We start from the raw sequence: 57,671 nt of genomic DNA, 5'->3' as shown, positions 1-57,671 counted from the left end.
AGCGCTCCAAATACTACCCCTTTTTGCCATAAGCGCATTGTATTACCTCCAATTTTAGAGCTCTTTTTTGCTTCTAATATCATCTAATAAATTCTTACATGCTTGTGAGACTAACTCATAAGTTTTATCAAAATCACCTGTAAAATAAGGATCAGGGACATTCTTCACTTGAGAATTCTGATTGTAATCTAATAGTTTAATGATTTCAGCCTGATGTTCTTCTGTTTCAAGGATGTTTATTGCCTCTATATTATCATCATCCATAGCAATTATATAATCAAAATGATCAAAATCCTCTCGACTAATTTGCCTTGCTGTCAGGCCATTTGCATTAATACCATTTTCCTTAAGCTTTTCAACAGTCCCTTTATGTGGTGATGAACCAACATGGTAATCACCTGTACCCGCTGAATCTACAACAAATTTTTCTTCTAATCCTTTATTATGAACTAAATCCTGAAATACCGCCTCAGCCATCGGAGAACGACAAATATTACCTAAACAAACAAATAAAACTTTCACCATCATAATCACCTACACCTTACATATTCGCACTTCGTTAACTATACCCCTTGTCTTTTTAGTCTAAAACAAACTATTACTTTAAGCCAATTGTTTATCTCTCTTGATTTCAGTTCCATCGCTTTCGTCAAGAGCTCGTTGGATTCGCTTTTTCGTTTCTTCAGATAGCTCTTCTAAGCTCATGTCACTATACTCTTCTGGTAAAATGGGTTCACAAATCGTCAAATGAAAAGTTTCAGGCTTAATCTTATTATCATTTCCCTCCATTGCTTTATATGTACCATTAATCATGATTGGCAATACAGGTACTCCCGCTTTTCTAGCTAATGAAAAACTTCCTTCTTTAAATTCATCCATTTGACCGCTTTTAGTTCGGGTACCCTCAGGGAAAATCGCAATATTATAACCAGAACGTAGTAGTTCAATGCCACGTTTAAACGTTTCGACTGATTGCCTTCGATCATGACGGTCTAGAAATAGACACCCCATATACTCCATCCACGGGCGAGCTACCGGAATTCGGTTTAATTCAATTTTCGCAATGAAACCAAATGGCTTTTTAAAATAGCCTAACAATGTAAATATATCAAAGTTGCCTTGATGATTACTAACAAGTAAGAAAGACCCTTCAGGTATATTCTCTTCTCCTTTAACAATTACCTTTGAACCAGACTTTTTAACAACTTGTCTGCCGAATTGTTTAGGGACTTTATGTATTAATTCTTGTTGCTCAAATGTGCTCTTTCGTTTTAATTGTCGGAGCTTTATAGCCGCATAAAACAAGAAACTGATTGCATATGTAAATGTCCATATCGTTCGCATGCTGACTTTCCTTTCGGTGGTTGTATTCTATGTATATTTTACATGAAATTGACTAAAAATAGTAGTTTAAAGCTAACTGTGATAAAATAATTTAAAAGTCTTAACATATAGAGATAAAGGGGTTAAAGTATAGTTCATCATCTTTTGAGCTAGACTTTAACAAGGAAGGGTGAAAGTATGAATAAACAATTTTTAGAACAGCATGATGTTGTTATTTTTGACCTTGACGGAACTTTATATGAAGGAACTGAGCACTTTAAATTACATACAGAGAACTTAAAAGCTTACCTTCCCTCAGAACAACAAAAGCAATTCGAAATGATCTATCATCAAATTTTAGAAGGTAACCACCCTGTACAAATTGGGAAGATTTATGATGGACAGCGTGATTTAATTTGGACTTGGGATCCGTTTACAGAAGAATTAACAGAAGCTCGTAATTGGGACGATGAAGTTATACAAGTTGAAAATACACCTAATCAGATTAAAGCAAGTGATTTTGACTTTGTTAACTGGGTTCCAATTGGTGATGGTTGGTGGCCACCATATGCGATTGCACGCCATTTCGGCATCACAGTCGAGACTATTCAACAATCCTATAATAAAACAAAAGAACAAATGGCTGAACTTGATGGCTATCTAAACCAAACACCAGGTTTAAAAGATTATTTAGACACAATCTATCAAGACCATACGTTAATTGTATGTACCAACAGTGATGAAGAAGATGCTAAGCGCTTGTTACAGTTTTTAGAGTTGGACAAATATTTTGTTGAATTGATCTCTTGGGCCCGTAAGCCGGTCTATACGAAAGAGCATTTTGAAGGTGTGTTAAAACGTTATAACATATCTCCTAACCAGGTATTATCAGTTGGCGATAATTTCATGAATGAAATCGCCCCAGCACTACAACTTGGTATGTCAGCAATGTGGTTAACCGATTCAAAAGTCAAACCAGTTGATGATAAGCGTTTAGTACTTGTTGAAACATTAAGTGATCAGTAACAATTAGGAAATCCGCGATTAGTAAGCTCTAAAGAACAGAGTCGTAGCTTAGTAAGAGGTTCAGGTTGTATCATTACTGACTTTAAACATAAAAGAGGTTACTGGGAAAAGTCTTTTGCCCCAGCAACCTCTTTTTTCTTTCGCTTTGTTAAAGTCCGTTGTTAGGTGCATCTCTCTGCCCAAAAGCGTGGCCTTTAGGGGTCTTCAGAGACTCGTGCTATTCCTGTTGACGACCCGGACGATCTAATATCGACGCCTGCCACAGGACGTACTTACACAGGACGTGGTGGAAACACGACGTTTTAAGATTTTAGCGGAAGGACTAAATGTTAGTCGATCAGAAGTCGCCACCTTCGATCATCACAATAAAACAACTTAGAGCAACCTTTTTAATACTCTACACTAAGCTTTAACAGAGCCTTTTCTTTTATGAGGACTCAGACTTCTTCCCATTCAAGTTCAAATTGCTCAATCCACTCCTCAAATATTTCAACCGGATTAGAATCATCACGTATGTCATAAGTTTGACCGTTAATTCGTACATGCTCTTCTTTAAAGTAAACATTTACGCTCTTTTGACTATAATAATCATCACTCTCTTGGTCTCTGATCGTTGTACCAATGTAATACTTAGGTTCAATTAATCTAACATCTTCATTCTCTTTAAGTTCAATAGTTGATAACTCACTTAATAAAGGATCAATTAACTCTTCATCTTCAATAGCTGAAATAGAAGCAGTGAAGTTTGGATATCCTTCATCAACATAAGACCTGGCTTCAACACTCATAAAAGTATATGACCCATTTATGTCTTCGGTAACCGCTTCTTCAATTGTTGTCAATTTTTGTACCTCAGAATAGATCAATGCACCCACAATTGTTAACACAATAACAGTAAAAATAATGACCCCTTTCTTCACCTTTAGCCTCCCCTATTGATCCATTGTTTTAAAAATACAGGTAAATAATTATATTCAAAAATGTCCTCAGGATAATCCAACAATTCATTATCTTCGTATGCAACTTCCTTGGCAACTTGATTTAAATTACTCATATAATCTTCATATAAAAACTCAAAGCTTACCGTTTCTTCTGGGACCAATTGATCTTCACATATTTTCGGGTTCAAATAATTAACATAGGTTCGACATGGCAATGGTCGCCACTCATATGCCATACATGTATTTGTTTCTGTATTTAATAACGGACATGGTAATTGCTCTTTCATATAGTCAAATTTTGTGTCTTCATGTTCAAAATCTAACGACGTACAATAATCAATCTTCTCTTCATGTTTTTTAAAATAATCCTTCAAGTGTGATTGAAGTGCAAGCTTCTCATCTGGTTCCATCTGTTCGATCGCACGAATTATCATTTTCGCCTCAAGCCTTGTTACAATAATAGGGAAATAACAACAAAATGCACACCCCATTTGACAAGAGGGCTTAATCCCCATATGTTCATCCATCTTCCCCATTTGATTAGAAACTTCACTAAGTAAATTTTGATACCCATTTAATAGGCGATCAACTGGCTTTTCATATTCAAGTGCTGAATCCGCAATCTGAACAAATCTGTCCTCATTCAGTTCATACGTTCCAAGCTTCTCTAATCTTCCTTTAATCTCGTTTAATGATTTATATGACATCTAAAAACCTTTCTATATTAAATGTTTGCTTTTTTCAAATCAAATGTTATGATAACTTTTGGAGTTATTCATCTCCATTATACCGAATTAAAAGATAAATTTCCTTATAAATTCTATATATTACTCTTTTTTATGTAAAGGTTTGATGGTAAAATATCTTTTGCATACTTTTTAGGGTAAAACTAAAGGAGGGCTATACATGTACGTTGGTACTAAAGGTTGGTACGTATCTGAGCTTAAGAAAATTGGTATTAACAATTACGAAGGTCGTAAAATAGAGAAATATGATGCATCAACTCTTGCAAACTTATTAGAAAGCAAGAAGAAATAACCATCATTATTACAGAGGTTCAGTCCTCTGTAATTTTTTTGTCAAAAATTTTTAACCTCAATTAACCAAAAATCGTGATAAACTTACGAATTGTATAGATAATATAAACACACACATATAGATATGGAGGCATCACAATGTTTGCAAATGCAGAAATTGGAATAGACTTAGGTACTGCAAACTTATTAATATATAGTAAGAGCAAAGGTGTTGTATTTAACGAACCATCTGTTGTTGCAGTTGACTCAAAGACCGGAAATGTACTAGCTGTTGGGCATGAAGCTAAAGATATGATTGGTAAAACGCCTGCTAATATTACATCGATCCGTCCGTTAAAAGATGGTGTAATTGCTGACTACGAAGTAACAGCACAAATGTTAAGCGAAATGCTTAAAAAAGTAAGTAAACGTGTTGGTGTTTCCATGCGTAAACCTAATGTTATTATTTGTGCACCAACAGGGTCGACATCTGTTGAACGTCGTGCCATCGAAAATGCTGTCAAAGAGTACGGAGCTAAGCATGTACACATCATCGAGGAGCCATTAGCAGCGGCAATTGGAGCTGGATTACCAGTAGATGAGCCAGTTTCTAACGTTGTTGTTGATATTGGTGGTGGAACAAGTGAAGTTGCAATCATTTCATTTGGTGGAGTCGTATCAGCACAGTCAGTTCGTGTTGGTGGTGATCATATCGACTCAGCCATAATTCAGTACGTGCGCAAAAATTATAACGTATTAATCGGAGAACGAACAGCTGAAACGATTAAAATGGAAATTGGTTACGCATTAGTGGAACATGAACCTGTCATCATTGAAGTAAGAGGTCGTGACTTAGTAGCAGGTTTACCTAAGACAATTACGCTTGATTCCAAAGAAATTCAAGAAGCTATTCGTGAACCATTAGAAAATATTCTCGAAGCTATTAAGTCAACACTTGAAAACTGTCCACCAGAATTAAGTGGTGATATTGTCGATCAAGGTATTACTGTAACAGGTGGTGGCGCACTTCTAAAAGGCATGTCTGATTGGTTATCAAGCGAGGTAGATGTACCCGTTCATATTGCTGAAAACCCATTAGAATGCGTTGCAATCGGTACAGGTAAATCATTACAAATGATTCACAAACTACAAAAAGCTAGTAAATAAAACAAATAATCAGTTGTAATAACAGTAAATCCGAACGATTCATCACTCATGAGCTCGTTCGGATTATTTGCGTTAGATTTCGCACTACATCAAAATGGTCTAACGCTGATAATGTTTTCCCGAGGAAATTTAAGCATTTTGATTCCGGTCGGGTCATAGTGTCAATTATTTTTAACGACTGTTTATCCTTTAACTCTGATTCTTTTCTTCACTCTACTCGTTTACGTTTTCTAAAGTATTTAATATTTTTAAGATTCATATTAACTAATAACACACCCATTATAACTAATAAACCACCAAAAATATGTGCGACTAATAAGCTTTCGTCTAAAAATAAAATGGCACCTATCGTTGTAAATACGGGCAATAAGTTCAAAAACACACTTGAAAGTGATGGCCCTATATCTGCAACAGCTAAATTCCAAAGCATTAATGCAATAAAGGATGGAAAGACACCTAAAAAAAGTAGTCCTAACCAATGGCTTAATTCAATATAATTAAATGGAAAACCAACTACATACCATTCGATCAACATCATAGGAAACAAGATGACCACACCTAAACTTAACATCGCAGCCATACCGCTATAAATTGGGAAGTTGTGATTGTATTGTTTAACTAATAACGAATAAATCGCCCATACCAATACGGCCAACAACATAATTAAATCACCCGTATTGAACTGTAGCGACATTAACATTTCTAAAGATCCGTTTGATAATACCCAAACAGCCCCTATAAAAGAGACCATCATACCTGTAATCTGTTTTTTAGTTAAGCGTTCCTTCAAGAAAAAGTAACCTAAAATTAATGCAAACATAGGCGTTGACGCTTCTACAATACCTGCGTTAATTGCCGTTGTATAATTTAACGCTAAATAAACTAATACATTAAATGAAACAACACCTGTTAAAGCAAATCCTAACAGTGGTTTCCAGTGCTCTATTAAAACATGGTTATGCCACTTTAATTGTTTTCTAGCAAAAGGAAGAACAATCATGACAGCGATTAAACAGCGAAAGAATGTAATCGTAATTGGTGGCAATTCACTAATCGCCTTTCCAACTAACAAATTGGCGGAAAAAATGACAACCGTAATAATTAAGAACAAGTAAGAACGAATCATCTCAATCACCACCTTTACGCTATCTTAGCATTAATTAAAGTAAAAACAAGAAGTGACCACTTCAATACTCGAGATTAGCCTTCAAACGCCATATATTTTGGCTCCTCTCTAAAACAGCACCTAATAGCTCAAATGTGTATAAAATTCACAAACACTACTTAAAAATCAAATTAATAACTAAATAAAAGTATTTATGATAAAATTGAAAAAGAAATAAATTAATAAGGGGGGAAATGATGCTTGTTGAAACATTCGGAAATGACGGATTAATTTTCTTAGTGGCATTTCTATTACTAAGCGGAATCGTCGCTGCTAAATTCTCTAGCCGATTAGGACTACCCGCTCTTGTCCTCTTTATAGCAGTTGGTATGGCAGTTGGTAGTGATGGACTTGGTATTATATATTTCGATGATGTTGAGTTAGCTCAATTCATCGGTATTCTTGCACTTATTATTATTTTGTTTGAAGGTGGTTTACAAACGAAATGGAGCACTGTTCGTTCTGTAGCTATCCCCTCGATTTCCCTCGCCACTGCAGGTGTACTTTTCACCGCAATAATTACAGGGTCAGCTGTTTACTTAATCCTTGATGTGACGTGGTTAGAAGCATTACTATTTGGTGCAATTGTGGGCTCCACAGATGCAGCTGCTGTATTTGCTACTTTAAAAGAACGGAATATTAAAGCGAAGATGGGGGCAACCCTTGAAGCCGAATCAGGGACGAACGATCCCATGGCTGTATTTTTAACTGTTATGTTTATTGAGTTGATCATTAGTGATGAATCGAACCTGTGGATGTTGATACCATCCTTTTTCTGGCAGATGGGAATTGGTTTAGTTCTCGGACTAGCGATTGGAAAATTGGCTTATAAGGCCATTAATAAAATCAATCTTGAATCAAGTGGACTATATCCCATACTCGCAGTATCGTTTGCCTTCGTTACATATAGCACAGCATCATTTATTGATGCAAGTGGGTTTCTTGCTGTTTATGTTGCGGCTTTAGTCATTGGTAATTCAGAGTTGACTTATCGACACTCGATCTTCCAATTTAACGAAGGAATTGCTTGGACTGCTCAAATCATGATGTTTATTATATTAGGGCTATTGGCATTCCCTGAGCAGGTATTTCAGTTATCGAATATTTTTGCAGGTATACTTATTTCATTAGTTCTTATTTTTGTAGCAAGACCTATAGCTGTCTTTTTATCAACGATCAAAATGAAGTACACCTTAAAAGAGCGACTCTTCATTTCTTGGGCAGGCTTAAGAGGTGCGGTTCCGATTGTATTGGCAACCTTCCCAATTGTTGCTGGGATTGATGGTGCTGATCAATTTTTTAACATCATTTTCTTCGTTGTCTTAACCTCTGCATTAGTTCAAGGTTCAACTATATCTAATGTGGCAAAACATTTAGGTTTAATGGGACCTGCAAAAGACACACCTCACCATTCGATTGAATTGATTTCTATTGCGAAAGCAAATGCAGAAGTCGTTCAATTCCAAACAAATCGTGATAATGCGATAGTTGGTAAGAGGTTGCATGAGATCGACTTCCCGACCAAATCCTCCATTGCAGCTATTGTAAGAGGAGACGAATTGGTTACACCTTATGGGGATACTGAAATTAAAGCAGGGGACTTTTTATACATTCTTGTCTCCAAAAAATATCACACACAACTTATGAAGGTATTAAACAATAAAAATAAGCAAGCGAAATAATCGCTTGCTTATTTTTCAAATATTTATAGGGAGATATTTACGAGCTCTTAACTATAAGATAACATATAAAAGTGCTTTTATAATTTACGTTCGGGTTAATAGTTTATTACAATTATTACAGTTTACATAATAGTTAAAATGATTATAGCTCCAATAAATACAAGTACGAACAAGACTATGTATATAATAGCTAAATTCGGAATGTTTCTACGTAACGACTCTTGTTCATATTGTTGTGACCTCTCCAATTCTTCATCTGCACCTATCCCCTGACTCTCATATTCTTTAATCTGTCGGTCGTTATTTTTAGCTATTTTTAAAGTTACAATCAACGTAAAAATAAATAATACACCGATAATGCCAAGTAATGTAGGTAACAAGACAAACACTCCCATCTTCACATAAATGAAAGACGGCCTATAAAGAAACCGCCTTTATTACAATCTTCCTATGATTATACGATTGTTGTCAATTGATATGTATCTTTCCCCGATGATTTCGCTTCATATAATGCGCTATCAGCAAATTTAATCAACTCTTCATCAGATACCATGCTTGAATCAGGAAGTGCTACACCAATACTTGTTGTAACTTCTAACTCTTCACCACTAACATCCCACTCATCTTCTATCACTCTTTGAATTCTATGAATGACTTCTAATGCGTCTTGCTTTGAGTTAATGTTAGTCAACAAAGCAATAAACTCATCTCCACCTAGCCTAGCTACAAAATCAGACTCTCGTAAACTATCTTGAATTCTACGACCAAATTCTTTAATCACTTGATCTCCAATATCATGACCAAATTCATCATTAATCGATTTAAAATTATCAATATCTAACATCATGACAGCAAAGCCTTTTTCGCCCTTTTGATAATCCGCTATGTGCTTAATTAAGTTTGATTGGAAAAGTCTCCGATTAGGTAATTCAGTTAAAGGGTCATGATAAGCAAATAATTTCAACTGTTCCTCATAAGCCTTACGCTCTGATATATTACGGGTTACAACAACCATTTGATGAAATTGACCATCATCAGCATAAATTGGCTTTGCTTGTAACTCAAACCACAGCCACTCTTTTTCCTGATGGTATTGACGAAATTCCAATGAAATCGGACTTCCTAGTTCTTTAGCACGTTCAAAAGCATCTAATACTGTATTAAAGTCTTCTTCATGCAAATTGTGTAATAAAGACTGACCAATATAATGTTCTGGGAAATAACCTAACACGTGACGATAAGAAGGTGAAGCATATGAGATGACTCCCTGTCCATCCACTAACGTGATTAGATCATGAGAGCTTTCAGCAATCATGCGGAAGCGTTCTTCATTTTTGGACAAAGTTCGTTCTGCATTTCTTTGTTCTGTCATATCTTTAATGATGACATACACCCCAGTCACTTTACCTTCCATTACAATTGGAGTCATAGTCACATCTAGGTCCATTTCATCTCCGTTACCGTTATGAGTGTTAACCTCAAAGTTTTGAGGTTCTTTTCGCAAAGTTTGAACGAAATGTTTCTTTAACTTTCTTTTCAACTGCGAATTCACAAATTTAAACGCTACTTGATTAATTAAGTCTTCACGCTTATAGCCAAATAACAACTCAAAAGCATTATTCAATTCGACTAATCTCCCGTTATAATCAACTGAGAAGATCGCATCTGCATTCTCTAAAAACAAAGATTTATAGCGCTGTTTACTTGTTTCTAGCCTTTTCTTAGAATCTTCCCTCGTTTTCTCAGCCTTTTTAACATCAGTTATATCACGAACTACAGCTACAATATGCGAACAATTCCCCTGTTCATTAAAAAGCGGTGTTAATTTCGTTTCAGTAATATACCCATTTTTACTATTTGAATGAAATAAATCTTCATACGTAATCGCACTATTTGCTTTTACAGCTTCAGTATACTTCTTATGTAAGTAAACCGATTGCTCATAAGAAAGTACATCGCGCAATTCCTTTCCGATTACTTCCCCTGTTAAATTTGCCTTATCCATCGCCAAATCATTTAAGAATTCATAATAGAAGTTATACTCTTCCTCAACCCTCATTACAAACACCATACTATCTAAACCGCTCATTAATACTTGATTATATAACTGATTACTAATCACGTTATAGAGCCCCCCAAGAAAACGTTCCCTCATTTTGTACCCAATATCCAAATTTAATCACTATTGTTTTAATTTTACGATATCTTTTATGAAAAATCTACCAAAAATAAGGACTTTTTCCCCACAAATAAAAGTAAGTGGCATATTCTATTTCAAAATAATTTAATCACATGTATACCCTTTACCTTTTAGTAAAAACTGTATGGAGGACGGTAATGGAGGTTGTTAACTATGGATGGTTTACCTAATGAATCAAAACCAGTATGGAAAGAATCGTTAGATATGACTCAGCACAAAGCATTATCAAAAGATCATAAAACAGATGTTGTCATCGTTGGGGGTGGTATTACAGGTGTTACAGCTGCCTATTTACTAACAAAAACTGGTACTAATGTAACTTTAATAGATGCTGGACATCTCGTAAAAGGGACGACCTTACATACAACAGCAAAAGTAACAGCACAGCATAATCTTATTTACGATGAATTGATTAAACATTTTAATTACCAAATCGCCCGTGGGTATTTCGAAGCGAACAAAGATGCGATGAATTTATTCGAACAAATTATTCAAGATGAGCAAATTAGTTGTGACTGGGAAACACATGATGCATACCTATTTTCAACTTCAGGTGAATACGCAAATAAGATTGAAACCGAATATCAAGCCTACCAAAATCTAAATATTAACGGAAAAGTAACTGAATCAATACCCTTTAATATCGAAATTGAAAATGCACTTTACATGAAAGATCAATACCAATTTAACCCGACAAAATATTTAAGTAAGCTTGTTAAAGTCATTCAAGAAAAGGGTGTGACTATATTTGAGAATACAGTAGCTGTTAACGTCGAATCTAATGATAATTCAGCTACTGTCATGACACGAGAAGGGCATAAAATTGAAGCTAACTATGTATTATCTTGTTCACACTTCCCTTTTTATGAAGGAAAAGGCTTATACTCAGGAAAGCTCCATGCTGAAAGAGCTTATGTAATTGCTTTTCAAAATGATGACCCTTACCCCGGTGGAATGTATTTAAGCGTTGATCAACCAACTATGTCAATAAGAAAGGCAATGATTAACAATAAAGAATACATTTTATTTAGTGGTGAAAGCCATAAAGTTGGACAAGGGAAGAATCTGCATAAGCATTATTTAAACTTGAAACGGTCAAAGGAACAAATCTTTGGTAACCAACCAATTGAATATCGCTGGTCAACTCAAGATTTAGTCACTTTAGATAAACTGCCATATGTTGGTCCTGTAACGAAAGATGAACCTCGTGTTCTAATCGCTACAGGCTATCGTAAATGGGGCATGACCAATAGTACTGCTGCAGCAAAATTAATGGTTGATAAAGTACTAGGTAAGTCAAACCCATATGAAGAAGTCTACAAACCATCTCGGTTTAATGCAGACCCTAGCTTGAAGAAATTTTTCGTTGAGAATTTTGATTTAACTAAACATTTACTAAAAGGAAAGCTTGAATTCCCGAAAAATAAAGTTTCAGACCTTAATAAAGGTGAGGCCACAACCTTTTTAATGAATGGTCAACGAAAAGGAGCGTTTAAAGACGAAGATGATACTGTATACATTGTAGATACAACGTGTACTCATGCTGGGTGTGAAGTCAATTGGAATGATGCTGAAAACACGTGGGATTGCCCGTGCCATGGTTCACGTTACTCATTTAAAGGTGAAGTAATTGAAGGCCCAGCTGAAAGAGACTTAAAAAATTATGATTTTTCAATGCTTGATTTACTAAAAAAAGATGAGTCTGGCTATTAATGGTTGACCGCTAAATCTGCTTAGTATTTGATGATTAGGCATTCATTTAAAATACTAAGATAGATGAGCATTTATCAGCGCTCAGGCTCAATTTATCAGCGCTCAGTACCCTTTTATCAGCGTTCAGACCTTTTTGATGCAGTGATATCAAAGTACAAAAATCCGAACGCATTCATTTGCGATGAATCGTTCGGATTTTTTATTATGACAACTATTTTGTCCCAAGCTCTTTCTTAATAACATTGAAAAGAATTGATTCGCTCTAAATCAACACCATAATAAACCCAGAAGAACCCAGTCCAACGATAGCCTGATACTGACCTTCTCCCTACATAGGTTGGATAAAACCAAAAACGCTGTCTATTATCTAACCACAAGTAAGTGTAACGATATAGACAACCTCGAATGGCGCCTGGGTCTACCGCTTGTAATCCAATTTGCGGTTGTTGTGGTGGTATAAATGATGGCGGTGGTGATGCTGGTGGGCCGCCAATCCCTGGAGTAGAGCCTGGCTGTTGTCCAGGGAATCCTGGTTGAAACCCAGGACCTGGTTGGCCATCTGGTCCTTTTATCCCACCAGGTGGTACTGGAGGTGGACCGAACATTCCTCCTCCCATAAATGGGAAGCCAAACCACTGTCTATCATTTTCATCATAATAATTATAATATGACACACTTGCGCACTCCTTCCAAATCAAAATCAGTCATACAACAATGTATGCCTAGTAAGGAAATCAAGTGCCTATAACTTTAAATTGATCTAAAAATAAATTATTTGAAACATGTTATCATAATGAAAGAGTTATTTTTTGTAAAGTGGGATTAAGTTAATTGGTAATATGATGATGACTTAGAAAGTAATAAGGAGAATTCAAATGAACAAAGCAGTATTTCTTGATCGTGATGGAGTAATAAATGAAGTGAAATCGACTCGCGTGCGATTCGTCAATAAACCTAAGGACTTCTTCTTTCTACCGGGTGTAAAAGAAGCAGTTGCTAAACTTAATACTTGTGGCTACGATGTTTTTGTGGTGACTAACCAAGGTGGTGTTGGTTTAGGGTATATGAGTGAAAAAATGTTAGATGAAATCCATCAACATATGCAAAAAGAATTTGATGAAGCGGGTGCAGTGATCAAGGAAGTACAAGCATGTACTCATGACCCGAGTGAAAATTGCCCTTGCCGTAAGCCTAAGCCAGGAATGTTAGAAGCATTAATTAAAAAATATAATATCACTGTCGATAAAAGTTATATGATTGGTGATCGTGAAGTCGATATCGAAGCTGGAAACGCAGCAAAGCTTACAAGCATCATCGTTTCTAATCAATACGACAAAGCCAAACAATCATTTGAAGATTTACCAGAAGTAGTAGAGTGGATTTGTGAAAAATATACTAATTCATAATTGAAACTATACCGTCTAGGTAGTATAGTATATACATAGATAGTTCTATTTTCGGAAATAAAAGAGGGATATATGATGAGCAAAAACTCTAGAAAAATTGAAATCTTAAACTCCGCTTCTAAAATTGTAAGTGATAAAGGAATTTTTAATTTAACTCTTGAATCTGTCGCAAAAGAGGCTGGTATCAGTAAAGGCGGTCTACTTTACCACTTTCCCTCAAAAGAAGCACTGGTAGAAGGTATGGTTGAACATCTAGCACATAACTATCGTGAAAAAATCACTAATAATGTAGAGCATGACCCATTAGATAAAGGGAAGTGGACTAGAGCTTTCCTTAATGTCACCTTTAACCAAGGTTATCCTAATAAGGACATGCATTCAGGATTATTAGCCGCTAAAGCGGTTAAACCTGAGTTGCTAAAACCTCTTAACATAGCATATGAAGAATGGCAATCAAACATAGAAAACGATGGGCTAGACCCTATAGATGCTACAATTATAAGATTAGCAACAGATGGCATATGGCTTTCAGAGCTATTTGAGATTTATCAAATCGAACCTGAACAAAAGAAACAAGTCTATAAACGATTACACGAATGGTTACAAGATATGTATTTTACTTCAGACCCAAAAGAATAATCCCCCAATTTCACAAGTCCACTACAAATTGTAGTGGATTTTTTGCATTCCTCTCATCCCCTACTATTACAACACTTAAGTACTTTTTCACTGCCAAATAATTTAAAAAACTCCTAAATTGCTGTTGATTAAAAACCGTCTGGATGGTACAGTACTTTACAGAGTTTCAAACCGTCCGGATGGTACAGCAAAAATACAAAATTTAACTTAACATGAGGAGGATTTTATAATGACTAACAAAGTTATGCTAACAGCTGCCGTCACTGGCGCTGGTGATACAGTTGAAAAGAACCCTAATGTTCCAGTAACACCAAAAGAAATTGCTGAGTCTGCTATCGAATCAGCAAAGGCAGGAGCTACTATCGCCCACGTCCATGCACGTGATCCAAAGACTGGCGGTATTAGCCATAACATTGAGCACTATCGTGAAATTGTTGATCGTATTCGTGAATCTGAAACAGATGTGATTATCAATATTACTTCTGGTGGTGGTGGAGATTTTATCCCAAGTCTTGATACACCCGCAGCAGGTGGTGAGGGAACAGATATACAAACACCCAAAGAACGCCATAAACCAGTTGGAGAATTACTTCCTGAAATGTGCACATTAGATTGCGGGAGCACAAATTTCGGAAACATGATTTACATGAGTCCAACAGATTGGTTAAGAGAACAAGCTACACTTGTTAAACAAAGTGGCGTTAAGCCTGAATTAGAATGTTTTGATACAGGTCATTTACGATTTGCTAACCAACTTGTGGCTGAGGGTTTAATTGCTGATGATCCAATGTATCAGTTCTGCCTAGGTATTCCTTGGGGGGCTGAGGCGGATGTGGAAACCATTTCATATATGAAAAGCCGTATTCCAGAAAATGCTTATTTCTCAGCGTTTGGTATCGGTCGTATGCAACTACCTATGGTTACACAAACGGCTTTATTAGGAGGCAATGTTCGAGTTGGCCTTGAAGATAACATTTTTCTTAAAAAAGGTGTTCTAGCAACAAATGAACAACTTGTTGACCAAGCTGTTAAGCAATTACACAGCAATAACATTGAATTAATGACACCTCAAGAAGCACGTGAGCAGTTCAACTTACTTCAACCTAACGGAGGTAATTAATCTATGACAGCATGGACTCAATCACCAAGAAAAGTAGCAGTAATCGGAACTGGTGTAATTGGGAATGGTTGGATTATTCGTTTTCTAGCCAACGGATTTGATGTTGTTGCCTATGACCCAGTAGAAGGTGCAAAAACGCGTACAACACAAATCATCAATAATGCTTGGGATTCAGTTGAACAAGTTGGACTTCATCCAGAAGCAGACCAAAACCGATTAACTTTCGTATCCAGTATTAAAGAAGCTGTAAAGGAGGCTGATTTAATCCAAGAGAATGTGCCTGAGCGAATCGAGTTAAAGCAACAAGTATTAGCTGATATTGATCAACACGCAAAGCAAGATGCAATTATCGCCTCAAGCACTTCAGGACTTAAGCCGACTATTTTACAAGAGAAAATGGACAATCCAGAACAGCTTGTAGTTGCTCACCCATTCAACCCAGTTTATTTACTTCCACTAGTAGAAATTGTTGGAGGTGAAGCAACAACTCAAAATACTATTAACAAAGCTTATCAAATCTATGAATTAGCTAATATGAAACCGATGATAATCGAGAAGGAAATTGAAGGTTTTATCGCTGATCGTCTAATGGAAGCTCTTTGGCGCGAAGCTCTTCACCTTGTTAATGATGGAATCGCAACAACAGAGGAAGTCGACAAAGCAATCACTTATGGTGCTGGTCTTCGTTGGGCACAAATGGGGCCTTTCATGACGTTTCACTTAGCTGGTGGTGAACAAGGCATGCGTCACATGTTAGAACAATTTGGCCCTGCTTTAAAACTACCTTGGACTAAATTAGAAGCACCAGAATTAACAGATGAATTAAAGGAATGTGTCATTAATGGTTGTGAATCACACGCAGGTGAACGTTCTGTTGCAGAACTAGAAAGAAAACGCAACGAATTTCTAGTGAAACTAATGGATTTAGTTGAAGATTACTGGCCATAAAGAGGTGATAATATGTTAAAGCAATTTCATTATCAAGATTATGTACGTGCTGAATGGGTTGATTATAACGGTCATATGAATGATGCGGATTACGCTCGTGTATTTAGCCATTCGGTTGATGCATTCATAGAACACATTGGCCTAACCCAAGAAGTTATGACAAATGAAGCATATACTATTTTCACACTGGAGACACATCTTTGCTATTTAAAAGAAGCACATGAAGGTGAAGAACTATCTATTTCAATACAAATAATTGATCATGACGCTAAGCGTTTACACGTTATATTTTCAATGTTTAATGAACAACAAGAAGTAATCGCAACAAGTGAACAAATGTTAATGGGAATCGATACAAATGCAGGTAAGCCTGCCCCATTCCTACCTCCAATTCAGGAAAACATTAACACAATCTACTCGAAACATGAACATTTAGACAAACCGAAACAAGTTGGAAGAACAATTGGGATCAGACGAAGATAACTACTGATTTCAGATTCTTCCCTGCCATAAAAAGGAGACTGTTTATGAGCAAAATAAAAGTTAATCAACTAACCAAAATATTTGGACCAAATACAAAGCAAGCTTTAGACCGTTTAGACAAAGGGTCAACTAAAGATGACATTCTAGCAGAAACCGGGAATACTGTAGGGGTTAATCAAGCTAACTTCGATGTTAAAGCTGGTGAGTTCTTCGTCATTATGGGATTATCAGGAAGTGGTAAATCAACTCTAATTCGTCTAGTGAATCGATTGATTGAACCAACTTCTGGTCAAGTATTCATAGATGATGATGAAATTACTAGCATGAATAAAGATGAGCTTATTGAAGCACGCAGGAAAAAGTTAGGGATGGTATTTCAGAATTTTGGCCTATTCCCTCACCGTAACGTGATCGGTAATGTAGCTTATGGATTAGAAATTCAAGGTATAAGTAAAGAAGAACGTGAGAAAACAGCTCAAAAATCAATCGAGGATGTTGGATTAAAAGGTTATGAAGAAAGCTTTCCAAGCCAATTAAGTGGTGGTATGCAACAACGTGTAGGGCTTGCTAGAGCATTAGCTAATGACACTGACATCCTATTAATGGACGAAGCTTTCAGCGCTCTTGACCCTCTCATCCGCAAAGATATGCAAGATGAATTATTAAGACTGCAAAAAAGGCTAGGGAAAACTGTCCTGTTCATCACTCACGACCTAGATGAAGCATTAAAGCTTGGTGATCGCATTGCAATAATGAAAGACGGTCAAATTGTTCAGGTCGGTACATCAGAAGAAATATTAGAGAATCCTGCAAACGAATATGTTAGTAACTTCGTAAAAGATGTTGATCGCTCTAAAGTATTAGACGCTGAACAAGTGATGCGTCGACCTGAAGTCTTAACTACTTATAAAGGTGGTCCTAGAACAGCAATTAAGAAGATGGAGGATGTTGGAGCTTCAAGTATTTTTGTTGTAGATCGTGATGACCATTATAAAGGGTTATTAACAATTGATGATGCGATTCGTTCTTATAATGAAGATATTCCAATGGAGGAAGTTTTAAAACAAGACGTTCATACAACTACTCCAACAACACCACTAAACGATTTAATCGGAATTGCAGCAGATACAAAATATCCGATTGTCGTATTAGATCCAAGTGAAAAACTAGTTGGTATTATCTCACGCGTTTCTATTCTATCTGGACTCGTCCTAGGAAAAGAGAAAGACGAGGTGAGTAATTAATGAATTATTTTGATTTACCTTTAGAACAATGGACAAATACGTTTGTAGATGATTGGTTTTTACCAACATTCGGAAATGCATTCGACTCAATTGGGGCAGTGCTAAACGCCTTTGTCGATCTCGTCACTGATGTCTTACTATTCGTACCGCCAGAGCTATTCACACTATTACTAGTCATACTCTCTTGGCGCGTAGGTGGGAAAGGACTAGCTATTTTCACCTTTTTAGGCATGTTGTTTATTGGCTCTGTTGACATATGGGAAGAGTCTATGCACACGTTATCAATTGTTATTGTATCAACATTCGTCTCATTACTTGTTGGTATTCCAGTTGGTATATTAAGTGCTATGAATGATCGAGTACAAAGTATTGTAAGACCAACATTAGACTTTATGCAGACTTTACCAAGTTTCGTCTATTTAATTCCAGCCGTACTTCTTTTCGGTTTAGGTGGAGTATCTGCAGTAATTGCAACATTTATTTTCGCAGCGCCACCAGCTGTAAGAATGACAAACTTAGGCATTAGACACGTACCTAAAGAAGTAATCGAAGCATCAAAAGCGTTCGGTTCAACTTCAAAACAATTACTCTTTAAAGTCCAACTACCACTGGCAGTGCCAAGCATCATGGCTGGTGTAAACCAAACCATCATGCTATCACTATCGATGGCCGTAATCGCATCGATGATCGGTGCACCAGGTTTAGGTGCTACAGTATTACAGGCGATTTCTCGAGTGAATATTGGGCTCGGCTTAGTCGGTGGTTTAGGAATTGTTGTATTAGCGATTATTTTAGACCGTATTACACAAGGAATTGGACAAGGTCAAAATAATAAATCTTAATCAAGCTATTTAAAGGAGAGTTATTCATGAAGAAATTATTTATTACACTAACTGCTCTTGCACTTGTTGCGTTAGCAGCATGCGGAAACGGTGAAGATCAAGACAGTAACGGAGATTCAGCAGAAGTTGAAGAAAAAGGCACACTAACATTTGGTGTAACACCTTGGACAAGTACAGTTCCTCCAACAAAAGTAGCAAAACTAGTACTTGAAGATATGGGTTATGAGATTGAAGAGACACAAGCAGACGTAAGCTCTACTTTCATGGGCTTATCACGTGGAGACATTGATATTTTCATGGATTCTTGGATGCCTGTTCACGAAATCTACTTTGATGAGTATGAAGATTCTGTTGAAAATGTTGCCACAAGCTATGACAATGCAGATGCAGGTTTAGTTGTTCCAACGTACGTAGATGACATTGAAACTGTAGAAGATTTAAAAGGTAACGAAGATATGTTCGGAAACGAAATCTACGGTATCGAAGACGGTGCTAGTGTTACAGAGACGATCGATGAATTCATCGAAGCTTATGACTTAGACTTTGAACAAGTTAATTCTTCTGAAGGTGGAATGATTGCACAAGCGCAGCGCATGATGAATAACGAAGAACCAGTCATTTTCTATGGTTGGAGACCACACACTATGTTTAATGAATTTGATCTTAAAATTGTTGAAGAGCCAGCAGCTGATTACTTCGAACAGTCTTCAGTTCACGTTGTAACTAATAGTGAACTAGCTAATGATCATCCAGAAGTTTATGAGTTTCTATCAAATTGGAGCATTCCAATTGATGATGTAGAGGCTATGATTGTTGAGATTGAAGATGGTGCAGATGAAGAAGAAGTTGCACAAGAGTGGATCGATAACAATCAAGACCACATTGATGAAATGCTAGAAAGCTAAACCTCCCCTTTTAATATAACAAGGGGATGAGACGGAACTAATTGTTTAAACGCAAAACCCGAACGAAATCACTTATAACTTCGTTCGGGTTTTACTTTTAGATCCGCTCCATCAAAATGCTTCGCTTTCCGTGGGCGGCTGATGAGCCTCCTCGTGCTACGCACTGCGGGGTCTCACCCTGGCCTTTGCTCCCACAGGAGTCTACGCATTTTGATTCCGCTAAGCGACTGATCAATTAATCTAAAAATCTAATTGTTCGTGTTTTCATAGCTCTCCAAACCTCCTATCCCAACCTCTTTTCTATAAAAAAATTTAAGAAAGGAATGTTACTTATGTCACAAGTCATCATTGAAAAGGATGTTTCCTGTAAGTTAAGAGATGGTGTAACACTATATGCCAATATATATCGTCCCAATCAACCTGGACAATTCCCAACTTTACTTAGTCGTTTGCCTTATAATAAAAACTTACCAAACTTCTCACATCGCTACATCGACCCACTTCGATTAGTAGAACAAGGATACGTAGTCATCATACAAGATGTTCGTGGCCGCTTCGCTTCAGAAGGAGAATTCCAACCGTTTAATCAAGAATTTAATGACGGTTATGATAGCGTCGAGTGGGCAGCCTCGTTAGATTTTAGTAATGGTCACGTTGGCTTATTTGGTTTGTCTTATTACGGGTTTACCCAAATGTTCGCCGCGATGAGTCAACCACCGTCACTAAAAGCAATCTTCCCTGCTTTTACAGGACATAACATTGCTGAAGAATTCTCAGAACGTCAAGGCGCTGTGGAACTAGCTAAGTTACAGACATGGATGTTAGATTCCGTCGCTAGTGACTACTTAAAAAGAAAACAAACGGCAGAGCAATTCAAACTAACGGAGAAAAAAATAACTCATGATTTAGACCATATATTTGAATGGCATCGTTATACACCATATGATGAATGGCCTCCGATTATGGAGCATGAAACTATTCAACAACTTTACACTGACTATATTAACAATGAACTATTTAGTGATACGCTAAAACACACTGACATCAATGCAGTTCAAACACCTGGTTTCCACATGGCAGGTTGGTACGACTGCTTCTTAAATGCAACAATTAATAACTATACTGAAACAGTTCAAAATAACTCTAACCAAAAGTTAATCATCGGGCCTTGGGGACACGGTGTGTTTTCACCATACTTTGGTGACAGATATTTTGGTTTGCACAGTTCAGGTGACGACATTGAAGGTAAAGATGATGTCACTTCCTTACACATCAAATGGTTTGATCATTGGTTAAAAGGAAAAAGTTCTAATGTAATTGAAGAGGCTCCTATTAAACTATTTGTCATGGGAAGTAATAAGTGGCGGTCTGAGTACGAATGGCCATTAGCAAGAACGAATTACACACCATTATATTTACAAAATGACAACAGACTCTCTTTTAATCAGCCTTCTGAAAATAAAAGTTACAACCAATTTAAGTATGACCCTAACCAACCTGTACCAACTAAAGGAGGGCCATCACTTTTCATTCATGGAATAAACACCGGCCCATTAGCCCAAAATGAAATTGAAACTAGAGATGATGTTCTCATCTATACAACAGAACCACTAGAGCAGCCAGTCGAAGTAACAGGTCCCGTAAAAGCCTATATTTATGCCAGATCTGAAGCCGTTAATACAGATTTCACTGTTAAACTAACTGACGTACAACCAGACGGAACTTCAATTAACGTTACTGAAGGTATTGTTAGAGCGAAACATCAACACCCGAATTTTAAGCCTGGTGACGTTACTTTATTTGAGATCGACCTTTGGGCAACTAGTATTGAATTTTTACAAGGTCACAGAATTCGAATTCAAATCTCATCTAGTAATTTCCCGATGTATGATGTAAACCCCAATACAGGTTACAGTTTAAAGAATACTACAGAGACAACCATTGCGAACCAAACTATATATCAAAATAAAGATTACCCTTCTCACATCCTGTTACCTATGATTGATTCATAACGAAAAGTACTCGGAAATACCAGTTGCTTTTCAATTTCCCATTCCCTAGTTGGATAATTATGTTAAACTAGACACACATTCTAAATCTTGGGGGAATTGACATGTCTCAAAACGAAGAGCCAAAAAAGTTCAATAAAATCGAGGCCGAACAATTAAATATTGTCGACAAAAACGGAAAAGTAAAGCTTTCTTTATTTAATCAAGATCACATCCCGCCTGCTATTATGGATGGTGTCGACTTTATACCAGGCCATCGACAAAATGATCCGATCTCTGGATTAATGTTTTACAACTCAGAAGGTGATGAATGTGGTGGTTTAATCTACGGAAATGAAATTAAAGAAGATGGTAGTTACGAAGCTGGTGCATCATTGACTCTTGACCAATATAAACAAGATCAAGTTGTCCAAATGAGTTATGTCGACAACAATGGTGAACGAAACTACGGCTTTTCAGTATATGACCGACCTGAACAAAGCTTAAAAGAGACAATCGAACAACATGAGGAAATAAAAAACTCCAACCTTTCTGATGATGAGAAAGATGAAGCTACTAAACAACTTTTTGAAGGTAATGTTCCACGTGCACAAATGGGGAAAAGCAGAAAAGGCGATGTTTCAGTTAAATTAATGGACAGCAAAGGGAACCAACGCATTAGAATGGTCGTTGACGAGCATGATACTCCTAAAATTGAATTCCTCGATGAAGATGGGAATGTTACTTATAAGCTCCCACCGAATGAATAACAATCAAAAAGAGATACATATACTCGTATCTCTTTTTTACTTTCCTATAAACATTTGTGTCCAATACGTTTGATGCCCATCTTGAACATAGCCAACACCGAGATGAGTAAACGAATCGCTTAATATATTAGCTCTGTGACCATCGCTGTTCATCCACCCATCCATCACTTGCTCTGGTGAGCGCTGACCCATCGCGATGTTCTCACCTGCTGCCATATAATGCAGACCGTATTCATCCATCATTTCAAAAGGAGAGCCATAAGTTGGTGATTGGTGGTCAAAGTAGTTGTTAACTGCCATATCATACGATTTCTCACGCGCAACAACACTCGCCTCTTCGGAAAACTCGACAGGTTCAAGTCCTTCTTTTTCACGCTCTTCATTAACTAATGCGTGCACTTCCTTTTCAAACTCTTGCGGTGTAAAGTCTTCTGTATCAACTTGACTTTCCGGTTGATATCCATCTAGTTGACTTGGATTAAACACAGGAGATGCTTCCTGATCACCCTGACTTATTTGCGAAAGTGTAACTGCAATGTGATCAAACGTTTCAACGACTGAACCAATCATCTCTTGAAAATCAGCTTCTGACATTCTATCTTTAAAGTCGTCGACGACATCTTCTAATGTTATACCCTCACCTACTTGTTCTTCATCAGTAGACTCTTGGCTGAAAAATCCGCCTACAGGGAACAAATATAGTGCACCAAAAATAATCGTCACGAGTAAAATCGCTCTAATCATATAGCTCGTTCCTTCCTTGATGAACTTCTACTACTATTATTATAGTACGGATACTACCATAATGAACAAAAAATCGACTTCGTAAACACTTAGCAATATTTAGGACCTCTCTTAGTCAAAAGAATCCCACACTCTTAAATAGTTCACATCAATACAATACTTCCCATAGCACGAACCACTCAGGCTCTCATCCTGACAAACAATCTCAACTCGTTCAACACTTGCGAATGTTTTACTAACAGCATTACCCGTCTGATTCGTAACAGATGGACCTACAGGAGCAGAAATTTCAAATACGTGCTCTTGCTCATCCGAATCCGTTACGATCACTATTAAACTATTCGCACAACCACTAATATAATTGACTGTGATTGTCCCACCCACTCGCTCGACTAAATTATTACTAGGCGGCGTCCCACTTTCATTACCATTTTCCCAAAGTAACCTTCTCGTCTCTGCTTCCGTACAAGGATAGGACCAATTACCACAAAAAGACGACTCAATAATAAACGGCTCTAAATTAAAATTACCCCTCTTACCACATGAACTACTCATCGCCTACCACTCCTCTGACGCTCTAAATACGCCTTGGACAGTAGTGCTTCCAGAGGGACAACAATTTCCTGAACTCATTCTATTTCCACCCTTTTCATTGACTTTCATAATTTAAAACTATTTTTCTTACTATATTATTCAATGCAACTTAGCTAAAGTTGTAACGGTTAATATAATTAATCAATTAAAAATTCAGCAATAAAAAACGACCCTTGATGTAAGGATCGTTTCAAATTTCTAATCGTATTCAACTTATGTGACACTTACAAACTACTTCTTCAACTCCTCTATGACTTTAGGGTACTCACGATCTAGGCGATAAAATAACATTAATACTATTTGAACAATCGCTAATAAAAGTGGAATATATATATTTAAGGCTAGAATCATATTTAGAGCAATCTGTGGTTGTGCATCTGCAGTTCCAATGTAGCCACTCATGCCTAGTAACCAACCAATCAATGCCATACCAACACCTGTTCCAACTTTCATCCCAAAGCTTGTTCCACTATTAATAATGCCAGGAGAGCGAATGCCTGTTTTATATTGACCATATTCTATTGTTTCATTAGTTAAAGCAAACACAAAAGCAATTGTTGGCATATAACCGATCCCTACAATCGCTGTTCCGATTAGAAATATCGTTAAGTTTTCTGGTTCAATCATTCTTACTAACTGTCCAATTATTAATATTGACGAACCAACAATAATGATGTTTTTCTTACCATACTTTTTAACTAGTGGTCCAAGGAATAATAAACCTAAAATCATCGGCAAGATCAACGCTGCACCAATAAATGAAAACACCGAACTATCTCCGATGATCCAGTTTGCATAATAAATACCTGCCCCTTGGATTAAGGCCATAATGGCATAAGAAACGACGCAAAATAAAGTAACAATGATCCAGTTGTAAACGCTAAACTAAAGTAGACAGTTTTTGCTCAATAAAAATGAACACTTTTCAATCAAAAAATAACTCTCCGTAGTATGATAGATTTATCATCTATCAGCAGGAGGGAAAAAAGGTGGAAAAGTGGCTAATGTTTATGGAAATCTATCAAATGAAGAAACAAGGATTCAAAATTAGGAGGATTGCAAGAAAATTAGGTGTTTCACGAACAACAGTTTATAAGTATCTCGAAAAGTCGCCAGAAGAAATGGCTGAGTGGATGGCTTCTACACGTAAAAGGAAACGCAAGTTGGATCATTACGAGTTATTAATTCATACTTGGTTAAGCGAAAACCCTGATCTTTCTGGAGCTCAAGTTCATGATTGGTTGAAGGAACGTTTCGCAGACCTGTCGGTCGGAGAAAGTACAGTTCGAAGTTATGTTAAAGAACTAAGAGAAAAATATAACATTCCAAAAGTGATGACACCTCGTTCCTACGAGGCGATTCCAGAGTTACCAATGGGTAAACAGATACAAGTGGATTTTGGACAATCGAAACAAAAAACAACTCAAGGTCGTACTCAAAAAGTATATGTGATTTGTTTTGTTTTATCGCATTCTCGTTACAAGTATGCAGAGTGGTTAGATCGACCTTTCACCACAAAGGATGTTATTCGAGCTCATGAACATGCTTTTGAGTACTTTGGAGGGGTACCAGAAGAAATGGTTTATGATCAAGATGCATTGATCGTTGTTAGTGAAAACGGTGGCGATATTATTTTAACCGAGGAATTTCAAACCTATTATAGAGAACGAAAGTTCCAACTTTATGTTTGTCGTAAAGCTGACCCAGAGAGTAAAGGAAAAGTGGAGAATAGTGTTAAGTTTATTAAGCAAAACTTTGCCAAGAACCGTGTATTCAGAAACATAGAACAATGGAATGAACAATGTTGGGAGTGGCTTGAGAGGACAGGCAACGGCAAAGTGAATAATACAATAAAAAAGAAACCGGCAGAAGTGTTCTCCGTCGAAAAGAAACATCTTAAGCCGATTACTAAGAAAATAATTCATTCACCTATTAATTCAAGTATAGCAAGAGTCGTACGTAAGGACAACACTATTTTATACGAGTCCAATCGTTATTCTGTGCCATTAGGCACTTATGATAAACACAATAGCGTGTATGTGAACGCAACAGATGATCAGAAGCTTCGCATACATGAATCTATGGGTGGGCCTATTATCGCTGAGCATCAATTATGTGAAGGAAAAGGAGAACTCATTCAAGATAGACAACACAAACGAGACCGAACGAAAGGTATACCTGCCTATATGAAAACTGTTTCTGAAGCGTTCCAAAATCAAGACAAGGCTATGAGTTATTTAATGGAAATTCAAACACAGTATCCCCGATACATGAGGGATCAGTTAAAAATCATTTCAGATTCGGTTAAGGATGTTCCATCCAACATAAGAGCTGAAGCTCTGAATGAATGTGTAAAAAGCCGTTTTTATAGTGCTTCGGAATTTAAAGATGTCTTAACCCATTTAATAAGGCAACAACAATCCACTAAGAGTACAGAAATGGCCATACAACAGATGTCAGCTGGACAATCTAATTATGACAACATGAAACCAGAAGTAAGAGATTTGGATCCGTACCTTGAGGTTCTTGAAGGGGCGGTGAAATAACAATGACTTTAGAGCCATTACAAAAACAGTTTAAGACACTACGTTTAGCAGAAACAGCAGAATACCTACCTGATCTCATTCGATATGCCGAATCCAAAGAATGGACTTATCGTGAGTTATTAACAGAAATGGCTTCATATGAACTAAAAAGACGTGAGGAAAAGCAAATTGAACGACAATTGAAGTGGGCAGCATTTCCTGCCCACACAACACTTGAGATGTTCAACCTTAATGAGCAACAAACTTTAAGTCAAAAGCAAATTAAACAGTTAAGTGAGTTAACCTGGGTAGATCAATTATATAACTTGGTCCTGTTAGGACCAGCGGGTGTCGGTAAAACCCATTTAGCCACTGCACTGGGGATTGAGGCGATTAATCAAGGGTATCAGGTCATGTTTATAACTATGGAAGAATTAATAAGGAATTTAAAAGCTGAAGAATTCACACGAAAAGCCCAAATTAGGATGAAACGAATCAGAAACGCTAATCTGGTCATTATTGATGACCTAATGTTTATGGCGATGGATCAGAGAGAAGCTAATCTCTTTTTCCATCTCATCAATGACTTACATGACAAAGCCTCGATTATATTAACTTCAAATAAGGGTCCAAGTGAGTGGGGCGAGTTATTAGGTGATCAAGGGATCACCACAGCCATTTTGGATAGGGTACTACATCGGGTAGAAGTCATTCAATTTCACGGTGAAGACAGTCATCGAATGAAGAATCGAACTTCCATATTTAAGGAAGAAAGTGTTCAGAATTAATTAGCAAAAAGTGTTCATTTTTACTTGACGCTTACACCAGTACTTATTTTTCAACAGAGCTTTAAAACCTTCTTTTGCTGCAACACCATCTTCACCACTTAACGTTGACAACTCTGTTCGTTCCTTAACATTCTTAAAGGTAATAAGTAAAGCTATGACGACAATCACACCGTAAATTGAAGCAACAACAGTCCACCCAACGATTTGGGCTAAAGGCTCAGATATAACCATCGTTAACAACGTACCAGACAAGATTAAGATTTGGGCATAAATGTTCGTCAACGATCGACTATGTTGATCTTGTGTCATTACGCCCATCAATGTTTTATGAGGGATCGTAACAGATGTATAAACTAATATAAATAAAAATAAGTCACATAAGCGTAAACGAGTTTACCTGTATCCCCTAAATCAGGCACAGAAAACAATAGAACGGTAGCCACACCTAACGGTACACCCATCCATAGAAGCCATGGTCTGGCACTTCCATGCTTCGACCTTGTCTTATCAACAAACGACCCCATTCCTAAATCCGTTACACCATCCATTAATCTAGCTACTAACATTAACGTCCCAACTGCACCGGCAGCTAATCCTGCTACATCTGTATAATAATACGTTAAAAAAGAACCAATTAATGTCCAGATCGTAAACGTACCAAAACTCCCAACACCCCAAGCCCACATCTCTTTTTTAGGTGGTTGTTTTAAAGCTTGGTCATTTTTCACTCCCTCTTCATTCACTACTTTCACCCCGCCTCTTTTATCTAAAAATTCTAACTATTAAATATATACTAACATAGTTATTAAGTCATGAGTGAATGGGTTTAAATTTTATATCAAACTGGCATTCTCTGATCATGATTTTTAAATCTGATAATTTATCTTTTAACTAAAATAACCTCCTAGGGGCTTAAACTGAAGTCCGAAGAGGTTATTTTAGTCAAACGTTACTTTTTTTAATAGAACTTTGTTATAAGTTACAATCAATATATTATATTTTCTCAAGCAACTTTAAAACAATATTTTTCTTTAAGAAAACACATACCTTTCCCTTTATTAACTAAAAGGATAATATCGGTTCTTTTAATAAGAACCAAATAACTATTTCTAACCAAAGCAAGGCATGGGGACAAAGGTGGTTATTACTTTCTCCTCTATCACTAATTAAATTCTACAAAAATCCCTCTTCCATAATCACTATAATTCAAAAATAATAACCCGTTTTCGTCTGTATTGGCAGGGACTTCGAATGTTAATGTCCCTACCATTTTTCCATCACGTATGCCTTTCAACCATTCTTCCTCTTCCCAACCGGTTACTTCTGTTATATTAACTTCTGTCGGTCGATATCTCTCTTCAGAATTCATTAGATAGAAATCCCTCTTTGGTCTAAGTTTAACCATGTTATTATCTAGAATCTCAAATTCAAAATCAATAGTCACTTTTTTCATATCAGTTCCTTCGATAGTTTCTTCGTGTGTTCTCTCTACGGAATAGGAGAGTACACCATATCCTACTTCCCGACTGTTTTGCCCCTCTTCTAAAACTAAATGATAATCTTCGTATTGAGAACTCACAGTCTCACTTTGCGTCTCTGTTACCTCATCACTCTCATCCTCCTCTTCCCTTTCACTTACTTCTCCCACTGTAGGGGAATATTCTGATTCGTGATCCGTTTGATCGTTACTGGTGGTCTCTATATTTGGAGCGACTTGAACCATCGCAAATAAGAATGTGCCAAGTAAAGCAATAGCCGTTGCCCCAAGACCCCATTTCATCCGTTTTTCTATGACTTTTCGATTCGAGACACTTCCTTGTATGCCCTGATTCGGAAGAATACGAACTGCCCGCTCCGCCGGTATAATGGTTCCGATCAACCCAACTACTACTGGTATCAAGCCGGTTAATATGATGAACCCAAGCTCTCCAATAGGAAATTCACCATAGATCCCATAGATCGTGAGGACCACACCGACCATACTTACAATCGATGCACAAAGCCCGCTATACATGCCTTCTGCTAATATTAATCCTCGGATGCGACTACTCCTCCAGCCAATCGCTTGTAAAAGCGAGATTTCTTCACTCCGTTCCGAGACATTTTGCCAAATAATTTCAGCGGTGGTTAAAATCGCGATAATCAAAGAAATGACAATCGCCACATAATGGGTCGGACCGACTTCCAGCGCGACATATTCTCCCAATAAGGAGGTATACATGACTCCCCTCAATTGAAAGGTAATGTATAGGAACAGTCCTAATAATGCAGTCGGTAATGCAATCGAAATAATGGACAGTAAACTACGCTTCCATTTCCCAACAAAGTGGCTCCACGCCATGGTAAGAAGGCCTCTGGTTCGAAACATTCGTTTACTTGTTTTACTGATCTCTCCACTTTGGATGGCTTCATACGGGCGAATGCGTTTGGTCATCCAAATCGGCACGACAGCTCCTAACAGATAAATCAGGAACCCGAATAACCCGGTCATCACAAACCGATCGATCGAGATACTGGAGGCGCTATTCATGTATACAAATCCGAGCATCATCCAGGACGTGAGTGCGACAAACAGACCGACGATGATGGATTCGAACAATAATAACTTACTTATTTGCGAGGGCCGCCAGCCAATCGATAGTAGAACTGCAAACTCCTTTCGCCGGCTTAACAGGGAAACGATCCCTGATGACCATACATATACGACAGCGACAATCATTACACTGGCCAATATGCTTGTAAAACTCATCTTCGTTTCGCGGAATATCGAAATGGATGAACCAATATTGACCCAGGGCTGTTGGAGCCATCCAAGTGCTTCTTGATCATTCACTTCGGGCACATATGTGAGCGCCAGTTGAGGAGAGGATCCTAATGTAATGTCAGTGATTAACCCGGTTTGATTTTCAATCTCAGATGCGACTTGTTCTAAGATTTCTTGGCTCTCTTCACCCATATCCGTCACACCTGTGACTTTCACTCGAATAGCTGATATCGGTTCGTCATGACCAATCAGTTCTTCAGCCGCTTCAATCGTGGTTAACATACCTGGTGGATCCGTTAAAAAGCTATAAGGATCCCCGTTTGGTTTCAATTGTTGCGGGGGATTCACAGGTTGGCCGTCACCATCCATCACCAATTCTGCCGAGGCTGGTCGATATGTTTCCATCGGTAATTCACTCGTTGGATCCTGTGAAATAGTTAACTGGCTGGAGTCATAGAATCCGATCCAATCAGGCTTAATTCTAGGGAGTTCTGTATACGTTTCTGCTACTAAACCGGGTTCCCGGAATGATTCCTGATTCGCGTATGCTCCCATGACATCCTCACTGTTTTGAACTGGTTCAAGCTGATAGCTATAAGGCCAACGGTTCGCATAAGGGCTTCCGATTTCCTCGTAATTCAACTGGCTGGATTGAAACACAATCCCTGTGACCCCTTCTTGTTGGGCTTGTGTTTGTGCTTCATCAGGCTCATCTTCAGATTGTTCTTCGTGTTCAATCACTTTACCCGTTTCCCAATCAACCCCTGTCATCTCACTAATGAAAGCATGAAAAGCTTCTTCACCGGTATAGGTGGATCGATGATGCTCAGAACCATCTACTGTGTGTAAATAGTCCTGTCCGCCACTGTTTTTCACCTCTTCCATCAATTCATCAGCGTTCTGATCGTTGATGGGTAAATCCAGTCGTTCGTATGTGATATCAACTGTTTTATCGACAAACGCATGGTTATTCACGATAATAGGAAATTCGTGATACCCTTTATTTTCATTAAAATAGTAACCATCTGTGTCTTTAAAAAACCGACTTGACCCCCGATCTAAGATGGCTTCATCAAGACCAATCAATTTCGCTTCCTGTTCTGGATCGATTCCTGCTAGTAATGATAAATTATGTACGCTCAGGTCGAAATTAGGTGCGCCTACGCCATACTCAGAGCCCTTGTCTAAAATGTCCCACACATTATAAGGGAAGTAGTATCTGCTAATTTCTTCTTCAATTCCTATTCCATCATTGACTGAAACCGTTTGTGTTTTTCGGTAAATGCCTTCTTCCTCTAATTCGACAGACCCGAAATCTGTTTCATAGTCAGCATACCCAATTACGGCGATTGGTGCTGCCACCTCAATGCCAGATATTTCTTTGATCGCTTCATATTGATCCACGCTGATTCCGCCATTTAGCCCGCTCAAATAGTTGGGTTCCAACAATTCTTTTTCTTCCGTTACACTACGGGAACCTTCTGGCCGAACAACAATATCATAAGAGGCACTCCACTGATTTTGTAAGGAATCAACGATGGTTCCTCTATTCGAATCCGAAAGACCAATTAAGTAAGTTAACCCAGCACTGATGATGAACGCACCAATTAATAACAAAATCAGTCGTTCTTTCTTCCGCCACCAATTCTGCCAAATAAATCGCATCATAAGGAAACACCCACTTGATCCGATTGAACGGATCCATCTTTCATTGTAATGATTCGGTTGGCTTTAGATGCTAGAGCTGCATCATGCGTGACAAAAATCACCCCACACCCTTCCTCCTGATTCAACTGCTTCAATAACTCAAAGATGAGTTCCCCAGTTTCAGAGTCGAGGTTCCCAGTTGGTTCGTCCGCCAGTAGCCAGCTCGGTTTGTGCACAATCGCACGAGCAATCGCTACTCGTTGTTGTTGACCACCAGATAATTGTGAGGGCAGCGAATTCACCTTATCCTCTAATCCCACTTGTGCTAACACTTCTTTTGCCCGCTGTTGCTTGTTATAGGGTACTTTTCTTGAGAACAACGGAGTTAACACATTTTCAATAGCCGTGAGTGTAGGAAGCAAATGAAACTGCTGAAAAATAAACCCGATTTCTTCAAAGCGGAAATCGGCGATTTTATTTTTGCGTTTCTTTAAAATCTCTTCATCATCATAAGTGATTTTGCCGTTTGTCGGTTGATCCAACGTCCCCAACAAACTCAGCAAGGTCGACTTACCTGATCCAGAGGGTCCAATAATAGATGTGAATTCGCCGATATCAAACGATAAATTGTTTTCATTTAGTGCCGAAGTTTGTACTCCATCTCCCCTGTACACCTTTTCTACATTTAAAAAGTTTATCTTGCGTATCATGTAATCCTCCTTGTCAAGCTCATTCCACTATAAATAATTCCAGGTGAACTACCAGCTCCCCAAACCCACATTTCTCTTTTGGACAGTTGTGCTAAAGCATGCCTAGTTTTTCTACCACCTTTTTTATTCATCTGTTCCACCTCATTTTTTCAAAAAATTCCAACTATTACATATATATTAACATAGTTAGTTTGGCATGAGTTAAAGAAACTAATAAATTAAAGCGTAAATGATCAATGGAGTTAGACAAAAATAAAAAAGCTGGACCTTATTATTATAATAAAGGTCCAGCTTTTTGCTTTAATTAATCAATAATGGAGCATGTCGGGCTCGAACCGACGACCTTCGCGCTGCCAGCACAACGCTCTCCCAGCTGAGCTAATGCCCCTTCTATACTTTCACGAGTACATTATAGCATATCTTATTTTTGTTTCTAAAGAGAGGTTACTTCATTTCCTGTCTTCTATTTTCACTTGCATACTCCAATACTGAACATGTGGTAAGCGATAATAAACCCAATATTCTTTAATCATTGTAATTCCTACAAATGACACTATAGACCAATCAATATCTTTAAGCATATGAACCCTCCCATATACGACACATACCCTTCTTAAAACATATGTAACCTAAACCTTGTCTTATAACGGACGTATGATTTTCAAAAATTAGTACAAGTTAAAGTATGACAAAATTTCAGATGAGGTGATTAAAATGGCAAAAAGAATTACTTTATTACTTGGTTCAACACTTCTTGTTCTTTTCGCATCAATCGGCATATTAACAACACAAGTGGGTGCAGAAGAAGAAGTAAACGAAGATGTAGAGCTGACTGAAGAACAACTAGCTGAAATGGAAGCTCTACACCACAACGCTTTTGAACAACACAAAGTCATTATCGATAAATATGTCGAGTATGGTGTGTTCACAGAAGAAAAAGCAGATAAAATGAAGTCTTATCTTGATGAACGCTTCGATAAGCTTAAAGAAAACGACTTCATACCTAAGATGGACAAGCATCATAAACAGGATAAAGAAGACCGTGACTCTTAGTAGCTAATGCCTGCACATAATTGTGTAGGCTTTTTTTTAGTTCATACTTAGGACAAATGTAGCATAAAATGGTCTTGAAAAAAGGAGTGTGATCTTAGGTGACGATTAGGCGTGGAACACATATCATTCATACTGTAAGACCAGGTGACTCTGTTTATCAACTATCACAACGATATGGAAGTGATGTTGATTCTATTGTCGAAGCGAATGCATTATATCCACCATTTACTGATTTATATATGATGGAGCCCGGGCAAGTAATAGTCATACCTAAAACATTACTGACAGAGACCGAAACATTATATGTTGTTCAATACGGTGATACAATTAGCTATTTATCGAATCGATTTTCTTTAGAACCTGAACTACTTATTGGGATAAATCGAACGATCCATAACCCTGATTATATGGATGTTAACCAACAAATACTACTACCTGTCTTCATTTATGAAGTTGAACCTGGTGATACATTAGCAGATATTTCTCAAAGAACAGGCATTCCAATCGATAACATTCTCCAAGCAAATATGAATAGATTTGGCATATCAGCTGATACGATTTATGAAGGCGTCCGAATCATCATACCTTTATCAATGTCAGAAAATATAGTTGTAACTTTGCCCCTTCCTGGTACTATTATTCGTGATGGTGCTTTACTTGAAGGATTTGCACGGACATTTGAAGCGAATGTCCTTTACCGTTTAATCGATTCTAATGAAACGGTTGTTATTGAAGAATCGTTTACCACAGCAAGGTACGCAGCACCATCTTATAGTCAATTTTTAGATAACCTTGAGTTTGACCAAGAACCTACTAGTTCATTAGGTGAGTTACAAGTTTATTCACGCAGTGCACAAGATGGCTCCATTCAAGATTTAGTGAGAGTTAGGGTTTGGTTTAGCTCATAATAATTAATTAAAAGGCAGCCTCAACTGAGACTGCCTTTTTTACAAAGATAGGAGAACATCATTCATCCCACTTGTATTAGTCTAACTCGCCTCTATCTTCAACAATTTCTACTTGGCAAGTTTTTTTATATAGAGTATCTTTTATTGTGCTTTAAACATTTGGGTCCAATAAATTGAACCATTTCCTTCAACATAACCTACACCAATGTGTGTGAAATCATCACTTAAAATGTTTTCACGGTGACCATCACTATTCATCCACCCTTGCATCACTGCCTCAGGTGAACGTTGACCCATCGCAATGTTTTCACCTGCTGTGCGATAATCAACACCATAATGGTCCATCATATCAAATGGAGAACCATAAGTCGGTGATTGGTGACTGAAATAGTTTTGATCAGCCATATCCTGTGACTTCGCACGGGCAACATCACTTAGTTCTCCTGATAACTCTAACGGTTGTAAACCTCTTTGTTCTCTCTCTTCATTCACTAAGCTTACAACTTGTTGTTCAAATTCATGAACATCATAGTTTGACGAATCATCATTTGTGCTTTCTTCTTGATTTGATTCGTTATTTTCTGTTTCTTGTTCTGGTTCATTAGCATCCTCTGTTGGTTCTTGAGGCTCTTCAACCGGTTCTGCCGGTTCATTTACTTCCTCTTGCTCTGTCGGCTGTTGGTTCCAGTTAAAGTCCCACTCTAATTGATCAAAGAAACTATTAATCTCTTGAATATTAAACCCTAGAGATTGTTGGTTACTTTGACTTTTAACTTCATAAGTTATTTCGTAAGGACTTGAACTTTCATCTGCTTGTACAGGTCCAACAACCAACACTGCAGATACAACGATTGCTGCTAATGTTAATAATACTGGTCTTAACATATTTGAATTACCCTCCTATGTTATTGACCCCCGACACTCATTATGGATACTGAACACTTACAACTCAATAGATTTCAAACTACCAAATAATAGAAGTTAATAGTAAAAGCTCTAGCCCACTCTATACAAGGGTTGTAGCTTTTTGTTAATTTTATACATTGTTATTGTGTGATATAGTACTGCTCACGGATCGACCAAATTAAAATGATTAGCCAGCCTAAAATAGTCCAACCAATCAATAGGTTCAATAACACAATCCACGACCTATGTTCATGGTTATGTTTCAGCGCCATTAATGTTGGGGTGAAATATAACAACACAACAAAAGCAGCAAAGATCTTAACCACTAACGCTAAAGCAATAGCCTCCATATAAGCCCCCTAGAATAACTGTAATATGAATACTAATAATTTCTGTTTTACCCATTTAACCAAAAAATAATTAAAAAGGCTATGAATTTATACCAACCCTGTAAGATTGCTGTATGATTTCTTTAAAAATCGATAAGCCTATAAAGTAGAACATTGTGAAAGGCAGGAAAGATATGAATAAGGTGTTTTTCATCATTGTACTACTTGGCGTACCATTATCTGCAGCTGGAACATTTTTAGGTTGGGACTCAACTTGGATGTTCGGTGTTTATAGCGTGACGATTTTAGGCTTAGCCTCGTATATTGGACGCTCAACTGATAGCTTATCTGTTATAGCAGGACCACGAATTGGTGGGCTTTTAAGTGTTACATTTGGTAATGCTGTCGAATTAACGATTTCAATTTTCGCCTTAGCTGCAGGGTATTTACATATTGTATTAGCGGCTATGACAGGTGCTGTTATTAGTAATTTATTGCTTGTAGCTGGTTCATCTTTCTTCATTGGTGGTATTAAATATAAGAGACAACAATTTAACATTTATGATGCTCGTCACAACCTTGGGCTACTTATGTTTTCAGTAGTTGTTTCATTCGTCTTCCCGTTCATTTTTGCTGAGAAAATTAGTGACGATGAAGTATTATGGCTAAGCGCTGGGATCGCGATCATTATGATACTGCTTTACTTTGCTGCCTTATTTTTCAGACTCGTTACCCATAGAGGTGTCTATGCTGAAAAAGAAGAAAATGGTGACAAAGAGCACGAAACACCCGAATGGGGCAAATGGAAATCCATTATCATCTTAGCTACAGCAGCAATCGCAGTTGCACTAGTGAGTGACCAGTTAGTTGATACGTTTGAAGATGTTGCTGAATCATTTGGCTGGAGTGAAGTATTTATCGGGATTATCATTGTTGCGATTATCGGGAACTTTGCTGAAAATATCGCAGCTATTTACATGGCTTTACAAAATAAAATTAATGTCTCAGTAGAAATCGCGGTTGGTTCAACATTACAGATTGCGATGTTTGTTACACCTATTTTAGTCTTGTTATCCTTTATGTTCGCCAACCCTATGCCACTTGTATTTCCAACAGAAGCACTCATTTCTATGCTGCTTTCTGTTTTCTTAGCGATTATGATCATTAATGATGGTGATACAAACTGGTTTGAAGGGCTTACTCTCATGTGCGCTTATATCATTATTGCGATAGGATTTTACTTTATTTAAATGTTATGATGAACTAAACAATTTGTAGGGAGAGATTGCCATGATGAACACGTTTCACCTTAAAACAGACGATCACGATCAAATGATTGACGTTACTAGTCAAGTTGAGAGCTGGATTCATGAACAAGGGATTAAAGAAGGGATGATCGTTGTGTCCTCCATGCATACAACAGCTGGCTTTACTGTAAATGAAAATGCAGACCCTGATGTTAAAACAGATATGTTAAGACGCTTTCGCGAAGTTTACCCGTGGGAAGACCCTAAAGACAAGCATATGGAAGGGAATACGGCTGCTCATATGAAAACGAGCACTGTCGGACATGCTCAAACATTAATTATTGAGAATGGACAACTAGTACTTGGCACTTGGCAAGGATTATATTTCTGTGAATTTGATGGACCAAGACAAAGAAAATATATCGCAAAAGTTATTCAGTAATTTTTGGAGGCCTCTGATTAATCAGGGGTCTTTTTTTAAAATCCTACTTAAAAGGGATTTTATCGTCTCTTATCGAATAAACCATACCAAGGTGGGATATGATGAATATACGTGAAGCAACAGTTTCAGATGCAAGTGGCATTGCTAAAGTTCATGTCGATAGCTGGCGAACAACTTATAAAGGTATTGTACCTGATGAATATTTGAAAAACTTAACTTATGAAAAAAGAACTAACCTTTGGATTAACAATATTTCAGCTCAAAATCAGTACATTATTGTAGCTGAGGACGATTCAGGCAACATTGTAGGTTTTGCTAGTGGAGGTAAGCGGGTATCTAATGATACTGAAGGCTCTGGTGACTTAACGTCCATTTATATTCTCAAACCCTTTCAAGGACAAGGGATTGGAACATTACTCATGAATGATTTATTCGCCCACTTTAATGCGATTGGGTATAGGACCATCTTTGTCGAAGTATTAAATAGTAATGAATCAAAATTCTTTTATGAAGCGTTTGGAGCCTCTTTCTTTAAAGGTGATACAATTACAATACAAGGTAAAGATTTAGAGCTTTTAATCTATAAATGGGACAACATCGAACAACTAATTTAATAGAAAACGGGCGAAGTCATTGAACAGAATTTTAATAGTTTTAATAAATTATTACTATAGTAGCAATCTTCCTACTAGTGATCTTGAGGTGAAAGACATGACAAAAAACATTTACATTGTCAGACATTGTAAAGCAGAAGGGCAAAATCCAGAAGCACCATTAACAACTTTAGGCGAACAACAAGCATTAGACTTAGTTGAATTCTTCAAAAACTATGAAGTCAACCGAATTATTTCTAGCCCATATATCCGCGCGGTAGGGACGATTGAACCTTACGCTAAAGAAAACAATGTGCCAATTGAAGTTGATCGACGGATAGCAGAGCGACTTATGAACCAACAACTCTTTTCTTCATGGATGGGAAAATTACGTGAACAATTTTCCAAAACTGAACTATCAGTCATTGATCGGAAATCACCTCAAGATAAAAGGGCTCGATCAATTGAAGCTATTGAAGACATTCAAAAGCGTAATGTAAAGAACACGGTAATCGTTTCTCATGGTGGTGTCATTCCTCTAATTTTAGACCACTTTAAAAAGAAATCCCGTTACCACAGGTTAACAAACCCTGATGTCCATTTGTTAACGATTGATGGTAAACGAACAACAATTAACCGAATATGGAATCCGTAACTCACTTAAAGGAGAGGGGTATCCTCTCCTCTTCACTTTTGTTTGTTTTGTTCACTTTTAAACATATAGCGAATACCTCTTCCAGCTAATGGCTCTCCCTTATAACGTGGAAGAACATGCAAATGAGCGTGAAATAGATGCTGCCCACCAACTTCTCCGCAATTCCAACCTACATTATACCCTTGTGGTTGGTATTTCTCATCAATATAAGTCTTAACTTGTTTCAACAAATCATATGTAGCTTCCCATTCCTCCCGTGTCAGATCAAAAACTGTTTCTCGGTGTTTCCTAGGAACAATTAATCCCGCTCCCTCTAACTGAATTCTTTTCACTTTTGATTGTTCTAACTGTAAAAACATACAATATACATTACTGAAAACAACTTGTTGATTTGGTTCTAGGGTAGGGTTACATAAAACACAGTCGTTAACATAATCATTAAATATTTTCTTAAAATATTCCTTTGTGTCTTTATGTGTAAAGGTTCTAAAAGCCTGTTCATATGTTAGAAACTTTACTTCTGCAATTTCATGGTCTTTAGGTTCCAAATCAGACCGATCTCCACAATATTCTATTAGAAACATAGTTGTCTCTTGCTTTTCATATCCCGTTTTCTCTTTAATGTTTTCATCAAAGGAAAAGCATATCTTTTCTTCAAATTGCCTAATAATTCTATACTCAGTGGAACCAGTCTCTTCTTCTAACTCCCTTAAAATAGCACTCTGTAAATCCCAGTCACTCTGTTCAATCCCACCTTTGGGAAAATCCCACTCCCCATCAGCAATATGTTCATTTCCAATAGCACTAATTTTCATTTTTTGGACTAATAAAAACTCACTCCCTTGAAATACAATAGCACCCACAGCTTTTCTAATCATTCATATAAACCTCCTCTAACTTAATACCTAAATATGATCTGATTTAAATTTCAAGTAAATTATTTACTTCCAATTAAGTTTATGTATAATAATTAGAAATACCTTTTGAGAGGTGAGTTCATGAAGATCGAAGACGTTTATAGTAACTTTCCTACATTAGAGACAGACCGCTTAAAAATTAGAAAACTAACAATGAATGATGTTGAAGACATCAACGAATACACATCTAAAGATGAAGTATCACAATATGTCAGTTGGAACACCCACCAATCCCTCGATGATACAAAGGACTTTATTCAGTTCGCTTTAGATCAATATCAAAACAATGACGTTGCACCTTTTGGAATTGAACTTAAAGAAACTAAGAAGATCATCGGAACAGTCGACTATATATGGTGGAAACCAGCTCACCAAAAAGCTGAAATTGGTTACGTACTTTCTGATCAATATTGGGGTAACGGCATTATGACTGAAGCAGTTCAAGAACTGATTAAGTTCGGCTTTGAAAATATGGATCTCATACGTATTGAAGCACGCTGTTTCGTTGAAAACAAAGGATCAGAGCGCGTTATGCAAAAGATTGGCATGACTTATGAAGGAACATTAAGAAAGAGCATGTTCGTTAAAGGTCATCATAAAGATTTAAAAGTGTACGCTATTTTAAAAGAAGACTATGAATCTATGACAAACTAAGATTAACGGTAGAGTAAGTTATAATTCTCTTTTAAAAACGTAGCTTACTTTATCGTAATCCATTTTTTCTTCATAAAATCGGTGCGCGTCTGTACGACTTATTCCAGAAGACAGAGCGACACTTTTATACCCATTTTCCTCAGCCCATTTTTGAACATAATCGAGTAGCTTTTCTCCATACCCTTTCGAACGCTTACTAGTGTCAGTCACTAAGTCACATACCCAAACAAAACGCCCATAATATAGAGTAATCATCGGCTTATACCCTATAACAGCAACCATTTCTCCTCCATCATATAACCCAACCATGTGATATTGATCATTCTTCTGTGCATCCTCTACTAAGTCTAGATATCTATGCATATCTAGATGAGTTCTTAACTGGTTTATAATTGTAAAAGCCTCTGCTACCTCTTCTTTTGACTTCAATTCTTTAAAGGATAATTGACTCAAACTTTATTCACCTTGCTTTCTAATTTTTCTAAAATGACATTAACTAATTCTTCCGATACTCACCAAAAACATGTGTTGCTTGCTCTGATACCCATTCACTTAACGATTTTAATATCTCTATTTGTTCACTTGAAACTTTCTTATGTTCATCTGAAGCAAACAATGCTATTTTTATTTGTTTAGTTTTGTTAGGGTAACAGTACATAAACAATCGAGCCATATCCCCTCTATCCGTCGCCCATACACCATGTTTTGCAGATGCAAAGCATGCGCCTGTACAGATGATCTTCCTAGCAATGCTTCTTTGAATTTGAACTTTATCTTGAACTCTCTGACTATCACTATACTTCTTCCAAAGCCTTTTTAAAACGTCTGGAGCATCACCATTTAAAGCGGCAGCAACTCGTTTTGTTGGTTTATAGCATGGGTATTCAACACTAAGATCATCCCCATATAGACATACACATAAATGTTTTAAAAATACTTTCAACCCTAGAGACTCTGGTCCTTCACGTATTTCTTCCAAATAAGTATATACTAAACCAACGTCTCTCACTTTCTCTTTAAATGTTTGACTTAGCCCTTGAGCAAGCTCATCAATTTGTTTAACTATTTGTTCATCTGGCAGTTCTTTGAATACAACTAAAACATCAAGGTCTGACTTTTCAATTATTGCTCTACCAGCCACTACACTTCCATATACATAAATGCTATGAATATATGAGCCTAATTGAGACTCAATTCCTTTAATCGTTAAATTTACAACTTGCTCAAATTGTGATGAAATCTTTCGTATTGAGACCTCTGTTATAATAAACCCTTGATCATTCACAAATGAATTAGGTTGGTAACCCAATTAAAACCCTCTCCCTAAAAGTCATTTTATCTATGTTAATCTGATTAATGGATACTTCCCTCAGTAGTTATATTTATTACTTCTACGCGCATCTAACACCAATTTATTCTCTCTACAAATTAGTCACTCTCTATACCATTCGACAAAGGTTGTTTCTTTTCCTTGATTTTTAGTCAAAATCAGCGTTCAGATGTAAATACCAGCGAGAATATATCAACATCTATTAAACCGTTCTCTCAACTTGACACCATACTAGGTTGTAATGCAGTACTTCGTGGTACTTTTGACTGATACCATTGATAAAATAAAATGACGATTATAACGGCATCAATAAGATCACCACCATAGTACATCAACATCCCACCACTTTGCGCTTCACTTGTTGGAACACCATCTGGTGGATAAGCATAAATTTGCTTCGATAAAATACCGTGAAAAGCCAATGCAAAAATAAAGACAATCGTTCGATACATAAATGTTCTTCGATGTGGTACTGGGTCAATATATATTAGAGAAATTGTAAATAAATAACCTGCTAAAAAGACATGAATATGAATAAACACATGTAATAAAAGTGATTCATGCATGGCCATATATAAATCAGTTCGATAAAGAGCCCACAATCCACCTATGTTTAAAATCGATGCAACTATTGGGTCAGTGAAGAAGCCTGTGACCTTTAACCTCAAAATTCGCGTTAGCCGCTTAGCGTTTTTAACAGACAGCGCACGTAAAAATAAAGTCATTGGAGCTGATAATGCAATTAATAACGGTGCCAGCATACCAAGAAATAAATGCCCTAGCATATGATAAGTGAAATCCATATGTGCTCTTACAGCAAGTGGGCCAAATACAGAGATTAAAGCTAAAAAGACCCCTAACAACATAAAAACAGATCGATAAACAGGCCATTCTCTTCCACGTTGTCGTGAAACAACAAACGCTATTATGTATAATATTAGTGCAACTACAAAAGGAATACCCAATAAGGTCTGGGAGAATAAGCCGTTAACCTCTACCATAGTACTTGTCTGTTCAGTATGCTGATGATTCATACAGCCTCCCCCTCTCGATCTTTTTTATTTCCAGACCTAAGCATTATAATCCCAATCATAATCATAATGGCTGCTGACAGATTCCACACAAGATCATAAATTATGACATTGTCTACATATCTAATTTGATGAATCCGTAAAATTTTGTGCTGAATTAACCCATCATAAAGTTGGAATGCACCAGCTCCTAACACAACCGCTCCCCAAAAACGTAATGCATTAAAGCGATTACGCCTTTTAAGGTCAGCTAACAAAAACAGCCCACCAATGGTCGCAAACCAAGCAAACGCACCGAATAGACCATCTGAAATAATTCCTATTTCTGTTGTCGAACGATCATAAAAGTGATGCCACTGCAACAACTGATGAAAAACGATTTCATCGATAAACCCCATTGTACCTATTCCAAACAAGATGCCAGCCCATATATTACGCTTACTCATATCATTCTCCTTTAACACTTTTTAACCAAACATTATTCCCTATTTAAAAGTAAATGATTCACTTTTTAACTAAAGTTCCTTTGACAAACAGTTTAAAATCATGTAAATTACAATTGTAAGACGAACAATTTAACTATAAATTTTATAAACATTCGTATTTAAGGAGAGATCCCGATGGAAAATGTATTTGATTATGAAGATGTTCAATTAATTCCAAATAAGTGTATCGTTAACAGCCGTTCAGAATGTGACACGAGCATTCAGTTCGGTGATCATACATTCAAGCTTCCAGTTGTACCGTCTAACATGCAAACTATTATTGATGAGACAATTGCAACACACCTAGCTCAAAATGGTTACTTTTATGTCATGCACCGCTTCAACCCTGAAACACGAATCAATTTCATCAAAAGTATGCAAAAACAAAACCTTGTATCATCTATAAGTGTCGGTGTTAAAGAAGAAGAATTTGATTTCGTTAAACAATTAACAGAAGCAGGCTTAGTTCCTGATTACATTACAATTGATATTGCTCATGGCCACTCAGATTCAGTCATCAACATGATCCAGCACATTAAGTATTATTTACCAAAAAGCTTTGTCATTGCTGGTAATGTTGGTACACCTGAGGCGGTAAGAGAATTAGAAAATGCCGGAGCTGATGCGACTAAAGTGGGAATTGGGCCAGGGAAAGTATGTATTACGAAGATCAAGACTGGCTTTGGAACTGGTGGCTGGCAATTAGCTGCTCTACGCTCTTGTGCCAAAGCCGCTTCGAAACCAATTATTGCAGATGGTGGAATTCGTACACATGGAGATATCGCAAAATCGATACGTTTCGGAGCTTCAATGGTTATGATCGGCTCATTATTTGCTGGACACGAAGAATCACCAGGTGAAACAGTAGAGAAGGATGGCAAGCTGTATAAAGAATACTTTGGTTCAGCTTCAGAATACCAAAAAGGTGAAAAGAAAAACGTTGAAGGTAAGAAAATGCATGTAGAACACAAGGGTGCCTTAAAAGATACGTTGACAGAAATGGAGCAAGACCTACAATCAGCCATTTCGTATGCAGGTGGAACAATATTAGACTCTATTCGCCAGGTTGATTATGTTGTTGTGAAAAATTCAATATTTAACGGTGATCGTGTATTTTAAACGATTAAAGAAAGCTACACTGATTTTGTATGCTTTTTGGCGAAATTAAACGCCTAGTTCACTTAGAACAGCTCGAGTCATTCGGGAATGGTTATCAGCGTTTAGGGTATGTTTATCGGCGCTCAAACTTTTTTATCAGCGCTCGAGGAAGTTTATCAGCGTTCACTACTTTTTATCAGTGCTCAAGGAAGTTTCGCGATCAAAGTGCAACAATCCGGACGAGTTCATTATATAATGAATCGTTCGGTTTTTTATTATTATAATGAACCTTGTTCTAATCCCTTATATTTTGACAAACTATATGCTTCATATTATATACTTTGCTAAAATAGCACTTAATGAAAGGAGCATCCTTAATGTCTAAACAGTCTCTTAATACTAAAATCGTTCATAATAAGATTGACCAATCAGAAGCTACTAACTCTAAAGCAACACCCATTTATCAAACCTCAGCCTTTACCTTTAAAGACCTTGATCATTTAGAAAGCTATTATGAAGGAAATGTTCCCTACCTTTATACAAGAGAGAATAACCCTAATACAAATGAACTTGGGCAAGCTGTCGCTAATCTAGAAGAAGCCCCCGCTGGAGTTGCCTCTTCCTCTGGTATATCAGCCATAATGGCAGGAATCTTATCAGTTGTTGAGGCTGGTGATCACATTGTTGCTGCTGAGGATCTTTATGGCGGTACACATCAATTAATTGCAAAACAATTAGCTAGTTTCGGTATAGAGCATTCTATAGTTGACTTTAGTAACGAAAAAGCTATAAAGGAAGCAATCCGAACTAATACAAAATTATTATACACTGAGTCGATCACTAATCCTTTCTTACGTGTTGAAGACTTAGAGAAGCTCGTTAGCATTGCAAAACAATACAACTTAAAAACGATGGTCGATAACACATTTGCAACACCATACTTACTTCAACCTTTTAAAAAAGGTGTTGATTTAGTTGCTCACAGTGCGACAAAATATATTGGTGGTCATAGCGATGTGACTTCAGGCATAGTCGTTGGCCATAGAGACTTAATTACAATAGCGAACCAGAAAGTAATCGGCCTTGGGACAAATCTAAGTCCATTTGAAGCGTGGTTAACACAACGTGGATTAAAAACGTTAGGATTAAGAATCAAGCAACAATCCTATAACGCACATTATGTTGCTGAGAAACTAATGAATAATGAGTGGATTAAGAAAGTGTATTACCCTCAGTACGTATCTGAACGCGGAAATGGAGCAATTGTTACAATTGAGCTAGACCACAATATCAATATTGATACTTTCTTCAAGTCATTGGACTGGATTAAAATCGCACCAACTTTAGCTGGTGTTGAAACTACAGCATCATATCCAATCAGCACTTCACACCGAGCATTAACTGATTCTGAGCGCAAACAAATCGGCATTAATGATTCTGTCATTCGATTATCAATTGGTATAGAAGAAGCGAGTGATATTGTTGAACAATTAGTCACAGCGATCAACGCAGCAAAATAGAACTAATTTCCACATATTATTATATTTGACTGAGAATATATGTGCTCCTTTCACAAACAATATGGATTGAAAGGAGCACATATTTATGCGCGAGAAAATGACGCCCGTTTTTATCATTTCAGTTGTCGTTATGTTAATACTCGTCGGGTTAGGAATATTTTGGCCTGATGGGCTTGAAGAGTTAACAACCAACATACAAGCATTTATCTCTGAATCATTTGGTTGGTATTATCTAATCGCAGTCACTTTCTTTGTTATTGTATGTTTGACCTTTTTAATTACACCATTAGGTAAGATTAAATTAGGCAAACAAGGTGAAAAACCTGAATTCAAACGCCCAACTTGGATTGCCATGCTCTTTAGTGCAGGAATGGGAATTGGGTTAGTATTTTGGGGAGCTGCCGAACCGATTAATCACTATGCAATCATGTCACCAACTGCTAGCGAATTAGGAACTGATCAAGCCGTTAAGGAAGCAATGTATTATACTTTCTTCCATTGGGGTATACACGCTTGGGCAATTTATGGAATTGTAGCATTAATCTTAGCCTATTTCAGTTTCAGACATGACCGTACCGGATTAATTAGCGCATCTCTACACCCATTATTCGGAAAAAAGAGTATGGAAGGTACTCCTGGGAAAATCATTGATATATTAGCAGTTATAGCAACCGTGATAGGTGTAGCAACGACACTTGGATTTGGAGCTGTCCAAATAAATGGCGGATTATCTTATTTATTTGATATTCCTAGTGGGTTTACCCTTCAACTCATCATTATTTCAATTGTCACTGTTCTTTTCATGATCTCAGCTTGGACTGGACTCGCTAAAGGAATTAAAATTTTAAGTAATGTCAATATGATTTTAGCGATTTTGCTTTTTATTTTTATGATTATTGCAGGACCTACACTCTTTATTCTTAATATGTTCACAAACTCAATTGGGGCATATATTCAAAGCTTACCTGCAATGAGCTTTAGAATTGCACCGCTAAATGAAGACACACGTGAGTGGATTGATGCTTGGACGATTTTCTACTGGGCTTGGTGGATAGCCTGGTCACCATTTGTAGGAATATTCATCGCAAGAGTATCACGCGGACGAAGCATTAGAGAATTTGTGTTTACCGTCTTAATTGTCCCATCAATTATCGGGTTTTTATGGTTTTCAACTTTTGGAGGGACTTCTATTTCTTTAGAGCATAATGGGATTGCAACGATCTCAGAGTTAGCAACGGAAGAAGCATTGTTCGGTGTTTTTGATAACTTCCCATTAGGAATGGTCGCCTCGATTATAGCGATTATACTCATTAGTACGTTTTTCATAACATCAGCTGACTCAGGAACGTATGTGTTAGGGATGATGACAACAAACGGATCACACCATCCTGGAAGACGAATTAAACTCATCTGGGGTGCCTTACTATCAGCTACTGCCTTAGCCTTGCTTTACACAGGCGGGTTACAAGCGTTAGAAAATACGATGATTGTCGCTGCATTACCATTTTCAGTGATCATGTTATTAATGGTCATAAGTTTCGTCAAAGCAATCTACAAAGAAGGAAGAGGGCTTGGTATAGGTGAAATTAAGAAAAAACCAGATAAAAGCAAATAATATAAAGGTCTAGAGGCTTCAAACTCTAGACCTTTGCTAATCAATAAGCTTCATCACTTCACTACTTCCCACTTCTGTTGATTCTCCCATCATCAAACCCGAACTATCAACTGAAACAGATCCTCTCGCTTTACCAAGCTGTTCATCTTCTAAATATTTTAGAAATTATTCCCCTCTCATAACACCTCCTTAGTTTTGGTTAGAATCGAAAAGGAATTTAGACTTCCAAAATAGAATACTTAATTAAAGAGTAAAGAAAGAGGGGGAAACTATGACGAAAGAAACTAAAAGACAAAAGTACACGATTGAACAGTTTGAAAACACAGAAAGTCTTATAGGTGTTGCTTTATCCCATGATGGTACATCGGTTTTATACGCAAGTGACAGGACAGGGGTATACAATGCTTACTCAACTCAACTAAACAATGGTCAACCTAACCAAATCACCTATACTACCACTAATTCAATCTTTCCAATCACTTACTTCCCAAAGGACAACAGGTTTTTATACCAAAGTGATGAAGGTGGCAATGAGTTAACGCACATATATTTACAAGATGAAACTGGTCAAGTGAAAGACCTAACACCTGGAGTCAAGGAAAAGGCTGGATTTTTAGGTTGGTCCAAAAATGATAACAGCTTCTTTTATGAATCGAATAAACGTGACGAACGATTTATGGACCTCTATGAAATGGACATTGAAACATTCACACCACAGATCGTCTTCAAAAATCAAGATGGCTTTCAGATCTCAGAAGTCTCACCTAATAAACAATACGTCGCCCTTCACAAATCTTTTACTGCTAACAACTCAGATATGTACATTTACTCTAATGATGGTGGGCTTGAGCACTTATCCCCACACGAAGGTGATGTTCAGTATATACCAGTAGCTTTTGATCAAACATCTAATTACCTCTACTACCTGACAGATGAAGAGAATGAGTTTCTATACTTAAAACGTATGAACTTAATGACTAAATCCATCGAAACAGTCGCAATAGAGGATTGGAGTATCATCATGGCCCAATTCTCAAAGAACTACCAATACCTGATCTATGCCATTAACAACAATGGTAAAGTCGAGATTAAAATTATGAATACAAAAACAGGTCATTTCGTTGAGATCGACAACCTTAAAGAAGGACAAATTAGTGATGTGACCATTTCACATAACGAAGAAAAAATCGCATTTCTATTAAACAGTTCTAATGCACCTGATAACCTTTACGTTTATGACTTAAACCAAAAGAAGTTAACTTGTTTAACTGATACACTAAACCCTGAAATCAACCGTGATGATCTCGTAAAAGCTGACATTGTACATTTCTCATCATTTGATGATCTTACAATTCCAGCTATTTACTACAAACCACATCTAAATGAAGGTGAAAAAGCACCTGCTTTAGTGTGGGTACATGGTGGGCCAGGTGGACAATCAATGGTTAATTATAACCCGCTCTTCCAATACCTAGCCAACCATGGTTATGCCATTTTAGCTGTTAATAATCGCGGCAGTACAGGATATGGCAAAACGTTCTTTAAAGCGGCAGATAAGAAGCATGGTGAGGTCGACCTTGAAGATTGTATCGAAGGCAAAAATTATTTAGCGTCTTTAGATTATATCGATGAAGATCGTATTGGTATAATCGGTGGGAGTTATGGTGGGTTTATGGTGCTGGCAGCTATGGCATTTAAACCGAATGAATTTGAAGTAGGTGTTGATATTTTCGGCGTTTCCAATTGGGAGCGCACGTTGAAAAGTATCCCATCATGGTGGGAAGCCATGCGCGATGTTTTATACAAAAAAATCGGTGACCCGTACGAAGAAAACGATTATATAAGAAGCATTTCTCCACTGTTTTATGCTGAGAATATTAATAAACCACTGATCGTTTTACAAGGGGCTAATGATCCTCGTGTTCTTAAAGAAGAATCAGATGAAATTGTAGAATCAGTAAAGAAGAATAATGTTCCAGTTGAATATATCGTCTTTGATGATGAAGGACATGGATTTACTAAGCGTCAAAATCGAATTAAGGGTTATCAAGCGATTAAAGATTTCTTAGATCAACACTTAAAGGATCGTTAGACCTCAATTCATCAACTTTAAAAGGAGCGGGAAACATTTCCTACTCCTTTCTTATATCAACTTCAGTGATTTCAACCCATGCATGACACCATCATCATCAACTGGCTTTGTTTCATAGCTCGCTTTTTCTTTTGCCAAATCATGTCCATTACCCATTGCAACACCATAAGGAAATTGAGACAACATCTCAAGATCATTTAGGGAATCTCCAAACGTTGCAACATTGTCTTTAGGAATACCTAATTTCTCAATGACTTTCTCTATTCCTTCTGCTTTCGACCCGCCAGCAGGGATTACATCCGTTGATAGCTCATGCCAACGAATAAAATCAAAGTTATGATACTTCTGCTCATAAACTTCTTCTTCCCCTTCTTTACAAAAGATTAAAGTTTGATAAAGCTCTCTATTTTTATACTCTGGGTCAAATGTAGGGAGTTGTTCAATTTTAAGTGAGGAAATGCTTTCTGTAATATAATCATGTTCAACCACATTTGCTTTCATATCTAAATGATCCATATAAACAACCGGATGATGATTGGCATTTGCATCTTCTACCATTTTATTAAGAGCAGATTCATCAAGTGGATTTTTATAAATGACCTCTCCTTCTACAACGACATATTGCCCATTAAAGCTTATATATGTATCTATACCTAACTCGTCTCTTAAACCTTCATACATAAATGGTGCACGACCTGTTGCGATCGCAACCTCATGTCCATTTGCTTTCAATTGTTGTACAGCCTGCTTAGCTGAATCTGGTAAATTTTTAGCTTCATCTAATAAAGTACCGTCTATATCAAAGAAAACGATATGTCGATTTGTCATATTTATGCCTCCAATAACTAAAATGAAATCCATCATCATTATATAGTAGCCTTAAACATATGCCAAACTATATCCCTAACTGAGCACCTTTCTATGAAGTTCGCTCAATTATCACGACCCCTATCAACATGTCATCTTAATTGTTAACTAAGAAGCTTTATATTTATTTAAAATTTAAAGCTTTTTAGGTTGTTTTTTCTAATTTACTTTGGTACATTGTAGGTAATTAAATAATCTTTCTTATTTTAAATTTTTTAAAGTAAGGATAGAGGTGCAAAGACCATTAGTACTTTTGTTGAAGAGAGTGAGCTCTTTTGATTCATAAGGAAAGGGGGATTTGCCGAAGCTTCAATAACTCTCACATTCTTGAGGCTGGTTCTGTTATTTAATAAATGCGGGGCTGTCATATAGGAGACTATATGGAGGGCTATCTAGACTTAGGACTGTCAGACGTTCTTAAGCAACAGCGAGCCCTCTCGTTGTTGCTTTTTTGGTCCTCCACACCTAGAGGTGAACTAAGCTTAATTTTTTATAGAAAAGGGTGTGTGTGTATAATGAATTTTGGTCAAGTCATTACAGCGATGGTAACCCCATTCGCACAAAACGGTGAAATTGATTTCGATGCAACGAGAAATCTAATCAACCATTTAATTGCAAATGGATCAGATGGTTTAGTGATTGCAGGGACGACTGGTGAATCTCCGACATTAACACATGAGGAGAAATTACAGTTATTCCGCCTAGCTGTAGAAGAAGTTAATGGACGCGTTCCTGTCATTGCAGGTACAGGTTCAAACAACACAAAAGCTTCTGTTGAACTATCACAAGAAGCAGAAACAATTGGTGTAGATGCAGTTATGCTTGTTACACCATACTATAACAAGCCTTCTCAAGAGGGCATGTATCAACATTTCAGTACGATTGCAAATAACATTAATCTTCCAGTTATGTTATATAACATACCAGGACGCAGTGCAGTTGGCATGACTTCTGATACGATTATTCGCCTATCTCAGATTGATAACATTGTGTCTGTTAAAGAAGCAAGTGGCGACTTAGGGCAAGTAACAGCAATTGTTAACAACACCAGTGAAGACTTCACTCTATATACAGGTGAAGATAATCAAACATTACCAACAGTTGCAGTGGGCGGTGTAGGTGTTGTGTCTGTTTCAGCTCACATCATTGGTAAAGAAATGCAACAAATGCTGAACGCTTTACGTAATGGCGATGTGGCTCACGCTTCAAGAATGCATGGTTATATCGTACCGTTTATGAACGCGATGTTCCAAGCACCAAGTCCAACACCAGTAAAAGAAGCCCTTAACCAGCTTGGTATACCAGTTGGAAGTGTTCGCTTACCACTCATCCCATTAAACGATACAGAGCGCGCGTCACTAACTCTGTTAATTGACGAATACAAAACACAACAAGATGTAGGGTAATTAAAAGAACAAGCGAAAAACGCTTGTTCTTTTTTGTGCCTTCTTTTCTAAATTCTATTCAAATTGTTTGTATGGATTGTTATGATAAATAGATATTAAGGCAAGACTATTAATGATATGATAATGTAAAATATTTTTTAAGCTTACGAGTTAAATAGAATAGAGGAATGATCGGTTATGTTAACTAGACAATCCATTAAAGATTTATTTCCCAGTGCAGTCTACCAAAGAGGGTTAAACTACTATAATCGCGGAAAAATAAGTAGCCTAGATTACAACAAATTGAGCGGCGTTTGGCACGCTTTCGTAGAGGGAAGTGAACTTTACAATCTTAGCGTAAGGATAGAGGGGAGTTCATTATCCTATTCTTGTAGCTGCCCTGCCCATAAACAATATGAAAGGTGCAAACATACTGTCGCCGTTTTAATTAGAATTGCTAATGAAACTGAAGAAGAACCCGATCAACAGCATCCTAAAAGCTTTAATGATACACTGGATAATTTTCGTAATACTAAACGTCCGAATTATAGAGACTATTCCGAAGAAATGATTAATCTATTATCCAATCAGCTTCATTCAAACAATGAGAAGATCAATTATAAAGAAGTCCTAAAAGCTGAGTTCACTCTTAAACCACACATCCAGTGGTTTCAAGGAGATACCCTTTCAATCGAGATGAAAGTGGGTGTTGAACGTACTTATGTTGTCAAGAACTTAAAGAGATTTTTAGAAAGTGTTAATGCAAGCAAAGAACATTTCTTCACACCTAAATTTAGCTATGACCCTGAAGTACATCAATTTTCAGAAGAAGACCAGGAAGTCGTAAACCTTTTACTAGATATGTACCGAAATGACGTATTTCATGAAAGTAGCTTTCAATCACCACCTAGTCAAAAAGGGATGACGATTCCACCTTTAGTTGCTGGACAAATAATGCCTGCACTAGCTAAGCGTAATTGCAAATTTGAAGATGGTTTTGAATCTTTTAACGAAATCAATTGGATTGAAGAAGACTCACCCCTTCACTTTTCATTAGATAGAGGCGAAGAAGGGTATGAACTAGCTTTAGAAGATTTTTATGACATTCAATATTTTAAAGCTTACGGCATTATTAAAGAAGACCAAAACTTTTACAAACTTAATGAAAAACAGAAAAATATTATGGACGACCTATTTAAATTACTATACAGAACGCGCCAACATTCCATTCCAATCAATCAACAGCAAGTCGATTCGTTCTTATCCCATGTTGTCCCTAGCTTAGAGGAAATTGGCGATGTTAATATGTCTAGTCAAGTGACGGAATCTATTATCAATCCGCCGCTTCAAGCTAAAATGCACCTTGACCGAGAAGATGAACGTTTAACAGCAACTGTCCATTATAAATATGACGACATCATCATTGACCCGATGCAGTCTGATTCTAATCAAACACAAGACTCTGAGAAAATATTAATTCGAGACGTTTCTAAAGAAAGCCAAGTTATGAACGTAATTGAACACGCTTCATTTAAATTCAATGGCCAAGAGCTATACTTAGATGATGAAGAGAATATTTTTACCTTTTTATATGAGGTATTGCCTCAATTAGAAGAGCAAATGGATATATATTTAACGCAATCAGTTAAAAGTATGTTACTTGATAACTTAGATTACCCATCTGTGAATGTGGAACTTGATTCAGGTGAGAACTTTTTAGAAATCGATTTTGACTTAGGTGATATTGATCAAAGTGAGATTAGCCAGATCATCCAGTCTGTAATTGAAAAGAAACGATATTACCGCTTACCTAATGGGGCATTTGTCCCACTTGAGGACGAATCGTTTACACAAATGTCTCATCTATTTAATGAATTACGCTTAAACTCAAGTGATTTAAATGAAGGATCGCTTCAATTACCTGCTTATCGAGGACTACAAATCGATGAGATTTCTCAAGGGTTAAAAACTAAATATAATCATGCATTCGAACAACTCATTAAAGACATTAAAAACCCAGAGACTTTTGAAGCGCCAATTCCTAAATCACTTAAAGCAGACTTACGTGAGTATCAAAAAGTCGGTTTTCAATGGATGAAGTCACTTAGTCGTTATCACTTTGGAGGCATATTGGCAGATGACATGGGGTTAGGTAAAACATTACAAAGTATTGCTTTTCTATTATCTGAAAAAGAAAATAATCCGGACTTAGACAAACCAGCGATCATCGTAGCTCCTGCCTCCTTAGTTTATAATTGGCAGGCTGAATTTGAGAAATTTGCCCCGACTATGATGGTTAAAGTCATTCACGGAAGTGTTTATGAACGAGAAATGTTGTTAAAAGAAGTGGACGAATTTGATGTTATCATTACATCTTATCCATTAGTAAGGCAAGATGTTGAACAATACGGTTTCTTACAATTTTCAACGTTAATATTAGATGAAGCCCAAGCGATTAAAAATAATTTAACGAAACAATCAAAAGCCGTTAGAGCTATTCGAGCTAGTAAACGCTTTGCATTAAGTGGTACACCAATCGAAAACTCATTAGACGAATTATGGTCGATTTTTGATGTTATTTTACCTGGTTTCTTTCCAGTTAAAAAGGAATTTCGCAACTTACCAGAAGATCAAATATCGAGGATGAGCCGTCCATTTATATTAAGGCGGATTAAGCAAGATGTACTAACAGAATTACCTGATAAAATTGAGACTGTACAACATTCTGAATTAACTACTAATCAAAAGCAACTCTACCTAGGTTACCTTGAGAAAATACAAGGAGAAGCTGTTAACGCGTTATCAACTGAAGGTTTCCAGAAAAATCGAATGAAAATATTAGCTGGCTTGACTCGTTTACGTCAGCTCTGTTGTCACCCTTCTTTGTTCATCGAAGACTATGACGGGGAATCTGGCAAACTTAACCAACTTCTTGAAATGGTTGAAACATCTCGGGAAAACGGACAACGCATGTTAATCTTTTCACAATTCTCAAGCATGCTTCAGATCATTCATGATAAGTTAAGTGAAACAGGAAAAGATGTTTTTTATCTTGATGGACAAACACCATCAAAAGAACGGGTCGAAATGGTTAATCGCTTTAATGAAGGTGAAAAAGATATTTTCTTAATTTCATTAAAAGCTGGTGGCACAGGCTTAAACTTAACTGGTGCCGATACTGTCATTTTATATGACCTTTGGTGGAACCCAGCAGTTGAGGAACAGGCTGCAGGACGTGCCCATCGAATGGGTCAACAAAACGTCGTCCAAGTCTTTCGTCTGATTACGAAAGGGACAATTGAAGAGAAAATACACTCCTTACAACAAAGGAAACGTGAATTAATCGAAAACATCATACAACCAGGTGAAACGACATTCCAAAGCCTTAGTGAACAAGATATTCGTGAATTATTAAACGTATAATAAAACACCTCAGCTTAAACGCTGGGGTGTTTTACATAATAAGAAAATATATTGTTCAATCTAATACTCTTAAATCAATTCCATGTGGGTCGCCTTCTAGTTCAATCAAGTCAATCTTTTCTTTCGTTTCAACATCAATAATGGCAACACCTGGCGTATCTCCAGCCATATCATGCGTGCCTGTTGCTGGTTCAGGACCACGTAATGAAATATAAGCATACTTACCATCAGGGCTGAACACAAGCAAGTCAGGTGCCTCGCCTACAAATTCAACTTGTTCAACCACTTCAAAACTTTCAGGATCAATGATTGCAGCATCATCCGTCACGCGATTTACCATCCATAAATATTCATCATCAGGCGTAAACTGAACACCATGTGCATCAATGCCACCCGTTTCACCTGTATAGATTAACTCATCTGTTTCAATGTCGAACACATAATATTCAGCGAGCTCAGTAGAACCAGAATTTACGAACATTTGCTGTCCATCTGGTGACAAGATTGTTCCACAACCATGTGGTCCAACTTCTGATTTTCCGAACGCCTTAATGACTTCGAACTCTTCAACGTCCATGATAAACAATCCACCGCCACCTAGCGTCACATAAGCTTTACTACTATCCTCTGTGTATTCTAAACAAATTGGACTTTGATTAGGAAACTCCTCTTCATCCTGTAACATTTCAACTTCAGTTAAGTCTAAGTGACGATCAACGACATACTTCTCATTCTCATGATCAATTAAAATTTCCGTCATTGATTCACCTGGTGTATTCGCTACAAAAACACGTTCCCCATCAGGACTTGGTACAGCTGCGTGAGCACCTTCATCAGTTTCAAGCGTAGTTAAGACTTCACGATCTTCCGCACTAATCACAGAAACTGTACCTGATCCCATATTAGCTGAATACCCATATTCACCGGCTTCATCAAAGACAAGCATATGTGGTTTATCTCCAACATCTCCAAAATCAATCATATCGACAATCTCGTGTGTAGCACCGTCAATAATATGGATTTCATTTGCTCCTTGATCTGCTATCCATACTTCATACTGTGGCCGCTCATCCTTTTGAGCAGTGACCTCTTCCTCTTCTGCATCTTCTTCTACACTTTCTCCTTGTTCTTCTACCTCTGGCTCTTCACCTTGGCATGCTGCTAAAACCATGAACATCATCAAACATAAACTGATCCACCATTTATAAACCTTCAACTTCGATCTCCTTCCACAAACCTTTCATAACATACCTGTATACTCGGCTTTAATTTTCTACTAACCATTGTATGACAGAAGCTCAATAAGTTTCCTAGAAAATAAAAAAAACGTGTGAGAATACACACGTTAAGCCTTGTCGCAGCATGCATATTTTACATTCACTTAATCAGCACCTACGATGATATAATCTAATAAATTAAAATAAACCGCATCAAAACACTCTATTTTTCCTTCACCATCCCATAGCATTATGTCAGATGTTTCTTCATTTTGTTTAAATGGCTGCAATTCTTATATTTCACCATAATATACCGGGTTGTACTTAACGGCTCCACTCTTTATAACTTTTGATTTCAAAAGTCCTTTAAACGTGAGGTCCTTAACCTCTTGACCCGTTTCTTCATAAAGTTCTCGTTTTGCACAATCCTTTGGAGTTTCCTCACCTTCTCGACCACCAGCTGGGAACTCCCATTGCTTACGCCAAATGTTATAACAGATTAAAAGTTTACTTTGGCAGTTGATGATAGCATATGAGCCTCTAACCGGTTCGTATTGGTCTATTTGAGCTTCAGCAACTTCAACAAAACTCACAAACTCGACACCATGGGTTTGTAACTTGGTCACAGTTCACACCTCATTTTTAGTATAAGTTGATGGAATGACAACTGCACGACAAGCCTTTTCAAAAAACTCAATTGGCCCTGCACCACCAATTACAGCATACGCATAACCAATCTGTTTCATATCTTTCAAACAATAATGAAGTAATGCATACCCTACACCACTTGTTCTGTTAGAAGTGATTACGCCTATTGGACCTATGTAACCTTTCTTGCCTTCAAAAACATCGTATGCGGCAAAGCCTATTAAGCTATTATCGTCATCATATGCAACATAAAAAGATGTTTGATTCATTGAAAGGCCTTGTTCGATTGTATCTGACCATTCCTGCGAAAACTCGTTTCTAACAAACATTACTAAATCGTGTTGATCTACATGTTCAACCCTTTGAATGTTTAAATCATGAATTGATGGGAATTGATAGTCCCCTAAATATGTAATCATATCTCTTGAACTAGTCCCCAACGTTAACAATAACTTTTTGTCTTCATCAGACACATGCTGATTAATCACACTTGATTCTCTTATTAAAGCTTTAAGGACATGCCCCTCGTTCAAGAAGACTTGATTGTACCGCCTCATATATTCATAGGCCGCTTCAAAAACGGTTAATACCTCACTTGATACTTTCTCATTGAAAATATTATAATTACTTACTTGTTCAAGTTCTTCATCTCTCATCCTTGCTAACTTTTCTAGGTCAACATTAACTTTATTAGCAACCTCACCAAGTGCTCCATCTCTTTCATTTTGGAAAGCTATAAATAGATCAATCGTTGTTAAAGCATTAATGCCTAATTGATCTATACTCTCTTCAGCTCTTCTCATAATTCTTAATAGTCGTTTCGTTATTTTATAATGATGGGTCTTCGGAATATATAGTGGAATTACTTTCTTAATAGTTTAAAAACAACTGGTGTTTAAATCGGAT

58 protein-coding genes, 1 tRNA gene, 2 pseudogenes and 1 riboswitch (1 of these 62 running past the window's edge) are annotated in these 57,671 nt (G+C 37.1%); of the genes and pseudogenes, 30 read left to right on the top strand and 31 right to left on the bottom strand.

Translation table 11 applies throughout. The annotated features are described in order from the left end of the window. The 3 genes from ABDZ63_RS00545 to ABDZ63_RS00535 form a co-directional block, all read right to left on the bottom strand. Positions 1-38, bottom strand: partial view of a hypothetical protein gene (locus ABDZ63_RS00545; RefSeq protein ID WP_343781018.1) — the 5' portion only. 232 nt of this gene lie to the left of the window's left edge; the window shows 38 of its 270 coding nt (coding positions 1-38); it begins with the start codon at positions 36-38; the stop codon falls past the left edge of the window. A 16-nt stretch (positions 39-54) separates the two neighbouring features. Further along, on the bottom strand, positions 55-528 hold the full coding sequence (locus ABDZ63_RS00540) for a low molecular weight protein-tyrosine-phosphatase (protein ID WP_343781016.1): 474 nt from the start codon (positions 526-528) through the stop codon (positions 55-57). 75 nt (positions 529-603) lie between these two features. Next, positions 604-1,344 carry a lysophospholipid acyltransferase family protein gene (locus ABDZ63_RS00535; RefSeq protein ID WP_343781013.1) on the bottom strand — a complete coding sequence of 247 codons (741 nt, stop codon included), beginning with the start codon at positions 1,342-1,344 and terminating at the stop codon, positions 604-606. A gap of 177 nt (positions 1,345-1,521) precedes the next feature. Here ABDZ63_RS00535 and ABDZ63_RS00530 point away from each other — a divergent pair, with 177 nt between their 5' ends. Beyond that, positions 1,522-2,349: an HAD family hydrolase gene (locus ABDZ63_RS00530; protein WP_343781010.1), complete on the top strand. Its 828-nt coding sequence runs from the start codon at positions 1,522-1,524 to the stop codon at positions 2,347-2,349. Positions 2,350-2,786: 437 nt separating this feature from the next. Here ABDZ63_RS00530 and ABDZ63_RS00525 read toward each other — a convergent pair whose 3' ends face one another. Both ABDZ63_RS00525 and ABDZ63_RS00520 read right to left on the bottom strand, forming a co-directional pair. Continuing rightward, entirely contained in the window at positions 2,787-3,269 is a 483-nt protein-coding gene (locus tag ABDZ63_RS00525; RefSeq protein WP_343781008.1) for a hypothetical protein, read from the bottom strand. Between the two features lie 2 nt (positions 3,270-3,271). Further along, a complete protein-coding gene (locus tag ABDZ63_RS00520) occupies positions 3,272-3,997 on the bottom strand; it encodes a YkgJ family cysteine cluster protein (RefSeq protein ID WP_343781006.1) in 726 nt (241 codons plus the stop codon). A gap of 199 nt (positions 3,998-4,196) precedes the next feature. On the opposite strand from ABDZ63_RS00520, the gene ABDZ63_RS00515 reads away from it, so the two are divergent. Both ABDZ63_RS00515 and mreBH read left to right on the top strand, forming a co-directional pair. Next, the gene (locus tag ABDZ63_RS00515; protein WP_343781003.1) at positions 4,197-4,328 is read left to right on the top strand and encodes a DUF2639 domain-containing protein; all 132 of its coding nucleotides are present in this window, start codon (positions 4,197-4,199) and stop codon (positions 4,326-4,328) included. Between the two features lie 137 nt (positions 4,329-4,465). Then, entirely contained in the window at positions 4,466-5,473 is a 1,008-nt protein-coding gene (mreBH, locus tag ABDZ63_RS00510) for a rod-share determining protein MreBH (protein ID WP_343781000.1), read from the top strand. Positions 5,474-5,681: 208 nt separating this feature from the next. On the opposite strand, the gene ABDZ63_RS00505 is transcribed toward mreBH, so the two are convergent. Beyond that, positions 5,682-6,599 carry a DMT family transporter gene (locus tag ABDZ63_RS00505; RefSeq protein ID WP_343780996.1) on the bottom strand — a complete coding sequence of 306 codons (918 nt, stop codon included), beginning with the start codon at positions 6,597-6,599 and terminating at the stop codon, positions 5,682-5,684. A gap of 236 nt (positions 6,600-6,835) precedes the next feature. On the opposite strand from ABDZ63_RS00505, the gene ABDZ63_RS00500 reads away from it, so the two are divergent. Then, complete coding sequence (locus tag ABDZ63_RS00500; protein ID WP_343780993.1) at positions 6,836-8,320, top strand: potassium/proton antiporter; 1,485 nt, start codon at positions 6,836-6,838, stop codon at positions 8,318-8,320. A gap of 122 nt (positions 8,321-8,442) precedes the next feature. Here ABDZ63_RS00500 and ABDZ63_RS00495 read toward each other — a convergent pair whose 3' ends face one another. Beyond that, positions 8,443-8,700: a hypothetical protein gene (locus tag ABDZ63_RS00495; protein WP_343780990.1), complete on the bottom strand. Its 258-nt coding sequence runs from the start codon at positions 8,698-8,700 to the stop codon at positions 8,443-8,445. A 74-nt stretch (positions 8,701-8,774) separates the two neighbouring features. Then, entirely contained in the window at positions 8,775-10,442 is a 1,668-nt protein-coding gene (locus ABDZ63_RS00490) for a sensor domain-containing protein (protein WP_343780987.1), read from the bottom strand. A gap of 231 nt (positions 10,443-10,673) precedes the next feature. On the opposite strand from ABDZ63_RS00490, the gene ABDZ63_RS00485 reads away from it, so the two are divergent. Next, positions 10,674-12,233, top strand: a complete 1,560-nt coding sequence (locus ABDZ63_RS00485; RefSeq protein WP_343780983.1) for an FAD-dependent oxidoreductase — start codon at positions 10,674-10,676, stop codon at positions 12,231-12,233. Between the two features lie 233 nt (positions 12,234-12,466). Here ABDZ63_RS00485 and ABDZ63_RS00480 read toward each other — a convergent pair whose 3' ends face one another. Further along, the gene (locus tag ABDZ63_RS00480; RefSeq protein WP_425541924.1) at positions 12,467-12,928 is read right to left on the bottom strand and encodes a hypothetical protein; all 462 of its coding nucleotides are present in this window, start codon (positions 12,926-12,928) and stop codon (positions 12,467-12,469) included. Between the two features lie 180 nt (positions 12,929-13,108). Between ABDZ63_RS00480 and ABDZ63_RS00475 the strand changes: the two genes are divergently transcribed. From ABDZ63_RS00475 to ABDZ63_RS00430, 10 genes are all read left to right on the top strand, one after another. Beyond that, entirely contained in the window at positions 13,109-13,639 is a 531-nt protein-coding gene (locus ABDZ63_RS00475) for a D-glycero-alpha-D-manno-heptose-1,7-bisphosphate 7-phosphatase (protein WP_343780980.1), read from the top strand. Positions 13,640-13,714: 75 nt separating this feature from the next. After that, the gene (locus tag ABDZ63_RS00470; protein ID WP_343780978.1) at positions 13,715-14,278 is read left to right on the top strand and encodes a TetR/AcrR family transcriptional regulator; all 564 of its coding nucleotides are present in this window, start codon (positions 13,715-13,717) and stop codon (positions 14,276-14,278) included. A 229-nt stretch (positions 14,279-14,507) separates the two neighbouring features. After that, positions 14,508-15,398 carry a beta-keto acid cleavage family enzyme gene (locus ABDZ63_RS00465; RefSeq protein WP_343780975.1) on the top strand — a complete coding sequence of 297 codons (891 nt, stop codon included), beginning with the start codon at positions 14,508-14,510 and terminating at the stop codon, positions 15,396-15,398. Between the two features lie 3 nt (positions 15,399-15,401). Beyond that, positions 15,402-16,346 (top strand): L-carnitine dehydrogenase, encoded by a 945-nt coding sequence (locus tag ABDZ63_RS00460; RefSeq protein WP_343780972.1) that lies wholly within the window; start codon positions 15,402-15,404, stop codon positions 16,344-16,346. Between the two features lie 12 nt (positions 16,347-16,358). Then, positions 16,359-16,829 carry a thioesterase family protein gene (locus ABDZ63_RS00455; RefSeq protein ID WP_343780969.1) on the top strand — a complete coding sequence of 157 codons (471 nt, stop codon included), beginning with the start codon at positions 16,359-16,361 and terminating at the stop codon, positions 16,827-16,829. A gap of 44 nt (positions 16,830-16,873) precedes the next feature. Beyond that, on the top strand, positions 16,874-18,073 hold the full coding sequence (locus ABDZ63_RS00450) for a quaternary amine ABC transporter ATP-binding protein (protein WP_343780967.1): 1,200 nt from the start codon (positions 16,874-16,876) through the stop codon (positions 18,071-18,073). Further along, positions 18,073-18,915 (top strand): ABC transporter permease, encoded by an 843-nt coding sequence (locus ABDZ63_RS00445; RefSeq protein WP_343780964.1) that lies wholly within the window; start codon positions 18,073-18,075, stop codon positions 18,913-18,915. The genes ABDZ63_RS00450 and ABDZ63_RS00445 overlap by 1 nt, the downstream gene beginning before the upstream one ends. Before the next feature lie 26 nt (positions 18,916-18,941). Continuing rightward, entirely contained in the window at positions 18,942-19,820 is an 879-nt protein-coding gene (locus tag ABDZ63_RS00440) for a glycine betaine ABC transporter substrate-binding protein (RefSeq protein ID WP_343780962.1), read from the top strand. Positions 19,821-20,152: 332 nt separating this feature from the next. Beyond that, positions 20,153-21,832 carry a CocE/NonD family hydrolase gene (locus tag ABDZ63_RS00435; RefSeq protein WP_343780960.1) on the top strand — a complete coding sequence of 560 codons (1,680 nt, stop codon included), beginning with the start codon at positions 20,153-20,155 and terminating at the stop codon, positions 21,830-21,832. A gap of 101 nt (positions 21,833-21,933) precedes the next feature. Then, a complete protein-coding gene (locus tag ABDZ63_RS00430) occupies positions 21,934-22,578 on the top strand; it encodes a hypothetical protein (RefSeq protein WP_343780957.1) in 645 nt (214 codons plus the stop codon). A gap of 36 nt (positions 22,579-22,614) precedes the next feature. Here the strand turns inward: ABDZ63_RS00430 and ABDZ63_RS00425 are convergent, their stop codons facing one another. The 3 genes from ABDZ63_RS00425 to ABDZ63_RS00415 form a co-directional block, all read right to left on the bottom strand. Beyond that, entirely contained in the window at positions 22,615-23,322 is a 708-nt protein-coding gene (locus ABDZ63_RS00425; RefSeq protein WP_343780954.1) for a CAP domain-containing protein, read from the bottom strand. Between the two features lie 111 nt (positions 23,323-23,433). Then, a complete protein-coding gene (locus ABDZ63_RS00420; RefSeq protein WP_343780951.1) occupies positions 23,434-23,877 on the bottom strand; it encodes an S-Ena type endospore appendage in 444 nt (147 codons plus the stop codon). A 270-nt stretch (positions 23,878-24,147) separates the two neighbouring features. Next, positions 24,148-24,780, bottom strand: coding sequence for an MFS transporter (locus ABDZ63_RS00415; protein ID WP_343781113.1), 633 nt, complete (start codon positions 24,778-24,780; stop codon positions 24,148-24,150). Between the two features lie 125 nt (positions 24,781-24,905). On the opposite strand from ABDZ63_RS00415, the gene istA reads away from it, so the two are divergent. Together istA and istB are read left to right on the top strand one after the other, a co-directional pair. After that, positions 24,906-26,462: an IS21 family transposase gene (istA, locus tag ABDZ63_RS00410; protein WP_343780949.1), complete on the top strand. Its 1,557-nt coding sequence runs from the start codon at positions 24,906-24,908 to the stop codon at positions 26,460-26,462. Continuing rightward, complete coding sequence (gene istB / locus ABDZ63_RS00405) at positions 26,459-27,229, top strand: IS21-like element helper ATPase IstB (protein ID WP_343781111.1); 771 nt, start codon at positions 26,459-26,461, stop codon at positions 27,227-27,229. The genes istA and istB overlap by 4 nt, the downstream gene beginning before the upstream one ends. Here the strand turns inward: istB and ABDZ63_RS00400 are convergent. From ABDZ63_RS00400 to ABDZ63_RS00375, 6 genes and pseudogenes are all read right to left on the bottom strand, one after another. After that, positions 27,230-27,915 (bottom strand): annotated as a pseudogene (locus tag ABDZ63_RS00400) (MFS transporter). It abuts the gene before it with no gap. A 476-nt stretch (positions 27,916-28,391) separates the two neighbouring features. Continuing rightward, complete coding sequence (locus ABDZ63_RS00395) at positions 28,392-31,661, bottom strand: ABC transporter permease (RefSeq protein WP_343780946.1); 3,270 nt, start codon at positions 31,659-31,661, stop codon at positions 28,392-28,394. Next, entirely contained in the window at positions 31,658-32,350 is a 693-nt protein-coding gene (locus ABDZ63_RS00390; RefSeq protein ID WP_343780944.1) for an ABC transporter ATP-binding protein, read from the bottom strand. Before ABDZ63_RS00390 ends, ABDZ63_RS00395 begins: the two co-directional genes overlap by 4 nt. Beyond that, entirely contained in the window at positions 32,347-32,481 is a 135-nt protein-coding gene (locus ABDZ63_RS00385) for a hypothetical protein (RefSeq protein WP_343780942.1), read from the bottom strand. Before ABDZ63_RS00385 ends, ABDZ63_RS00390 begins: the two co-directional genes overlap by 4 nt. A 184-nt stretch (positions 32,482-32,665) precedes the next feature. Beyond that, positions 32,666-32,738: transfer RNA gene (locus ABDZ63_RS00380), tRNA-Ala, on the bottom strand. 61 nt (positions 32,739-32,799) lie between these two features. Continuing rightward, a complete protein-coding gene (locus ABDZ63_RS00375) occupies positions 32,800-32,931 on the bottom strand; it encodes a hypothetical protein (protein ID WP_343780940.1) in 132 nt (43 codons plus the stop codon). Between the two features lie 133 nt (positions 32,932-33,064). Between ABDZ63_RS00375 and ABDZ63_RS00370 the strand changes: the two genes are divergently transcribed. Further along, positions 33,065-33,403, top strand: coding sequence for a DUF2680 domain-containing protein (locus tag ABDZ63_RS00370; RefSeq protein ID WP_343780938.1), 339 nt, complete (start codon positions 33,065-33,067; stop codon positions 33,401-33,403). 98 nt (positions 33,404-33,501) lie between these two features. Beyond that, positions 33,502-34,311, top strand: coding sequence for a LysM peptidoglycan-binding domain-containing protein (locus ABDZ63_RS00365; RefSeq protein WP_343780936.1), 810 nt, complete (start codon positions 33,502-33,504; stop codon positions 34,309-34,311). A gap of 141 nt (positions 34,312-34,452) precedes the next feature. Here the strand turns inward: ABDZ63_RS00365 and ABDZ63_RS00360 are convergent, their stop codons facing one another. Next, positions 34,453-35,196, bottom strand: a complete 744-nt coding sequence (locus ABDZ63_RS00360) for a CAP domain-containing protein (RefSeq protein WP_343780933.1) — start codon at positions 35,194-35,196, stop codon at positions 34,453-34,455. Positions 35,197-35,357: 161 nt separating this feature from the next. Continuing rightward, complete coding sequence (locus ABDZ63_RS00355) at positions 35,358-35,567, bottom strand: superinfection immunity protein (protein WP_343780931.1); 210 nt, start codon at positions 35,565-35,567, stop codon at positions 35,358-35,360. A 173-nt stretch (positions 35,568-35,740) separates the two neighbouring features. Between ABDZ63_RS00355 and cax the strand changes: the two genes are divergently transcribed. From cax to ABDZ63_RS00335, 4 genes are all read left to right on the top strand, one after another. Beyond that, positions 35,741-36,796 carry a calcium/proton exchanger gene (cax, locus tag ABDZ63_RS00350; protein WP_343780928.1) on the top strand — a complete coding sequence of 352 codons (1,056 nt, stop codon included), beginning with the start codon at positions 35,741-35,743 and terminating at the stop codon, positions 36,794-36,796. Positions 36,797-36,836: 40 nt separating this feature from the next. Beyond that, positions 36,837-37,235 (top strand): secondary thiamine-phosphate synthase enzyme YjbQ, encoded by a 399-nt coding sequence (locus ABDZ63_RS00345; protein WP_343780925.1) that lies wholly within the window; start codon positions 36,837-36,839, stop codon positions 37,233-37,235. A 101-nt stretch (positions 37,236-37,336) separates the two neighbouring features. Then, positions 37,337-37,849, top strand: a complete 513-nt coding sequence (locus tag ABDZ63_RS00340) for a GNAT family N-acetyltransferase (RefSeq protein ID WP_343780923.1) — start codon at positions 37,337-37,339, stop codon at positions 37,847-37,849. Positions 37,850-37,946: 97 nt separating this feature from the next. Then, complete coding sequence (locus tag ABDZ63_RS00335; protein WP_343780921.1) at positions 37,947-38,483, top strand: histidine phosphatase family protein; 537 nt, start codon at positions 37,947-37,949, stop codon at positions 38,481-38,483. A 32-nt stretch (positions 38,484-38,515) separates the two neighbouring features. On the opposite strand, the gene ABDZ63_RS00330 is transcribed toward ABDZ63_RS00335, so the two are convergent. Continuing rightward, positions 38,516-38,929, bottom strand: a complete 414-nt coding sequence (locus tag ABDZ63_RS00330; protein ID WP_343781109.1) for an HIT family protein — start codon at positions 38,927-38,929, stop codon at positions 38,516-38,518. Next, positions 38,927-39,361: pseudogene (locus ABDZ63_RS00325) on the bottom strand (NUDIX domain-containing protein); the annotation flags it as partial. The pseudogene ABDZ63_RS00325 and the gene ABDZ63_RS00330, both read right to left, overlap by 3 nt. 120 nt (positions 39,362-39,481) lie before the next feature. On the opposite strand from ABDZ63_RS00325, the gene ABDZ63_RS00320 reads away from it, so the two are divergent. Next, positions 39,482-40,054: a GNAT family N-acetyltransferase gene (locus ABDZ63_RS00320; protein WP_343780919.1), complete on the top strand. Its 573-nt coding sequence runs from the start codon at positions 39,482-39,484 to the stop codon at positions 40,052-40,054. An 18-nt stretch (positions 40,055-40,072) separates the two neighbouring features. On the opposite strand, the gene ABDZ63_RS00315 is transcribed toward ABDZ63_RS00320, so the two are convergent. The 4 genes from ABDZ63_RS00315 to ABDZ63_RS00300 form a co-directional block, all read right to left on the bottom strand. After that, positions 40,073-40,507, bottom strand: a complete 435-nt coding sequence (locus ABDZ63_RS00315) for a GNAT family N-acetyltransferase (protein WP_343780917.1) — start codon at positions 40,505-40,507, stop codon at positions 40,073-40,075. 43 nt (positions 40,508-40,550) lie between these two features. Continuing rightward, positions 40,551-41,363, bottom strand: coding sequence for a nucleotidyltransferase domain-containing protein (locus ABDZ63_RS00310; protein WP_343780915.1), 813 nt, complete (start codon positions 41,361-41,363; stop codon positions 40,551-40,553). Between the two features lie 236 nt (positions 41,364-41,599). Next, entirely contained in the window at positions 41,600-42,418 is an 819-nt protein-coding gene (locus ABDZ63_RS00305; protein ID WP_343780912.1) for a cytochrome c oxidase assembly protein, read from the bottom strand. Next, positions 42,415-42,861 carry a DUF2243 domain-containing protein gene (locus ABDZ63_RS00300; RefSeq protein ID WP_343780910.1) on the bottom strand — a complete coding sequence of 149 codons (447 nt, stop codon included), beginning with the start codon at positions 42,859-42,861 and terminating at the stop codon, positions 42,415-42,417. Before ABDZ63_RS00300 ends, ABDZ63_RS00305 begins: the two co-directional genes overlap by 4 nt. Before the next feature lie 174 nt (positions 42,862-43,035). Here ABDZ63_RS00300 and guaC point away from each other — a divergent pair, with 174 nt between their 5' ends. The 4 genes from guaC (at position 43,036) to ABDZ63_RS00280 (ending at position 49,225) form a co-directional block, all read left to right on the top strand. Next, entirely contained in the window at positions 43,036-44,019 is a 984-nt protein-coding gene (gene guaC / locus ABDZ63_RS00295; protein ID WP_343780907.1) for a GMP reductase, read from the top strand. A gap of 356 nt (positions 44,020-44,375) precedes the next feature. Next, positions 44,376-45,518: a trans-sulfuration enzyme family protein gene (locus ABDZ63_RS00290; protein WP_343780905.1), complete on the top strand. Its 1,143-nt coding sequence runs from the start codon at positions 44,376-44,378 to the stop codon at positions 45,516-45,518. Between the two features lie 85 nt (positions 45,519-45,603). Next, complete coding sequence (locus ABDZ63_RS00285) at positions 45,604-47,133, top strand: glycine betaine uptake BCCT transporter (protein WP_343780903.1); 1,530 nt, start codon at positions 45,604-45,606, stop codon at positions 47,131-47,133. Between the two features lie 271 nt (positions 47,134-47,404). After that, the gene (locus ABDZ63_RS00280) at positions 47,405-49,225 is read left to right on the top strand and encodes a S9 family peptidase (RefSeq protein WP_343780901.1); all 1,821 of its coding nucleotides are present in this window, start codon (positions 47,405-47,407) and stop codon (positions 49,223-49,225) included. 51 nt (positions 49,226-49,276) lie between these two features. Here ABDZ63_RS00280 and ABDZ63_RS00275 read toward each other — a convergent pair whose 3' ends face one another. Further along, positions 49,277-50,053: a Cof-type HAD-IIB family hydrolase gene (locus ABDZ63_RS00275; RefSeq protein ID WP_343780899.1), complete on the bottom strand. Its 777-nt coding sequence runs from the start codon at positions 50,051-50,053 to the stop codon at positions 49,277-49,279. A 258-nt stretch (positions 50,054-50,311) separates the two neighbouring features. Further along, a riboswitch (Lysine riboswitch) is annotated at positions 50,312-50,491 on the top strand. A 116-nt stretch (positions 50,492-50,607) separates the two neighbouring features. On the opposite strand from ABDZ63_RS00275, the gene dapA reads away from it, so the two are divergent. Then, positions 50,608-51,498, top strand: coding sequence for a 4-hydroxy-tetrahydrodipicolinate synthase (gene dapA, locus ABDZ63_RS00270; RefSeq protein ID WP_343780896.1), 891 nt, complete (start codon positions 50,608-50,610; stop codon positions 51,496-51,498). A gap of 177 nt (positions 51,499-51,675) precedes the next feature. After that, complete coding sequence (locus ABDZ63_RS00265) at positions 51,676-54,900, top strand: SNF2 helicase associated domain-containing protein (RefSeq protein ID WP_343780893.1); 3,225 nt, start codon at positions 51,676-51,678, stop codon at positions 54,898-54,900. 55 nt (positions 54,901-54,955) lie between these two features. On the opposite strand, the gene ABDZ63_RS00260 is transcribed toward ABDZ63_RS00265, so the two are convergent. The 4 genes from ABDZ63_RS00260 to ABDZ63_RS00245 form a co-directional block, all read right to left on the bottom strand. Next, the gene (locus ABDZ63_RS00260; protein ID WP_343780891.1) at positions 54,956-56,116 is read right to left on the bottom strand and encodes a YncE family protein; all 1,161 of its coding nucleotides are present in this window, start codon (positions 56,114-56,116) and stop codon (positions 54,956-54,958) included. Positions 56,117-56,281: 165 nt separating this feature from the next. After that, a complete protein-coding gene (locus ABDZ63_RS00255; protein WP_343780888.1) occupies positions 56,282-56,407 on the bottom strand; it encodes a hypothetical protein in 126 nt (41 codons plus the stop codon). 3 nt (positions 56,408-56,410) lie between these two features. Further along, positions 56,411-56,743 carry an NUDIX hydrolase gene (locus ABDZ63_RS00250; protein WP_343780885.1) on the bottom strand — a complete coding sequence of 111 codons (333 nt, stop codon included), beginning with the start codon at positions 56,741-56,743 and terminating at the stop codon, positions 56,411-56,413. A 3-nt stretch (positions 56,744-56,746) separates the two neighbouring features. Beyond that, positions 56,747-57,592, bottom strand: a complete 846-nt coding sequence (locus tag ABDZ63_RS00245; RefSeq protein WP_486300816.1) for a GNAT family N-acetyltransferase — start codon at positions 57,590-57,592, stop codon at positions 56,747-56,749. Positions 57,593-57,671 lie beyond the last annotated feature (79 nt).

The sequence above is a fragment of the Alkalibacillus silvisoli genome (assembly GCF_039521975.1).
Lineage (GTDB): Bacteria > Bacillota > Bacilli > Bacillales > Alkalibacillaceae > Alkalibacillus > Alkalibacillus silvisoli.
The sequence above is the reverse complement of the archived record's forward strand: the minus strand, read 5'-3'. Positions and strand labels throughout refer to the sequence as shown.

What these genes read in the sequence shown, in the direction of transcription:
- ABDZ63_RS00505 (WP_343780996.1), bottom strand. Translation starts at nt 6,599, where the DNA reads ATGATTCGTTCTTACTTGTTCTTAATTATTACGGTTGTCATTTTTTCC.
- ABDZ63_RS00355 (WP_343780931.1), bottom strand. Translation starts at nt 35,567, where the DNA reads ATGGAGGCTATTGCTTTAGCGTTAGTGGTTAAGATCTTTGCTGCTTTT.
- ABDZ63_RS00335 (WP_343780921.1), top strand. Translation starts at nt 37,947, where the DNA reads ATGACAAAAAACATTTACATTGTCAGACATTGTAAAGCAGAAGGGCAA.
- ABDZ63_RS00450 (WP_343780967.1), top strand. Translation starts at nt 16,874, where the DNA reads ATGAGCAAAATAAAAGTTAATCAACTAACCAAAATATTTGGACCAAAT.
- ABDZ63_RS00340 (WP_343780923.1), top strand. Translation starts at nt 37,337, where the DNA reads ATGAATATACGTGAAGCAACAGTTTCAGATGCAAGTGGCATTGCTAAA.
- dapA (WP_343780896.1), top strand. Translation starts at nt 50,608, where the DNA reads ATGAATTTTGGTCAAGTCATTACAGCGATGGTAACCCCATTCGCACAA.
- ABDZ63_RS00275 (WP_343780899.1), bottom strand. Translation starts at nt 50,053, where the DNA reads ATGACAAATCGACATATCGTTTTCTTTGATATAGACGGTACTTTATTA.
- ABDZ63_RS00425 (WP_343780954.1), bottom strand. Translation starts at nt 23,322, where the DNA reads ATGATTAGAGCGATTTTACTCGTGACGATTATTTTTGGTGCACTATAT.
- ABDZ63_RS00360 (WP_343780933.1), bottom strand. Translation starts at nt 35,196, where the DNA reads ATGTTAAGACCAGTATTATTAACATTAGCAGCAATCGTTGTATCTGCA.
- ABDZ63_RS00300 (WP_343780910.1), bottom strand. Translation starts at nt 42,861, where the DNA reads ATGAGTAAGCGTAATATATGGGCTGGCATCTTGTTTGGAATAGGTACA.
- guaC (WP_343780907.1), top strand. Translation starts at nt 43,036, where the DNA reads ATGGAAAATGTATTTGATTATGAAGATGTTCAATTAATTCCAAATAAG.
- ABDZ63_RS00465 (WP_343780975.1), top strand. Translation starts at nt 14,508, where the DNA reads ATGACTAACAAAGTTATGCTAACAGCTGCCGTCACTGGCGCTGGTGAT.
- ABDZ63_RS00345 (WP_343780925.1), top strand. Translation starts at nt 36,837, where the DNA reads ATGATGAACACGTTTCACCTTAAAACAGACGATCACGATCAAATGATT.
- mreBH (WP_343781000.1), top strand. Translation starts at nt 4,466, where the DNA reads ATGTTTGCAAATGCAGAAATTGGAATAGACTTAGGTACTGCAAACTTA.
- ABDZ63_RS00540 (WP_343781016.1), bottom strand. Translation starts at nt 528, where the DNA reads ATGATGGTGAAAGTTTTATTTGTTTGTTTAGGTAATATTTGTCGTTCT.
- cax (WP_343780928.1), top strand. Translation starts at nt 35,741, where the DNA reads ATGAATAAGGTGTTTTTCATCATTGTACTACTTGGCGTACCATTATCT.
- ABDZ63_RS00395 (WP_343780946.1), bottom strand. Translation starts at nt 31,661, where the DNA reads ATGATGCGATTTATTTGGCAGAATTGGTGGCGGAAGAAAGAACGACTG.
- ABDZ63_RS00385 (WP_343780942.1), bottom strand. Translation starts at nt 32,481, where the DNA reads ATGAATAAAAAAGGTGGTAGAAAAACTAGGCATGCTTTAGCACAACTG.
- ABDZ63_RS00305 (WP_343780912.1), bottom strand. Translation starts at nt 42,418, where the DNA reads ATGAATCATCAGCATACTGAACAGACAAGTACTATGGTAGAGGTTAAC.
- ABDZ63_RS00475 (WP_343780980.1), top strand. Translation starts at nt 13,109, where the DNA reads ATGAACAAAGCAGTATTTCTTGATCGTGATGGAGTAATAAATGAAGTG.
- ABDZ63_RS00485 (WP_343780983.1), top strand. Translation starts at nt 10,674, where the DNA reads ATGGATGGTTTACCTAATGAATCAAAACCAGTATGGAAAGAATCGTTA.
- ABDZ63_RS00535 (WP_343781013.1), bottom strand. Translation starts at nt 1,344, where the DNA reads ATGCGAACGATATGGACATTTACATATGCAATCAGTTTCTTGTTTTAT.
- ABDZ63_RS00285 (WP_343780903.1), top strand. Translation starts at nt 45,604, where the DNA reads ATGCGCGAGAAAATGACGCCCGTTTTTATCATTTCAGTTGTCGTTATG.
- ABDZ63_RS00430 (WP_343780957.1), top strand. Translation starts at nt 21,934, where the DNA reads ATGTCTCAAAACGAAGAGCCAAAAAAGTTCAATAAAATCGAGGCCGAA.
- ABDZ63_RS00440 (WP_343780962.1), top strand. Translation starts at nt 18,942, where the DNA reads ATGAAGAAATTATTTATTACACTAACTGCTCTTGCACTTGTTGCGTTA.
- ABDZ63_RS00520 (WP_343781006.1), bottom strand. Translation starts at nt 3,997, where the DNA reads ATGTCATATAAATCATTAAACGAGATTAAAGGAAGATTAGAGAAGCTT.
- ABDZ63_RS00530 (WP_343781010.1), top strand. Translation starts at nt 1,522, where the DNA reads ATGAATAAACAATTTTTAGAACAGCATGATGTTGTTATTTTTGACCTT.
- ABDZ63_RS00290 (WP_343780905.1), top strand. Translation starts at nt 44,376, where the DNA reads ATGTCTAAACAGTCTCTTAATACTAAAATCGTTCATAATAAGATTGAC.
- ABDZ63_RS00280 (WP_343780901.1), top strand. Translation starts at nt 47,405, where the DNA reads ATGACGAAAGAAACTAAAAGACAAAAGTACACGATTGAACAGTTTGAA.
- ABDZ63_RS00445 (WP_343780964.1), top strand. Translation starts at nt 18,073, where the DNA reads ATGAATTATTTTGATTTACCTTTAGAACAATGGACAAATACGTTTGTA.
- ABDZ63_RS00515 (WP_343781003.1), top strand. Translation starts at nt 4,197, where the DNA reads ATGTACGTTGGTACTAAAGGTTGGTACGTATCTGAGCTTAAGAAAATT.
- ABDZ63_RS00375 (WP_343780940.1), bottom strand. Translation starts at nt 32,931, where the DNA reads ATGCTTAAAGATATTGATTGGTCTATAGTGTCATTTGTAGGAATTACA.
- ABDZ63_RS00435 (WP_343780960.1), top strand. Translation starts at nt 20,153, where the DNA reads ATGTCACAAGTCATCATTGAAAAGGATGTTTCCTGTAAGTTAAGAGAT.
- ABDZ63_RS00420 (WP_343780951.1), bottom strand. Translation starts at nt 23,877, where the DNA reads ATGAGTAGTTCATGTGGTAAGAGGGGTAATTTTAATTTAGAGCCGTTT.
- ABDZ63_RS00455 (WP_343780969.1), top strand. Translation starts at nt 16,359, where the DNA reads ATGTTAAAGCAATTTCATTATCAAGATTATGTACGTGCTGAATGGGTT.
- ABDZ63_RS00460 (WP_343780972.1), top strand. Translation starts at nt 15,402, where the DNA reads ATGACAGCATGGACTCAATCACCAAGAAAAGTAGCAGTAATCGGAACT.
- ABDZ63_RS00470 (WP_343780978.1), top strand. Translation starts at nt 13,715, where the DNA reads ATGAGCAAAAACTCTAGAAAAATTGAAATCTTAAACTCCGCTTCTAAA.
- ABDZ63_RS00320 (WP_343780919.1), top strand. Translation starts at nt 39,482, where the DNA reads ATGAAGATCGAAGACGTTTATAGTAACTTTCCTACATTAGAGACAGAC.
- ABDZ63_RS00500 (WP_343780993.1), top strand. Translation starts at nt 6,836, where the DNA reads ATGCTTGTTGAAACATTCGGAAATGACGGATTAATTTTCTTAGTGGCA.
- ABDZ63_RS00390 (WP_343780944.1), bottom strand. Translation starts at nt 32,350, where the DNA reads ATGATACGCAAGATAAACTTTTTAAATGTAGAAAAGGTGTACAGGGGA.
- ABDZ63_RS00370 (WP_343780938.1), top strand. Translation starts at nt 33,065, where the DNA reads ATGGCAAAAAGAATTACTTTATTACTTGGTTCAACACTTCTTGTTCTT.
- ABDZ63_RS00265 (WP_343780893.1), top strand. Translation starts at nt 51,676, where the DNA reads ATGTTAACTAGACAATCCATTAAAGATTTATTTCCCAGTGCAGTCTAC.